Source organism: uncultured Reyranella sp. (genome assembly GCF_945957355.1).
Classification (GTDB): Bacteria; Pseudomonadota; Alphaproteobacteria; order Reyranellales; family Reyranellaceae; genus Reyranella.
The window spans coordinates 111,988-153,346 of record NZ_CAMFKM010000015.1 but is presented as its reverse complement, the minus strand read 5'-3'; the positions used below and the strand labels follow the sequence as shown (position 1 = coordinate 153,346).

46 protein-coding genes, 1 other RNA gene and 1 pseudogene are annotated in these 41,359 nt (G+C 66.2%); 17 read left to right on the top strand and 31 right to left on the bottom strand.

Annotation, left to right across the window (positions count from 1 at the left end; translation table 11 throughout):
- Positions 1–59: 59 nt before the first annotated feature.
- The 19 genes and pseudogenes from folP to Q0Q48_RS22350 form a co-directional block, all read right to left on the bottom strand.
- Positions 60–833, bottom strand: coding sequence for a dihydropteroate synthase (folP, locus tag Q0Q48_RS22440; protein WP_295142894.1), 774 nt, complete (start codon positions 831–833; stop codon positions 60–62).
- A 41-nt stretch (positions 834–874) separates the two neighbouring features.
- Positions 875–2,812 (bottom strand): ATP-dependent zinc metalloprotease FtsH, encoded by a 1,938-nt coding sequence (gene ftsH / locus Q0Q48_RS22435; RefSeq protein WP_295142892.1) that lies wholly within the window; start codon positions 2,810–2,812, stop codon positions 875–877.
- A 22-nt stretch (positions 2,813–2,834) separates the two neighbouring features.
- The gene (tilS, locus tag Q0Q48_RS22430) at positions 2,835–3,914 is read right to left on the bottom strand and encodes a tRNA lysidine(34) synthetase TilS (RefSeq protein ID WP_295142890.1); all 1,080 of its coding nucleotides are present in this window, start codon (positions 3,912–3,914) and stop codon (positions 2,835–2,837) included.
- Entirely contained in the window at positions 3,911–4,627 is a 717-nt protein-coding gene (ybgF, locus tag Q0Q48_RS22425; RefSeq protein ID WP_295142888.1) for a tol-pal system protein YbgF, read from the bottom strand. The genes tilS and ybgF overlap by 4 nt, the downstream gene beginning before the upstream one ends.
- Positions 4,628–4,749: 122 nt before the next feature.
- Positions 4,750–5,115: pseudogene (gene pal, locus Q0Q48_RS22420) on the bottom strand (peptidoglycan-associated lipoprotein Pal); the annotation flags it as partial.
- A 172-nt stretch (positions 5,116–5,287) separates the two neighbouring features.
- Positions 5,288–6,607, bottom strand: coding sequence for a Tol-Pal system beta propeller repeat protein TolB (tolB, locus tag Q0Q48_RS22415; protein WP_295142900.1), 1,320 nt, complete (start codon positions 6,605–6,607; stop codon positions 5,288–5,290).
- Between the two features lie 47 nt (positions 6,608–6,654).
- Entirely contained in the window at positions 6,655–7,611 is a 957-nt protein-coding gene (locus tag Q0Q48_RS22410; RefSeq protein WP_295142885.1) for a hypothetical protein, read from the bottom strand.
- Positions 7,612–7,634: 23 nt separating this feature from the next.
- Positions 7,635–8,186: a protein TolR gene (tolR, locus tag Q0Q48_RS22405; RefSeq protein ID WP_366915302.1), complete on the bottom strand. Its 552-nt coding sequence runs from the start codon at positions 8,184–8,186 to the stop codon at positions 7,635–7,637.
- Positions 8,186–8,920, bottom strand: coding sequence for a protein TolQ (tolQ, locus tag Q0Q48_RS22400; protein WP_295142883.1), 735 nt, complete (start codon positions 8,918–8,920; stop codon positions 8,186–8,188). Before tolQ ends, tolR begins: the two co-directional genes overlap by 1 nt.
- A 17-nt stretch (positions 8,921–8,937) precedes the next feature.
- A complete protein-coding gene (ybgC, locus tag Q0Q48_RS22395) occupies positions 8,938–9,417 on the bottom strand; it encodes a tol-pal system-associated acyl-CoA thioesterase (protein WP_295142881.1) in 480 nt (159 codons plus the stop codon).
- On the bottom strand, positions 9,414–10,472 hold the full coding sequence (gene ruvB, locus Q0Q48_RS22390; protein ID WP_295142879.1) for a Holliday junction branch migration DNA helicase RuvB: 1,059 nt from the start codon (positions 10,470–10,472) through the stop codon (positions 9,414–9,416). The genes ybgC and ruvB overlap by 4 nt, the downstream gene beginning before the upstream one ends.
- The gene (gene ruvA / locus Q0Q48_RS22385) at positions 10,469–11,083 is read right to left on the bottom strand and encodes a Holliday junction branch migration protein RuvA (protein WP_295142875.1); all 615 of its coding nucleotides are present in this window, start codon (positions 11,081–11,083) and stop codon (positions 10,469–10,471) included. The genes ruvB and ruvA overlap by 4 nt, the downstream gene beginning before the upstream one ends.
- Positions 11,080–11,571, bottom strand: coding sequence for a crossover junction endodeoxyribonuclease RuvC (gene ruvC / locus Q0Q48_RS22380; RefSeq protein WP_295142872.1), 492 nt, complete (start codon positions 11,569–11,571; stop codon positions 11,080–11,082). The genes ruvA and ruvC overlap by 4 nt, the downstream gene beginning before the upstream one ends.
- Before the next feature lie 10 nt (positions 11,572–11,581).
- Positions 11,582–12,340, bottom strand: coding sequence for a YebC/PmpR family DNA-binding transcriptional regulator (locus Q0Q48_RS22375; RefSeq protein ID WP_295142869.1), 759 nt, complete (start codon positions 12,338–12,340; stop codon positions 11,582–11,584).
- Between the two features lie 299 nt (positions 12,341–12,639).
- Positions 12,640–13,446: a TIGR00282 family metallophosphoesterase gene (locus Q0Q48_RS22370; protein ID WP_295142867.1), complete on the bottom strand. Its 807-nt coding sequence runs from the start codon at positions 13,444–13,446 to the stop codon at positions 12,640–12,642.
- 3 nt (positions 13,447–13,449) lie between these two features.
- A complete protein-coding gene (locus Q0Q48_RS22365) occupies positions 13,450–14,025 on the bottom strand; it encodes a 5-formyltetrahydrofolate cyclo-ligase (RefSeq protein WP_295142862.1) in 576 nt (191 codons plus the stop codon).
- Between the two features lie 23 nt (positions 14,026–14,048).
- Positions 14,049–14,204, bottom strand: a non-coding RNA gene (gene ssrS, locus Q0Q48_RS22360) — 6S RNA.
- A 97-nt stretch (positions 14,205–14,301) separates the two neighbouring features.
- The gene (locus Q0Q48_RS22355; protein ID WP_295142859.1) at positions 14,302–14,634 is read right to left on the bottom strand and encodes a cell division protein ZapA; all 333 of its coding nucleotides are present in this window, start codon (positions 14,632–14,634) and stop codon (positions 14,302–14,304) included.
- A gap of 109 nt (positions 14,635–14,743) precedes the next feature.
- Positions 14,744–15,028, bottom strand: coding sequence for a hypothetical protein (locus Q0Q48_RS22350; RefSeq protein WP_295142856.1), 285 nt, complete (start codon positions 15,026–15,028; stop codon positions 14,744–14,746).
- A gap of 164 nt (positions 15,029–15,192) precedes the next feature.
- Here Q0Q48_RS22350 and tkt point away from each other — a divergent pair, with 164 nt between their 5' ends.
- Both tkt and gap read left to right on the top strand, forming a co-directional pair.
- Positions 15,193–17,181, top strand: coding sequence for a transketolase (gene tkt / locus Q0Q48_RS22345; protein WP_295142853.1), 1,989 nt, complete (start codon positions 15,193–15,195; stop codon positions 17,179–17,181).
- Positions 17,182–17,194: 13 nt separating this feature from the next.
- Entirely contained in the window at positions 17,195–18,202 is a 1,008-nt protein-coding gene (gene gap, locus Q0Q48_RS22340; protein WP_295142851.1) for a type I glyceraldehyde-3-phosphate dehydrogenase, read from the top strand.
- Between the two features lie 76 nt (positions 18,203–18,278).
- Here the strand turns inward: gap and Q0Q48_RS22335 are convergent, their stop codons facing one another.
- The 7 genes from Q0Q48_RS22335 to Q0Q48_RS22305 all read right to left on the bottom strand — a co-directional run bounded on the left by Q0Q48_RS22335 (position 18,279) and on the right by Q0Q48_RS22305 (position 26,694).
- Positions 18,279–19,256 (bottom strand): ABC transporter substrate-binding protein, encoded by a 978-nt coding sequence (locus tag Q0Q48_RS22335; protein ID WP_295142848.1) that lies wholly within the window; start codon positions 19,254–19,256, stop codon positions 18,279–18,281.
- A 3-nt stretch (positions 19,257–19,259) separates the two neighbouring features.
- A complete protein-coding gene (locus Q0Q48_RS22330; protein ID WP_295142845.1) occupies positions 19,260–20,378 on the bottom strand; it encodes an adenylate/guanylate cyclase domain-containing response regulator in 1,119 nt (372 codons plus the stop codon).
- 3 nt (positions 20,379–20,381) lie between these two features.
- Complete coding sequence (locus Q0Q48_RS22325) at positions 20,382–20,747, bottom strand: response regulator (protein WP_295142841.1); 366 nt, start codon at positions 20,745–20,747, stop codon at positions 20,382–20,384.
- Positions 20,744–23,599, bottom strand: coding sequence for an ATP-binding protein (locus tag Q0Q48_RS22320; RefSeq protein WP_295142839.1), 2,856 nt, complete (start codon positions 23,597–23,599; stop codon positions 20,744–20,746). Before Q0Q48_RS22320 ends, Q0Q48_RS22325 begins: the two co-directional genes overlap by 4 nt.
- Complete coding sequence (locus Q0Q48_RS22315) at positions 23,596–24,537, bottom strand: ABC transporter substrate-binding protein (protein WP_295142837.1); 942 nt, start codon at positions 24,535–24,537, stop codon at positions 23,596–23,598. The genes Q0Q48_RS22320 and Q0Q48_RS22315 overlap by 4 nt, the downstream gene beginning before the upstream one ends.
- Positions 24,538–24,677: 140 nt before the next feature.
- Positions 24,678–25,424 carry a GntR family transcriptional regulator gene (locus tag Q0Q48_RS22310; RefSeq protein WP_295142835.1) on the bottom strand — a complete coding sequence of 249 codons (747 nt, stop codon included), beginning with the start codon at positions 25,422–25,424 and terminating at the stop codon, positions 24,678–24,680.
- Positions 25,414–26,694 carry a Zn-dependent hydrolase gene (locus tag Q0Q48_RS22305; protein WP_295142832.1) on the bottom strand — a complete coding sequence of 427 codons (1,281 nt, stop codon included), beginning with the start codon at positions 26,692–26,694 and terminating at the stop codon, positions 25,414–25,416. The genes Q0Q48_RS22310 and Q0Q48_RS22305 overlap by 11 nt, the downstream gene beginning before the upstream one ends.
- A gap of 72 nt (positions 26,695–26,766) precedes the next feature.
- Between Q0Q48_RS22305 and Q0Q48_RS22300 the strand changes: the two genes are divergently transcribed.
- From Q0Q48_RS22300 to Q0Q48_RS22260, 9 genes are read left to right on the top strand one after another with little or no spacing between them, the layout of a single operon-like run.
- The gene (locus tag Q0Q48_RS22300; RefSeq protein WP_295142829.1) at positions 26,767–27,681 is read left to right on the top strand and encodes a polysaccharide deacetylase family protein; all 915 of its coding nucleotides are present in this window, start codon (positions 26,767–26,769) and stop codon (positions 27,679–27,681) included.
- A gap of 58 nt (positions 27,682–27,739) precedes the next feature.
- Complete coding sequence (locus Q0Q48_RS22295; RefSeq protein ID WP_295142826.1) at positions 27,740–28,834, top strand: ABC transporter ATP-binding protein; 1,095 nt, start codon at positions 27,740–27,742, stop codon at positions 28,832–28,834.
- Between the two features lie 19 nt (positions 28,835–28,853).
- Positions 28,854–29,873: an extracellular solute-binding protein gene (locus tag Q0Q48_RS22290; protein ID WP_295142823.1), complete on the top strand. Its 1,020-nt coding sequence runs from the start codon at positions 28,854–28,856 to the stop codon at positions 29,871–29,873.
- Positions 29,870–30,709, top strand: coding sequence for an ABC transporter permease (locus Q0Q48_RS22285; protein WP_295142820.1), 840 nt, complete (start codon positions 29,870–29,872; stop codon positions 30,707–30,709). Before Q0Q48_RS22290 ends, Q0Q48_RS22285 begins: the two co-directional genes overlap by 4 nt.
- Positions 30,702–31,523 carry an ABC transporter permease gene (locus Q0Q48_RS22280; RefSeq protein ID WP_295142817.1) on the top strand — a complete coding sequence of 274 codons (822 nt, stop codon included), beginning with the start codon at positions 30,702–30,704 and terminating at the stop codon, positions 31,521–31,523. The genes Q0Q48_RS22285 and Q0Q48_RS22280 overlap by 8 nt, the downstream gene beginning before the upstream one ends.
- 14 nt (positions 31,524–31,537) lie before the next feature.
- On the top strand, positions 31,538–32,011 hold the full coding sequence (locus Q0Q48_RS22275) for an ureidoglycolate lyase (RefSeq protein WP_295142813.1): 474 nt from the start codon (positions 31,538–31,540) through the stop codon (positions 32,009–32,011).
- Between the two features lie 10 nt (positions 32,012–32,021).
- Positions 32,022–32,951 (top strand): polysaccharide deacetylase family protein, encoded by a 930-nt coding sequence (locus Q0Q48_RS22270; RefSeq protein ID WP_295142811.1) that lies wholly within the window; start codon positions 32,022–32,024, stop codon positions 32,949–32,951.
- Between the two features lie 11 nt (positions 32,952–32,962).
- Positions 32,963–33,295, top strand: a complete 333-nt coding sequence (locus Q0Q48_RS22265; protein ID WP_295142808.1) for a hypothetical protein — start codon at positions 32,963–32,965, stop codon at positions 33,293–33,295.
- On the top strand, positions 33,292–34,215 hold the full coding sequence (locus Q0Q48_RS22260; RefSeq protein ID WP_295142805.1) for an allantoinase PuuE: 924 nt from the start codon (positions 33,292–33,294) through the stop codon (positions 34,213–34,215). The genes Q0Q48_RS22265 and Q0Q48_RS22260 overlap by 4 nt, the downstream gene beginning before the upstream one ends.
- A 3-nt stretch (positions 34,216–34,218) precedes the next feature.
- On the opposite strand, the gene Q0Q48_RS22255 is transcribed toward Q0Q48_RS22260, so the two are convergent.
- The gene (locus Q0Q48_RS22255) at positions 34,219–35,538 is read right to left on the bottom strand and encodes an MFS transporter (RefSeq protein ID WP_295142803.1); all 1,320 of its coding nucleotides are present in this window, start codon (positions 35,536–35,538) and stop codon (positions 34,219–34,221) included.
- A gap of 188 nt (positions 35,539–35,726) precedes the next feature.
- Here Q0Q48_RS22255 and Q0Q48_RS22250 point away from each other — a divergent pair, with 188 nt between their 5' ends.
- Positions 35,727–36,647 (top strand): class I fructose-bisphosphate aldolase, encoded by a 921-nt coding sequence (locus Q0Q48_RS22250; protein WP_295142799.1) that lies wholly within the window; start codon positions 35,727–35,729, stop codon positions 36,645–36,647.
- 185 nt (positions 36,648–36,832) lie between these two features.
- Here the strand turns inward: Q0Q48_RS22250 and Q0Q48_RS22245 are convergent, their stop codons facing one another.
- On the bottom strand, positions 36,833–37,078 hold the full coding sequence (locus Q0Q48_RS22245; protein WP_295142798.1) for a helix-turn-helix domain-containing protein: 246 nt from the start codon (positions 37,076–37,078) through the stop codon (positions 36,833–36,835).
- A gap of 208 nt (positions 37,079–37,286) precedes the next feature.
- Here Q0Q48_RS22245 and Q0Q48_RS22240 point away from each other — a divergent pair, with 208 nt between their 5' ends.
- Genes Q0Q48_RS22240 through Q0Q48_RS22230 form a run of 3 tightly spaced genes read left to right on the top strand, consistent with a single transcriptional unit; the run spans position 37,287 to position 37,871 of the window.
- The gene (locus tag Q0Q48_RS22240) at positions 37,287–37,496 is read left to right on the top strand and encodes a hypothetical protein (protein ID WP_295142795.1); all 210 of its coding nucleotides are present in this window, start codon (positions 37,287–37,289) and stop codon (positions 37,494–37,496) included.
- Entirely contained in the window at positions 37,465–37,725 is a 261-nt protein-coding gene (locus tag Q0Q48_RS22235; RefSeq protein ID WP_295142905.1) for a hypothetical protein, read from the top strand. The genes Q0Q48_RS22240 and Q0Q48_RS22235 overlap by 32 nt, the downstream gene beginning before the upstream one ends.
- Positions 37,722–37,871, top strand: coding sequence for a hypothetical protein (locus Q0Q48_RS22230; RefSeq protein WP_295142903.1), 150 nt, complete (start codon positions 37,722–37,724; stop codon positions 37,869–37,871). Before Q0Q48_RS22235 ends, Q0Q48_RS22230 begins: the two co-directional genes overlap by 4 nt.
- A gap of 644 nt (positions 37,872–38,515) precedes the next feature.
- On the opposite strand, the gene Q0Q48_RS22225 is transcribed toward Q0Q48_RS22230, so the two are convergent.
- Both Q0Q48_RS22225 and Q0Q48_RS22220 read right to left on the bottom strand, forming a co-directional pair.
- Positions 38,516–38,959 (bottom strand): hypothetical protein, encoded by a 444-nt coding sequence (locus Q0Q48_RS22225; RefSeq protein ID WP_295142792.1) that lies wholly within the window; start codon positions 38,957–38,959, stop codon positions 38,516–38,518.
- On the bottom strand, positions 38,952–39,419 hold the full coding sequence (locus tag Q0Q48_RS22220) for a thermonuclease family protein (RefSeq protein WP_295142789.1): 468 nt from the start codon (positions 39,417–39,419) through the stop codon (positions 38,952–38,954). The genes Q0Q48_RS22225 and Q0Q48_RS22220 overlap by 8 nt, the downstream gene beginning before the upstream one ends.
- A 258-nt stretch (positions 39,420–39,677) precedes the next feature.
- Here Q0Q48_RS22220 and Q0Q48_RS22215 point away from each other — a divergent pair, with 258 nt between their 5' ends.
- Together Q0Q48_RS22215 and Q0Q48_RS22210 are read left to right on the top strand one after the other, a co-directional pair.
- Positions 39,678–40,304: a hypothetical protein gene (locus Q0Q48_RS22215; protein WP_295142787.1), complete on the top strand. Its 627-nt coding sequence runs from the start codon at positions 39,678–39,680 to the stop codon at positions 40,302–40,304.
- Between the two features lie 108 nt (positions 40,305–40,412).
- A complete protein-coding gene (locus Q0Q48_RS22210; protein ID WP_295142782.1) occupies positions 40,413–40,820 on the top strand; it encodes a hypothetical protein in 408 nt (135 codons plus the stop codon).
- Positions 40,821–40,888: 68 nt separating this feature from the next.
- On the opposite strand, the gene Q0Q48_RS22205 is transcribed toward Q0Q48_RS22210, so the two are convergent.
- A complete protein-coding gene (locus Q0Q48_RS22205) occupies positions 40,889–41,302 on the bottom strand; it encodes a hypothetical protein (protein ID WP_295142779.1) in 414 nt (137 codons plus the stop codon).
- Positions 41,303–41,359: the final 57 nt, after the last annotated feature.

The window sequence follows — 41,359 nt, the reverse complement described above, 5'->3', positions numbered from 1 at the left end:
TGTTCGCACGACCGCGAATGCCATCCGTGCCGAAGAGTGAACGAGCCATGACTATGATTTTACCGCATCGCCTCGAAGACCGCGAGAGCCTGCCGTGTGGCGACGACGTTGTGGACGCGGACGATCGAGGCCCCTCGCCGCACGGCTTCGACGGCCAGAAACGCCGAGGCCGGGTCGCGATCGGCGGGCTTATCGACGCCCGTCAAACGGCCGATGAAGCTCTTGCGCGAGCAGCCGATCAGCACCGGATATCCCGCCTGCGCCAGACGCCCAGTTCCTGCGATCAGGGCCAGTTCCTCCTCGACCTTCTTGCCGAAGCCGAGGCCAGGATCGAGTGCGACACTCTGCCGGTCGATGCCCGCTGCTTCACACACGGCGGCACGATCGAGCAGGAACCGCCGGACATCCTCGACAACATCATCGTAGGCCGGGCCGGCGTAGCGCTCCTCGGGCCGGCCGCGCCGGTGCATCAGGACGACGGCCGCCTTGCTCCGCGCCACCAAGGGCAGCATCGCCGCGTCGTCGCGCAGCGCCGACACGTCGTTCACGATCCGCGCACCGGCTGCCAGTCCCGCTTGCGCGACCAGGGCACGGCGCGTGTCGAGCGAGACAACTGCCCCCAGCCGGGCCAACCCCTCAACGACGGGCAAGATGCGACGGCATTCCTCCTCGGGAGAAACGGCAGCCGAACCGGGACGAGTGGACTCGCCGCCGACGTCGATGATGTCGGCCCCCTCCGCCACGAAACGCAGGCCATCGTCGATGGCCCGCGCCGGGTCGAGGCGTTCACCGCCGTCGGAGAAGGAATCGGGCGTCACGTTCACGATCGCCATCACGAGAGGGCGATCGAGCACGAGGCCCGCGAAGGCCCGCGTCAAACGCCCGGCTGAGGCTCGGGATTGGTGCCCGGCGCCGGACCGGTGCTGGTCGGGACCGAGGCGCGGCGACGGCGATCCGAGGGGCCCGCGCCGCCCGTGTCGTCGCGCACGACCTTCTCGCCGCGCAGGATCGTGCCGATCTCGTCGTTGCTCAACGTCTCGTACTCGAGCAGCGCCCGGGAGATCGTGTGCAGGTCCTCCAGATGCTCGGTCAGGATCGTGCGGGCACGACCTTCAGCCTCCTCGATCAGGCGGCGGACCTCCTGGTCAATGAGCTGCGACGTCGCCTCGGAGACGTTCTGCGTCTGCGTGACGGCGTGACCCAGGAAAACCTCCTGCTCGTTGGCCTGATAACGAACGCGGCCGAGCTTCTCGGACATGCCGTAGGCGGTGATCATGCCACGCGCCGTCTGCGTCGCGACCTGGATGTCGCTGGCGGCACCCGTCGTCACGTTCTCCGGCCCGAACACCAGTTCCTCGGCCATGCGACCACCGAACATGATGGCCAGACGCGACTCCAGATACTGCTTGGTATGGCTCAGGTGATCGCGCTCCGGCAGCTGCATGGTGACACCCAGCGCGCGACCGCGCGGGATGATCGTGACCTTGTGGAGCGGATCGCTCTTGGGGACATGCATGGCGACCAGCGCGTGGCCCGCCTCATGATAGGCCGTGAGCGTCTTCTCCTCGTCGGTCATCGCCATCGAGCGGCGCTCGGTGCCCATCAGCACCTTGTCCTTGGCGTACTCGAAGTCGCCCATGGTCACGAGGCGCTTGCCGACGCGCGCGGCGCGCAGGGCAGCCTCGTTCACGAGGTTGGCGAGATCGGCACCGGAGAAGCCCGGAGTTCCACGCGCCAGCACGCGCGGATCGACGTCGGGCGCAAGCGGCACCTTGCGCATGTGGACCTTGAGGATCTTCTCGCGGCCGCCGACGTCGGGGTTCGGCACCACGACCTGGCGGTCGAAGCGGCCCGGACGCAGCAGCGCCGGGTCGAGCACGTCGGGACGGTTGGTGGCGGCGATCAGGATGACGCCCTCGTTCGCCTCGAAGCCGTCCATCTCGACCAGCAGCTGGTTCAGCGTCTGCTCGCGCTCGTCGTTGCCGCCGCCCAGGCCGGCGCCGCGATGGCGGCCGACCGCGTCGATTTCGTCGATGAACACGATGCACGGCGCGTTCTTCTTGGCCTGCTCGAACATGTCGCGCACACGGCTCGCGCCGACGCCCACGAACATCTCGACGAAGTCGGAGCCCGAGATGGTGAAGAACGGAACGTTGGCTTCGCCCGCGATGGCACGCGCCAGCAGCGTCTTGCCGGTACCCGGGGGACCGACCAGCAAGCAGCCCTTAGGAATCTTACCACCCAGGCGCTGGAACTTCTGCGGGTCCTTCAGGAAGTCGACGATCTCCTCGAGCTCGCCCTTGGCCTCGTCGATGCCGGCGACGTCGTCGAAGGTCACGCGGCCATGCTTCTCGGTGAGCAGGCGCGCCTTGGACTTGCCGAAGCCCATGGCCCGGCCGGTACCACTCTGCATCTGGCGAAGGAAGAAAATATAGACACCGACCAGCACGAGAACGGGCAGCCAGCTCACGAAGATGCTGCCGAGGTTGACGCCCTCTTCCGCCGGCCCGGCATCGACGCGGTCGACGTTCTTGATGAGCATCGGCATCAGCTGGTCGTCGGGCGGCGTGCTCGGCGCGTAGGTCGAGAACTTCTGCACGCCGTTGCGCGGCTCGCGGAACGTGCCGCTGATCGTGTTGCCCTGGATCCGGACATCCTGGATCTGCCGCTGTTCAACCGCCCGGACGAATTCGGAATAGGAGATCGTGTTGCCGGGAGACCGGGTCGCCCCGCCCTGGAAGACGCTGTAGAGCAGCGCGAGCAGCAGGACGATGACGATCCACAGGGCGGCGTTGCGATTGAACGGGTTCACTGATGGCTTCCGTTAGATAGGGCTACGACCAAAGATGGGTTGCGGCCGCTGGGTCGCAAGCGAAAAATACAGCGGGAATCAAGGGCTGCCTCTCTTTCCTGCCACTTTCGGGCCGGACAATCCACTCAAGCTGGCGCGAGCCGACAGCCTGACGCAGGGTGAATTGGCACCCTGACAGGGTGAAATCCTGCCGGCGGCCCGATTTGCCGCGGTTCGGCGTTCCGGACATCCGGGCCAGCGCCCGATCGAGTCGATCTCGACGCGGCGGATGATGACTGCCTCCCAGGCCCTGCACGACGCGGCTCACCAGCCGGGCCCGTGTATCGAGCGCCAGCCGCTCGAGGGCCATGCGGCCGATCGCAACGCTCCCGTCCTCCCGCACTTCGAGAAATGCGACCGCCGCCCGCGCGGCCTGCGCTTCCCGGCTGGCACGGACGCGGCCTGAATCCGGTTGCCCCGCCCCGATGGTTCCCGCGAGGCGCAGGCGTGCCCGTTCGAAGCGCGGATCGGTATTGGACGGATCGTCGATCCAGGCGACTCCGCGCGACCCCAGCGTCGCCGACAGGCGTGCCCGCGGCACCGAAAGCAACGGCCGCAAAAGCCGGACCTCCGGCCACTCGACGAGCCCCGCCATGCCGGCCAGACCATCCGGCCCGCTGGCGTGCGCGGCGCGCATCGCGATCGTCTCGGCCTGGTCGTCGACGTGGTGGGCCACCAGAAGATGGAGGATGCCGCGCTCCCGGCACGCCTCGCGCAGCAGACGGTAACGGGCATCGCGCGCGGCTTCCTGCAGGCCGGCCATTGGCTTGGCGCCGCCCCAGCACAAGACGAGGCTCTGCACCCCCTGCCTAGCCAGCACTTCCACTGTCGACTGCGCTTCCGCTGCCGATTCCCGCCGCAAGCCGTGATCGACGATCAGCGTCAGGACGCGACCACCCCGCCTGGCCGCCCATTCGTTCGCCAGCAAAGCCAGACAGAGCGAATCGCGGCCGCCGGAAACGGCGACCGCGAGATCGGGGTGCGCCTCGAAGGGGCCCAGCGGCGCCATCAGGCGCGCGAAAGTTGCGCCGTCGATGGGACGTGGCTCGGCGGAATCGCTCACCCGCAGCCGTTCTTATGCCGTTCCTGCTCGATCCGGCGCTTCTGCAGATCGGTCGCCCGCGGATAGTCCTGATTGAAGCGGGCGAACACGGCGCAGGCATCGGTCTTGCGGCCCATCACGGACATGGTGATGCCGAGCTTCAGGAGATTGTCGGGTCCCTTCGGACTGTTCTTGTAGACCTTGTAGCCTTCGGCGAAGGCGGTGAGGGCATTGCTGTAGTCGCGACGCGCGTAGTAGGTCTCGCCGAGCCAGTATTGCGCGTTGCCGGCGAGCTTGTTCTGCGGATTGCGCTGGACGAAGGTGCGGAAGCCGCGTTCGGCGGCCGCATAGTCGCCTTCCTGCAACTTCTTGACCGCCTCGTCGTAGAGCTGGTCAGCGTTGGCAGCGCCCGTGACAGGTGTCGGCGAAGATGTCGCTGGCGCCGCTGCCTGTGCGCCTGGACGCGGGGCGGCGCCGCCTGGCTTGCCGGCCCCGCCCTTTTCGAGCTGCTCGATGCGGTACTCATAGTCGGCCTGCATCTTCTCCATCTGCTGCTGCAGCCTCGCGTTGCGATTCTGCAGCTGCTCGATCTGGCCGGTCATCATCGTGAGCGACTGCTGGAGCTGATTGAGCCGGTCCTCGATATAGACCGCATCGCCTCCTCGTTGCGCCGCTGCCGCGGTCGGCAGGGCAAGAGCGACAAGGAGAGCGAGCCGGGAGGGAAAGATCTTCATGGCCAACGCTTTGTTCACATCAAACGCGGCCATTTTCAGGCATGGCCGTCCCGCCTCCAAACGAAAACGCCGGTCGCATGGCGACCGGCGTTTCCCGCACTCGGCTCGGTGCGTGGCGATTCCTACTCCAGGGCGGTCACGGCGCGGCGGTTACGCGCCCAGGCCGCTTCGTCGGAGCCGACCGGATCGGGCCGTTCCTTGCCGTAGCTGACGGTCTTGATGCGGTTCGCCGGAATGCCCTGGGCAATCAGGTACTGGCGCGCGGCGTTGGCGCGACGCTCGCCGAGCGCAAGGTTGTACTCGCGCGTGCCGCGCTCGTCGCAGTGGCCCTCGACGGTGATCTGGTAGTTGGAATACTTCTTCAGCCACTCGGCCTGACGGTTCAGGGTCTGACGGCCATCCTCGCGCACGCTGGAGGAGTCGGTGTCGAAGAAGACGCGGTCGCCGACGTTCTGCCGGAAGTCGCCGACCGACCCAGGCGTCACGGTCGTGGTGGCCGCAGAAGCCGTCTGCGTGTCGTTGTTGCTGCAGGCCGCAATGAGGAACAGCGCTGCAATGGCCGACAAAGCCTTGATCATGCTCATTTCTCGATCCACTCCCTGACGGAATCGACCCGGGCGAGGGGTACGCACGGGTCGACAGAAAAGATCATATATTTCGCTACTGCGGAATCAAGGGCGACCAGGCCGGATCCGACGCATCGGTCGGCGTCGGCACCTGCCGCTCGAAGCGGCCGGTGATGTCGACCTGGTGCAGAGACGACGAACCCGCGCGGCCACCCGAACTGGGCTGCCCGCGGAAGAACATCAGCACGCGGCCGTTGGGCGCCCACGTCGGACCCTCGACGAGGAAGCCGCTCGCCAGCATGCGCTCGCCACTGCCGTCGGAGCGCATCACGCCGATACCGAAGCCGCCCGCCCCGATCTTCGTGAAGGCGATGAAGTCGCCACGCGGCGACCACACCGGCGTTGCGTAGCGCCCGTCACCGAAGCTGATGCGCCGCTCGCCGCCCCCGCCGGCACTCATCACGTAGAGCTGCTGGGCGCCGCCGCGGTCGGAGTTGAACACGATCTGCGAGCCGTCGGCCGAGAAGCACGGCGAGGTGTCGATGGCCGGCGAGTTGGTGAGGCGGCGGAGCTGCCGGCCGCGCACGTCCATCTCGTATATGTTGGTGCGGCCGTTCTCCGCGATGCTCATCACCACCTTGGTGCCGTCCGGCGAGAAACGCGGCGCGAAGCTCATGCCCGGGAAATTGCCGAGCAATTCGCGGCGGCCGCTGTCGACGTTCTGCAAGTAGACGCGCGGCGGCCCGTTGTTCTCGCCATACGCCATGTAGACGATTTCCTGCAGGGTCGGCGAGAAGCGCGGCGTCAGCGCGATGGTTTTGCCATCGGTCAGGTACCGGTTGTTGGCGCCGTCCTGGTCCATGATCGCAATGCGCTTGGTCCGGTTGTTGCCCGGGCCGGTCTCCGAGACATAGGCGACGCGGGTATCGAAATATCCCTCTTCGCCGGTCACGCGCTTGTAGATCGCGTCGGAGATGATGTGCGCGAGACGGCGCCAGTTGCTCGGCTGGCTGGTGAAGGACAAGCCGGCGGCCTGCTGGCTCGTGAGGACGTCCCACAGGCGGAAGTCGACCTTGATGCTGCCGCCGACCGAGGTGATCTGGCCGACAACCAGGCCGGCCGCGCCGACGCTGCGCCAGTCCTGGAAACGCGGCGGCGAGGTCGCGTCGACATCCTTCTGGATGTAGGCGCTGGACGGGATTACCCGAAACAGACCGCAATTCTGCAGGTTGTTCCGGATCACGCCCGCCATCTGGGCACCCACCGCGTCGCCCTTGAAGTCGACGACGGCGATCGGCACCGGCTCGAAGCTCGGCCGCGTCATGTCGATGGTGAGTTGCGCGCGCGCCGTGCCCGCAACGCCGATGGTGGCGAGGGCAGCACCGCCCAGCAGGGTCGTCCGTCGGGGAAGCATCATGTCGGACCTCTTCATCTTTAGGCTTCTATTCGGGTCGAGGGGTCTTAGTAGTCGCGTGGATCGAAATTGAAGGTGATGGTTCGCCAGCTCGCGAACTTTTCTGGCGAAAGCGGCCAGGGCTGGCAACGCGGATTCATGATGGCACGATGGGCGGCGTCGGCGGCAGCGCGGAAGACAGGATCGCTATTGTAGCGCCCCGTGTCGCGCAACTCAGCTTTCACCGGTGTACCGTTCTGGTTCATCTCGACGGTCAGCGTAATGATCATCGCTTGGTCACGGGCGCCGCCCTGGGTGTTCCAGCACGGCCGGATCTTCTGGCGTACGCCCTCGATTTCGCTCGCCGTGACGACGGCGGCGAGATTCGGCGCGGCGGGCGCCTGGCGCGTGACCTGCTGCACGGGCTTGGGGCTTTGCTCGGGCGTCTGGATCTTCTGCTGCGACTGCTTGTTCTTCAGGATGTCGTCGATCATCGAATCGACACTCTGTTTGGGCGGCGCAGGTTTGGGCGGCGGCGGCTTGGGCGGCTCGGGCTTCTTCACCTCGGGCGCGGGCTTGGGCGGCTCCGGCGGCTTCTCGACCTTCGGCTTCTCGGGCTCTTTGGGCTTCATCGCCACGAGATCCTCGACCGGCTTGGCAGCCTCCGTCTTGGGCTTCTCCTCCGGCTTGGGAGGTGTCGGCGGCTTGGGTGGCTCGACGACTTCAGGCGGCTTGGGAGTCGGCGGCGACGGCGGCGGCTCGGCCGACTTCACCGGGGGCGCCTTGGTCGTCTCCTGCGCGATCGGCGCATCCTTGGGCTGTGGCGGCAAGTTGGCCACCGTGGGCGCACCCGCCTTTTTGTCGATCGCCTCGAACTCGACCATCACCGGCTCAGGCTCCATCGGCGGGGTGCGGCCGAAGAAGTCGAGATTGAGCACCGCCGCCCCCAGCACGAAGACGTGCACCATCGCCGACGCGATGGCCGGCGTGCGCATCTCGATGCTGTCGGGGTGACGGCGAACCATCGTCCTCTTCGTGTCCGTTGCTCTCAGCGCCGGGGCGTTGGCGCCTGGGGTTGCTGTTGAGGTTGCGAAGCGCGCGGGGCCGCCTGGCCAGGCGTGGCCGGCGTGACGGTGCCGCCCCCCCGCCCAAGGGCCTGCGCCTGCTCGCCGAGCAGGCCGAGCTGGCGGAAGCCGCTGTCGATCACGACGCCCATGACCTCCATCATCTTTCCGTAGTCGACGCTCTTGTCGCCCCGCATGAAGACACGCTGGTCGGGCTTCTCCTCATGCACGGCCTTCAGCTTCGCGCCGAGTTCCGCGATGTCGTACCTGGTCTCGCCGAGGAACACCTCACCCTGCGAGTTCACGGACACCACCATCGGTTCGTCCTTGCCGCCGACCTGCTGGGCGCTGGTCTTGGGCAGGTCGACCGGCACGCCGACCTGGAGCAACGGCGCCGTCACCATGAAGATGATTAGCAACACCAGCATGACGTCGACCAGCGGCGTCACGTTGATGTCAGCAATGGGCGTGTAGCTCCGTCGCTTGAATTTGCCGCCGGACGAGTTGGCGCCGGGTGCCGGAATGACACCCGACATCAGACCTGTTCCTCGAGCTGCCGCGACAGAATGGTGATGAACTCACCGGCGAAAGCCTCGAGCTGCTGGGCGTAGCGTGAGACCTGGCCCGACAGGATGTTGTAGGCGCCGGCCGCCGGAATGGCCGCAACCAGGCCGATGGCGGTGGCGAACAGCGCCTCCGAGATGCCGGGCGCCACGACCGCGAGCGAGGTGTTCTTAGACTGCGCGATGTGGCTGAAACTGTTCATGATGCCCCAGACGGTGCCGAACAGGCCGACGAAGGTGGCGTTGGCGCCGACGGTTGCCAGGAAGCCCAGCCGCTTCTCGATCGCCTCCATCTCTCGCTGGATGGTGACACCCATCACCTGCTCGATACGCTGGCGTAAAGCTGCCCGCGCCGTGGCGCTGGAGGCGAGGCCCTTGGAAACGGACCGGCGCCATTCGCGCATGGCCGCCGCGAAGATGCTCGACATCGGATCGTCGGGCTTGGCACCGACGCGGTCGTAGAGATCTTCGAGCGAGACGCCGGACCAGAACGTATCCTCGAAGGCCTGGGCGCTGCGCTTCAACGAACGCAGACGGAGAACCTTTTCAAAGATGATCGCCCATGACCAGAACGAGGCCAGCAGGAGCAGGATCATGATGGCTTTCACCACCCAGTCGGCCTGCATGAACAGGCCGTACACGGACAAGTCCATTGTCCCTGTGCCGCCGCCGAGGGGGGCTCCGGCGACCTGCGCAAACGCGTCCATTTATGTTCTCCGTTGGTTCAAGAGGGTTGTATCCGAATATGGCGTGAGCGGGGCGATCCGCTCAGCGCTACCTGGGCCAGGGCAGTCCGCACGAGCGGCGGCAATCGGACAGGCCGACCGCCCTCGCCCATGCAGGCGACGACGAGTTCGGCTCGAACCAGGATCTCTTCATTGCGGCGCGCATGCTGAATCATGTCGAGCGATGCCCCACGCAACTCACCGCAGCCGGTGACGATCTCGATCGTATCGTCCAGCCGCGCGGGCTTGAGGTAATCGATGGCGCAGCGACGCACGACCCAGTGGATGCCGCGCTCCTCGCGCAGCGCCGTGTGCTGCTGTCCCAGCAGCCGCAGCAGTTCCGTCCGGCCCCGTTCGAGGAAGCGCAACCAGTTGGCATAGTAGACGATGCCCGCGGCATCGGTGTCCTCGTAATACACGCGCAGAGGCAGCACGTGGCTGCCGTCCCGCAGGTGGCCCGAGGTCGGCGCCGCGTTCACGCATCCTCCGGCGGGCCACCCGCGGCCAGTAGGTCGAGCTGCTGTTTCTGCCCCTTGGGCATCGCCAGGCCGAGATGGCGGTAGCCACCCTCGGATAGCAGCCGGCCGCGCGGTGTGCGCATTAGGAGGCCGAGCTGCATCAGGTAGGGCTCGATCACGTCCTCGATGACGTCGCGCTGTTCCGCCAGTGCGGCCGCGAGCGTCTCCGCCCCCACCGGGCCGCCGCCGTAATTCTCGGCAATGCAGGCGAGATAGCGGCGGTCCATGGCGTCTAGGCCCCGCCCGTCGACTTCCAGCCGCGTCAGCGCCGCATCCGCCACCCGGGCGTCAACGCCGGCATCTCCAGCGACCGCTGCGAAGTCACGGACCCGGCGCAGCAGGCGGTTGGCGACGCGCGGCGTGCCCCGTGACCTCTTGGCAATCTCCGCACTGCCGTCGGGCGCGAGCGGCATCTTGAGGACGCGCGCGGCGCGCTGCACGATCGTCTCGAGTTCGGCCGGCGTGTAGAACACCATGCGCAGCGGTATCCCGAAGCGCTCCCGCAGCGGCCGCGTCATGAGGCCGGACCGGGTGGTGGCACCCACCAGCGTGAACGGCGGCAGCTCGATACGAACCGAGCGCGCCGCCGGCCCCTCGCCGATCATCAGGTCGAGTTGGAAATCCTCCATCGCAGGATAGAGGACCTCCTCGATTGCAGGATTGAGACGGTGGATCTCGTCGATGAACAGCACATCGTGCGGCTGTAAATTGGTGAGCTGCGCCGCGAGGTCGCCCGCCTTCTGGATGACGGGCCCGGACGTCGCGCGAAAACCCACGCCCATCTCGCGCGCGACGATCTGCGCCATCGTCGTCTTGCCGAGGCCCGGAGGTCCGTGCAGCAGGACGTGGTCCAGCGCCTCGCCGCGGCCCTTGGCGGCGGCGATGAAGATCTTGAGGTTCTCGCGGACCTGCTTCTGGCCGATGAAATCGTCGAGCGTCTGCGGGCGCAGCGCCAGCTCGGCCGCGTCTTCCTCGGACCGCTTGGCCGTCACCAGGCGTTCGGGCGCGGCGCTCATCGTGCAAGCTCCTGAAGGCCGGCGCGGATCACGGCATCCAGCTGGGCTTCAGCGCCCAGCCGCTGGGTGACGCGCGCGACGGCCCCGAAGGCCTCGACGCGCTTGTACCCCAGGTTGACTAGGGCGGAAATCGCATCCTCGTTGATCGAGCCGGGCGTGCCCGCCGGCGCGCCGGGCTTGCTTGCCGCCGCCTGAACGGGCGCCACGCCAAAGGCGGCCGCCTTGTCCTTCAATTCGGTGGCGAGGCGCGCCGCGAGCTTCGGCCCGACGCCGGCCGGGCGGCTCAGGGTCGCGCGATCCTGGGCGGCAATGGCACGGGCGATCTCGTCGGGCGACAGGGTCGACAGGATCGACAGCGCTACCCGCGCGCCCACGCCCTGCACCGTCGTCAGGATGCGGAACCAGTCGCGCTCACCCGTCTCCAGGAAGCCGTAGAGCGCAATGGCATCCTCTCGCACGATCGTCTCGACCAGCATGGTCGCTGCCCCACCCACGGAGAGGTCGCGCAGTGTGCGCGCAGAGGCCGACACGAGATAGCCGACGCCGCCGACATCGATGACGGCGCTGTCGGTGTCGACCGAGTCGACGAGGCCCTTCAGCTTGGCGATCACAGCGCGGCCTCGATGCGTCGCGCCGTGGCGCGATGATGGGCGTGGCAGATCGCGACTGCCAGCGCATCAGCGGCGTCCTGCCGGGCATCGACGCCGGGCAGCAGCCGGCCGACCATCATGGCGATCTGGTTCTTGTCGGCGTGGCCCGTCCCGACGACCGACTTCTTCACGAGGTTCGTCGAGTATTCGAACACGGGCAGCCCGGCACGGGCCGGCGCCAGCATGACGACGCCGCGCGCCTGACCGAGCTTCAAAGTGGAACCCGGGTTGACGTTCACAAAGGTCTCCTCGACCGCGGCCTCGACCGGCCGCTGCGCTTCGACGACGCCGGCGACCCCGTCGAACAGTTCCCTCAGCCGCTCGGCTAGCGTGCCCGCCGTCGCCACCTTGACCACACCGTGCGCCACGTGGCGCAGCCGGTTGCCCTCGACCTCGATCACGCCCCAGCCGGTCAGCCGCAGGCCGGGATCGAGGCCGATCAGTCTCATTCCGCCCGGCTCAGGCCGCGAACTTCGCCAAAGCGTCGTCGGACACTTCGAAGTTGGCGTAGACGTTCTGGACGTCGTCGTTGTCTTCCAGGGCCGAGATGAGGTCGAGCAACGTCTGCACGGTCTCGCCTTCGATCGGCGCACCGGTCTTGGGACGCCAGGTCAGCTTGGCGACACTCGGCTGGCCCAGCGACTTCTCCAGCGCCTCGCGCACCAGGTTGAAATCCTCCTGCGCGCAGTAGATTTCGTGGACGCCGTCCTCGCCTTCGCCGCTCACCACATCCTCGGCGCCTGCCTCGATCGCCTTCTCCATCACCTCGTCGGCGCTGCCGACGGAGAGCGGGAAGCGGAACTCGCCCAGCCGGTCGAACATGAACGACACGCTGTTGGATTCGCCCAGGTTGCCGCCATGCTTGGAGAAGATCGAGCGGACCTCGCCGGCGGTGCGATTGCGGTTGTTGGTGAGCGCCTCGACGATCACGGCGACTCCAGCCGGGCCGTAGCCCTCGTAGCGCACCTCGTCGTAGTTCGCGTCGGCATCGGGACCCGAGCCGCGCTTGATGGCACGATCGATCGTGTCGCGGGTCATGTTGGCATCGCGCGCGGCGATCACGGCCGCCCGCAGGCGTGGATTCGACGCGGGATCGGCCGCCCCCAGCCGCGCTGCCGTGGTAATTTCACGGATCAGCTTGGTGAAGATCTTGGCCCGCACGGCGTCCTGACGCCCCTTGCGGTGCATGATGTTCTTGAATTGGGAATGCCCCGCCATCGCCGACAACCAGATTGAGTAACGAGATGAGCCGCCTATACCACTTCTCGTGGGTTTTGGCAGGCTGGAGACGCCCCAAGAGGCCCTTGGGACAAAAAAAGGCGGGGGCCGAAGCCCCCGCTAAAAAACGTCGGAACCTTGATTCCGACGCCCCCTCTAACCTTGAAGACAGTCCGCCGATCCGGCGAAAAACCGTTTAACATCAAAAGGATGCCGGTTTTTCCCCAGGCCGTCAACGACGCTCTTCGAGCACCGCTAATAGGTGTGCACGACGCCCCTCGGATACAAGATGAGGGAAGTCAGGCGGCAGGGGCCAACCGCCCGCCGACCCTGACCGGCCGGATCGACCGGGCGAGCCCGGTCTTGTCGTCGGTTTCGACAATCGCCGCGCACAAAGTGCCCTCTCCTTCCGCCGGTGACAGGCGTTCGCCGGGCATTTTCCGGATGAATCGCTGCATCGCGACCTCCTTCTTCATGCCGATGACGCTGTCATAGTCGCCGCACATGCCGACATCGGTCTGATAGGCCGTGCCACCGGGCAGGACCCAACCATCGGCGGTCGGGACGTGGCTGTGGCTGCCAAGGACCGCCGAGGCGCGGCCGTCGCAGAAGTGCCCGATCGACTGCTTCTCGCTGGTCGCCTCGCCATGCACGTCGATCAGGATCGCCTGCGCGCCCCGGCCGAGCCCATACTTCGAGAGTTCAGCATCGAGCGCGCGAAACGGATCGTCGAGCGCGTCCATGAACAGCCGGCACATGACGTTGATCACCACGACCTTCTGGCCGCGCGGCGTCTGGAATAGGTTGGCGCCCCATCCCGGCGTGCCCGGGGGAAAGTTCACCGGGCGCAGCAGGCGCTTGTCCTGTGCGATGTAGGGGATGATCTCGCGCTGGTCCCAGGCATGGTTGCCGGTGGTGATGCAGTCGACGCCGGCCTCGTGCAGTTCGGCACAGATTTTGGCGGTGATTCCGAAACCGGCCGCGGCATTCTCACCGTTCACCACGACGAAATCGAGCCCCAGTTCACGACGCAGCCGAGGCACTTCCTTGACGACCGCATCACGGCCGGCGCGGCCGACGATGTCGCCGCAGAACATGATTTTCATCGGTTAGACAAAGGCGCAAGCGCGCCGGTCGGTCAACAGCCAATCGAGCCGCTGGTCGTCGGCGCGGTGCGGCACGTCCGGAACGAACTGCAGGTCGAAGCCGACGCCGATGGCCGTCACTTTGCGCCGCCGACGCAGGGCTTCGAGCGTGCGGTCGTAGTAGCCGCCACCGTAGCCCAGCCGCCAGCCCTCCGAATCGCAGGCCAACAACGGTACCAGCAGGACGTCGGGCTCCAGCGTCTCGCAGCCGGCCGACGGCTGCAGCGTGCCAAACACGCCCGTTTCCAGTGGATCGCCCGGTTTCCAGGCCCGGAACGACAGCCGTTGTCCACGGCCGTGCACGACCGGCAGGGCCAACCGGCATCCCTCGCCGTGGAGATAAGCCATCAGGGGGCGGATATCGATCTCGTCCTTAATCGGCCAGAAGCCCGCGACCACGGCGGGTAACTCAGCGGGGCGTTCGAGTTGGTAGATTTCGAGGAGGCCCTCGGCCGCGGCGCGTCGATCGTCCTCGCCGAGTCCCTGTCGTCGGATCATCATCGCGCCGCGAAGCGCCCGTTTGCGTTCGATCAGTGTCATGCCGGCAAGGGAAGCAAGGTGGGGCGGCTCCACGATGGGCCGTGGCTCGAAGAACCTCCAAGGCCTGCAAAAGCAGGTGGGCGTCGTGTAGCCAAGACCAGGGTCAAGGCCAGGAACAACTCCCAGGAGTTCTTATTGGCCCCGGGGTTTTTAGCGAACCACGCACCGCGCAGAAGTCCGCCCCGCGCCCAATGTAGGGACTAGGGGCAGTCGTCGCAATGAGAGGGAGCCGTCCTGATGCAGATCCCTCGCGTTGCTCGGGATGCCAGGCGCCGCTTACGCGGCGCCGGACACCTTCTTCGACATCTTGTCGACGCGGGCCGTGATCAGCTCCTCGAGCGCCGTGGCCAGAGTCTCGGCGCTGTCGGAGGCGGTCGCGCGGGCGCTCTCGGCTGCCTTGGCCACACCCCGCGCCTCGCGGCTCTCCTCGGCCAGGAGCAGCGACGCGAACACCAGAAGCTTGAACTCGGGCGTGCCGGGAAGCTGGCGACGCAGTTCGGTCACCTTCTCCTCGACATAGGCGGCCAGTTCCTGGACGCGTGCTTCCTCGCCTTCGCCACAAGCGAGGTCGTAGGTACGACCGGCGATCTGAACCGAAACCTGCGGCATTTTCCGCTTCTCCTGTTTTATTGCGCCTTGTTCGGCGTCTGAGGGGACACGCAGTTTGCCACGTCGCTTCCCGCGACGCACTCCCGGGCTGGGGAGTAAAGAGGGTCTGCTACGACTGATCGGCGGCCAGAAGTGACCGGATGTATTCCATGGCGCGTTCGAGGCGCGTTTCGACCTCCGTCGCCACCCGCTTCAGCTCTTCGTGTTCTTTTTCGACCTTGGCGAGACGGGCGGCCAGCTCATCGGAACGCGCCCGTTCGAGACGCAGGCGCTCGTCGACCATCGACTCCAGCCGGCTGAGCGCGCTGTCGACTCGATCCGTTACGCTGGCTGCCTTGGACATCGTTCCCCCGACAGCGGATCGCCGTTGGTCACCCGGCTGAATCTGCTCCATCGGATAAGATTAAGTGTTGTGCCTGTGAGCGGTCAACATCTGGGCCCTGTGGAGGGCAAACGCCCGCAAGATGTTGGCCTCATCCGAGTTTTTGCGCATTGACGGGCAAAGGGGTGGTCGTCATGTTGCGCGCCATCCGAAAAACCATACGGCACAAGCATAAAATGACCGATCAGACCGCTGCCCCGCGCGATATGGCGAACGCCATCAGGGCCTTGGCCATGGACGCCGTGCAGCTGGCGGATTCGGGTCATCCCGGCATGCCGATGGGCATGGCCGACGTGGCCACCGTCCTGTTCTCGAAGTTCCTCAAGTTCGACGCCTCGGAGCCCAACTGGCCTGACCGCGACCGGTTCATCCTGTCGGCCGGCCACGGCTCGATGCTGCTTTATTCGCTGCTGCATCTCACCGGCTATGCCGACATGACCCTCGAGGAGCTGAAGAAGTTCCGCCAGCTCGGCGCCCGCACCGCGGGCCATCCCGAATACGGCCATGCGAGTGGCATCGAGACGACCACCGGTCCGCTGGGCCAGGGCCTCGGCAATTCCGTGGGCTTCGCCCTCGCCGAGCGCATCCTCGCGGAGCGATTCGGCCGCGACGTCGTCGACCATTACACCTATGTGATCGCCGGCGACGGGTGCCTGATGGAAGGCGTTGGCCAGGAAGCGATCACGCTGGCCGGCCATCTCGGCCTCGGCCGCCTCATCGTCCTGTTCGACGACAACGGTATTTCGATCGACGGCCCGACCTCGCTCTCGACGTCCGAGGATCACAAGAAGCGCTTCGCCGCCGCCGGCTGGCACGTGCAGGCCGTCGATGGTCACGATGCCGAGGCCGTCACGCGCGCGATCCGCAAGGCCCGCAACGTCACCGACAAGCCCTCGCTGATCGCCTGCAAAACGGTGATCGGCTACGGCGCCCCGACCAAGGCCGGCACCGCCGCCACGCACGGCTCGCCGCTCGGCAAGGACGAGATCGCTGGCGCCCGGGCGAAGCTAGGCTGGAACCATGAGCCGTTCGACATTCCCGAGGCGGTGTTCTCCGCCTGGCGCAAGATCGGGGCGCGCGGCAAGTCCGCCCGCCGCAAGTGGAACAAGAGCCTCGCGGCGATGGCGCCCGAGGATCGCGCCGAGTTCGACCGCCGCCAGAAGGGCGACATTCCGCCCGCCGTCGGCGAGGCGATTGCCGCGTTCAAGGCGAAGATCGCGGCCGAGAAGCCGTCGTGGGCCACGCGCAAGTCGAGCCAGGAGGCGCTCGAGGTCATCAACCCGGTGCTGCCCGACACGGTGGGCGGCTCGGCCGACCTGACCGGCTCGAACAATACCAAGACCGCCACGCTGAAGGGCGCCTCGCGCACCGATACCGCAGGCCGCTACATCTACTACGGCATCCGCGAACATGCGATGGCGGCGGCCATGAACGGCATGGCCCTGCATGGCGGCATCATCCCCTACGGCGGCACCTTCATGGTGTTTACCGACTATTGCCGGCCGTCGATCCGCCTCTCCGCGCTGATGGGCGTGCGGGTCATCTACGTGATGACCCACGACTCGATCGGTCTCGGCGAAGACGGCCCGACCCACCAGCCGGTCGAGCATCTCCCGGCGCTGCGCGCCATCCCGAACCTGCAGGTGCTGCGTCCCGCCGACGCCATCGAGACGGCGGAATGCTGGCAGATCGCCCTCGACTCGAAGCACACGCCGAGCGTCATCGCGCTCACGCGCCAGAACGTGCCGACGGTGCGTGGCGCGGACGACGAGAACCTGTGCGCCAAGGGCGCCTACATCCTGGCCGGCGACGAGTCCGCGGCGATCCGCCTGATCGCCTCGGGCTCGGAAGTACAACTCGCTCTCGCCGCCCGCGATCTCCTGGCGCAGGAAGGCAAGGAGGCCGCCGTGGTCTCCATGCCGTCGTGGGAGCTGTTCGCGGCGCAGGACGATACATATCGGGCCAGGGTGATGGGCGGCGACGGCACGATCCGCGTCGCCTGCGAGGCGGCGACCGGTTTCGGCTGGGAGCGCTGGCTCGGATCGAAGGGCGCGTTCGTGGGCATGAAGGGCTTTGGCGCCTCGGCCAAGGCCCCGGAACTCTACAAGCATTTCGGCATCACGGCCGAAGCGATCGCACAAGCGGCGCGCCGGCTGGCGCAATAACGGAGGGAAGAAAATGGCTGTTCGTGTTGCAATCAACGGCTTCGGCCGCATCGGCCGCAATGTGCTGCGCGCCATCATGGAATCGGGCCGCAAGGACATCGAGGTCGTGGCGATCAACGATCTGGGCCCGGTCGAGACCAACGCCCACCTCTTCCGCTTCGACTCGGTGCACGGCCGCTTCAATGGCGAGGTGAAGGTCGCTGGCGACACGATCGACGTCGGCCGCGGCCCCATCAAGGTGACGGCCGAGCGCGATCCTTCCAAGCTGCCGCACAAGGCGATGGGCGTCGACATCGCGCTCGAGTGCACCGGCATCTTCACCTCCAAGGACAAGGCCTCGGCGCATCTGACCGCTGGCGCCAAGCGCGTGCTGGTCTCGGCCCCGGCCGACGGCGCCGACCTCACGGTCGTCTACGGCGTGAACCACGACAAGCTGACGAAGGATCATATCGTCGTCTCGAACGCGTCGTGCACGACGAACTGCCTGGCCCCAGTCGCCATGGTGTTGAACGACGCGGTCGGCATCGACCATGGCTTCATGACGACCATCCACGCCTACACCGGCGACCAGCCGACCCTCGACACGATGCACAAGGACATGTACCGCGGCCGCGCTGCGGCGCTGTCGATGATCCCGACCTCGACGGGCGCAGCCAAGGCCGTCGGCCTGGTGCTGCCGGAACTGAACGGCAAGCTCGACGGCGTGTCGATCCGCGTGCCGACGCCGAACGTCTCGGTCATCGACTTCAAGTTCGTCGCCAAGAAGAAGACGACCAAGGACGAGATCAACGAGGCCGTGAAGCGCGCCGCGGCCAACCAGCTCAAGGGCATCCTGGGCTGGACCGATCAGCCGAACGTCTCGATCGACTTCAATCATGACAGCCACTCGTCGACATTCCACATGGACCAGACCAAGGTCATGGAAGGCACGCTGGTGCGCGTCATGAGCTGGTACGACAACGAGTGGGGCTTCTCCAATCGCATGTCCGACACCGCCGTCGCGATGGGCAAGCTCGGCTGATCCAGCCGTTCCTTGAAGAAACGACGGGCGCCCCTCGGGGCGCCCATTTTCGTTGGGCACCCCGTCTCGGCCCGCCCTACTCGATCACTTCGTCGGCCCGCACGAGGATGCTTGGAGGAATGGTGACGCCGATCGCCTTGGCGGTCCGGAGATTGACGGCGTAGACGAACTCGGTGGGCTGCTCGATCGGCAGGTCTCCCGGCGAGGCGCCCTTGAGGATGCGGTCGACATAGCGCGCCGACCGCATGAAAAGGGCCTGGATGTTCACGCCATAGGACATAAGCCCGCCATTGCGGCACTGATCCACGGGCCCCAGGAGCGGGATACGCTGCTCGATGGCGAGGGCGGCCAGTTGTTGCGCATTGGTGCCCAGCGCGAAGACCGAGTGATCGTGTGAGATCACGGCCTGCACCTTCCTGTCCCGCCAGCTGGAGAAGGCCGGCGCGAACTCCGCCGCCCCACGGACCTCGATGGCCAGCAGCTCGATGCCGAGCGCCGCGGCCGTCGCGCCCATCCTGTCGTGAATGTCTGTATTGGCAGGATGCGATTTGTAGAGGAGCACGCCCACCCGACGCGCGGCGGGATCGATTTCCCGTAACAGCTCGAGTCGCTTGGCCATGATCTCGGCGACGAAGATCGTGAGACCTGTCACGTTGCCGCCGGGCTTCGCGATGCTCTTCGCGAGGCCTACCGCGACCGGGTCGGGTCCCGCCACCTGCACGATGGGAATCCTGTTCGTGAACGCGTGCGCGACCGAGGCCCCCGACGTGTAGGTCACGATCACATCGACCGCGCGCTCCACGAGCTGCCGCGCCATCGGCGGCAGGCGCTCTGCGTCCCCGTCGGTGTACCTGTATTCGAATGCCACGTTGCGGCCCTCGGCATAGCCGAGGTCGCGCAGGGCCGCCTGGAAGATCTCGATATCGCGCCTCAGAGCTGGCGCCGTGTCCGGCATCAACATTCCGAGCCGCCACACTTTCTGCGCCGGCTGCGCCATCGCACGTCCGGCCAGGCCGAACGAGGCCGCGACCGCCAGCAGAATACGTCGCTCCATGCCCTACTCCCGCGCATCCATCGCTGGCGCGATCCTGACCGCGCGCAGCCTCGCGACCGCTGCCGGCCGCGACATGCCGCGCAGCTGCCGGTCGCCGAGATCCTCGACATCGGACATCGCCTCGATCGCGGCGGCGAGACGGCCACTCACCAGCACCTCGCCATCGCTCGCCTCGGCGCACAGGCGGGCCGCGAGGTTGATCACGGCGCCGATCGCCGTGTAGTCGAAACGATCCTCGAAGCCGATGCGTCCCAGCGTGGCGTAGCCCTGCGCCATGCCGATGCCGAGGCCCAGCCTGTAGCCCCGCTTCTGCCAGCCCGGCGCGAGCGACGCCACGGCATCGCGCATCTCGACGGCCAGCCGCGCCGCACGGTCCGGCGCGTCATCACAGGGCAGGGGATCGTTGAAGAACACCAGCATGCCGTCGCCCGTGAAGCGGTCGAGCGTGCCCTCGTACTTGCGGATCAGCGGGCCGACCGCCCCGTGATACTCGGCGAGGACGGCCATGATGTCCTCGGGCTCCGCGGTCTCTGAAAACGAAGTGAAGCCCCGCAGATCGCAGAACATCGCCACGACCTCGCGCCGGTGATTCTCCAGGATCCTCTCGTCGCCCGACGATACGATGGCCTGCGCGAGCTGCGGCGCCAGGAAGCCGCGCAGGCGACCGACGCGCTGCAGCTCGTCGACCTGCGCGGCCACTTTCGCTTCCAGCGCGCGGTTCAGCTCCTGGATCTCGTCATGCAGGGCCTTGATGCGCAGCATCGCCCGCACGCGGACGATCAACGCGCCGTGATCGACCGGCTTGGTGAGATAGTCGTCCCCGCCCGCCTCCAGCCCGGCGACGACGTCCTTCGGCGTGGCCTTCGCGGTGACCATGATGACCGGGATGAATGGCAGGCTGCGGTCGGCCTTAAGCCGGCGCACGACCTCCAGCCCGTCGATCCCCGGCATCATGATATCGAGCAGGATCAGGTCGGGCAGCGCCTCCCGCGCCATCGCCAGTCCCTGCTCGCCGTCCACGGCCGTCACGACCTCGTAGCCCAGGCTTTCGAGGCGCATGCGCAGGATCTCGACATTGTCGGGAACGTCGTCGACGACAAGGATGCGGGCGGGATCTCGCATGGTTCAGCCCAGGATCTCGCGAACCTTGGCCAGCAGCTGGCGGGGGCTGTAGGGCTTGGCGATATAGGCGTCGCAGCCGGCCTCGCGCGTGCGTGCTTCGTCGCCTGAAAGCGCATAGGAGGTAACGGCCACCACAGGGATCGCCTTCAGCTCGGGTATGGCTTTGATGCGGCGCGTCGCCTCGTAACCGTCCATCACCGGCATCTGGATATCCATCAAGATGAGGTCGGGACGGTGCCTCTCGGCCATGACGACCCCCTCGGCGCCGTCATGCGCCTCGACCATTTCATATCCCGCCATGCCGAGCAGGTCGCGAAGGATCTGTCGATTATCCTCGGTGTCTTCGACGACGAGTATCTTCTTGCTCATGACGCGGTGCCCCCCGCGGATGGTGCATCGATCGGCAGAACGATTTTGAAGGTCGAGCCCCTGCCCTCTTCGGACTCGACGCTGATGCGACCGCCATGCAGTTCGACGATGCGGCGCGAGATCGACAGGCCGAGCCCCGTTCCGCCCTTCTTGCGCGTGCTTGAATTGTCGACCTGCTGGAACTCCTCGAAGATCTTCGCCTGGTCCGCAGGCGCGATGCCGAAGCCGGTGTCGACGACGGACAGTTCGAACGTCTCCCCGACCTTCTCGGCGCGCACCTCGACCGACCCGCTGTCGGTGAACTTGATGGCATTGCCCACGAGGTTGAGCAGCACCTGCGTGAGGCGGCGGGCATCGCCCACACCGGCCGGCAGGCCGGGTGCCACCGTCGACCCCAGCGCCAGCCCCTTGGCCTTCGCCAGCGATTCCGTGGCCGCCAGCACGGAGGCCACGACATCGGCGACGCTGTAGGGTTCCATCGCAAGGACGAGTTGGCCGGCCTCGATCTTGGACAGGTCGAGCACGTCGTTGATCAGGTCGAGCAGGTGGCGGCCGTTCTTCTGAACGCGGTCCAGCACGCCCGCCGCCTTCTCCGACACCTCGCCATAGAGCCCGTCGGCCATCATCTCGGTGTAGCCGATGATGGCGTTGAGCGGCGTGCGCAGCTCGTGGCTCATGTTGGCGAGGAACTGCGACTTGTGCTGGCTCGCGATCTCAAGCTGCTGGCTCTTCTCCTGGATCTCCGTGAAGAGGCGCACGTTCTCGATCGCAATCACGGCCTGCGCGGCGAAGGTTTCCAGCAGTTCGATCTGCCGGGCCGTGAAAGGACCCGGCTCGGTCTTGCGCAGCATGATGGTGCCCGCAGCCCCCCCCTCGCCCAGCATCGGCACCGCAAGCGCCGCGCGCCATCCCCGCTCGCGGGACATCTCCAGCGCGCCGGCGAAATCGCCCGGGTCGAGTGCGGTTGAATCGGGGATATGGATGGTCGCGCCGTCGAGGATCGCACGGCCGCTGATGTTGTTCCGCTCGATCGCGCGACGGCGGCCGAGTTCGGCATGCAGGGCGCCATCGTGCGCGGCCGTGACGATCTCATTGCCCTCGCGCAGGGCGATCATCACGTCCGGCGCCCCGCAGAACCGCAACGCAGCCTCCGCCACGACCTTCAGGACCGGCTGCACGTCCGTCGGCGACTGGGAGATCACCCGCAGCACGTCGGCCGTCGCGGTCTGCTGTTCCAGGGCCTCGCGCAGTTCGGAGAACAGGCGGGCATTCTCGATCGCGATGACGCCCTGGGCGGCAAAGGTTTCGAGCAGTTCGACCTGCCGCGGCGTGAAGGCGCCCGGCTCGGTCTTTCGCAACGCGATGCAACCGATCGCGATGCCCTCCCGCAGCATGGGCGCCACGATGTTTGCCCGCCACTTGTGCTGATGCGCCAGGGCGATCGCCGCCGCGAACTCGACCGGATCGAGCGCATCGATGTCCGGCGTATGGATGGTGCGACCGTCGACGATGGCGCGGCCCGTGGTGCTGGCGCGGTCGAGGCGCCGGCGTTCGCCCACCCAGGCCGACAAGGGACCGTCATGGGCGGCGCCAACCAGCTCCTCGCCGTCGCGCAAGACGATGGCGGCGTCGGACGCGCCGCAGAAACGGCGTGCCGCCGCTGCCACCACGTCGAGAACGGGCCTGACGTCGGTCGGCGATTGGGAAATGGCCCGCAGGATATCGGCGGTCGCGGTCTGCTGCTCCAGCGACTCGCTGAGTTCCCGGGTACGGTCCTCGACCCGCTGTTCGAGCGTGGCGTACGACTCTTCCAGCGCCTTCGCCGACCTGTTGAACTGATCGGCGAGAGCCTCCAGCTCGTCTCCGGTCCGGATGTCGAGCCGATGGTCCAGCTCGCCGCTGCCGATGCGCTGGGCGCCGGCCTGAAGGGCCCGGATCGGCACCACCATGCGCCGCGCGAGCAGCGCGCCCGCGAGGCCCGCGATGATCAGGCCCAGCACCAGCAGTGCCAGCGCGCGCAGGCCGGCAGTGATCACCGGAAGCTGCGCCTCCGCGGTCGGAAGCTCGACGAAGACGATCCATCCGAGCGCCGGGATCGACGCATGTGCCGACAGGACGGAGACGCCGGTGAGGTTGCGCGCGTCCGCCGGCGCCGCCGCCCCCTCCCGGTCCTGAAGCGCCGCAGCGACCTGCGCGAGCCCCTTCATGTCGGTTCCGCGAAGCACGAGCGAGATGTCGGGATGTGCGACCAGCCGGCCGAGCCGGTCGACGACATAGGCATAGCCGTCGCGGCCGACCTTGATCTGCGAGATCACGTCCCAGATCAGCTTGAGGTTCACCTCGGCGACGGTGACACCACCGCGCGCGCCGTGGCTGACCGCCATGGTGAAGTAGGGCTCGCTGCCCTGCCGGAAGTACACCGGTCCGAAATAGACCTTGTGGGCCATCGCCCCGACGAAGGCCGCTTCGGTCGACCGGTCGGTCCCAGCGCCGACCACATCCATCGCCAGGCGCGAAACGCTGAGCTGCTCGCGACCCTGCCGGTCGAGTTGCACCAGCTCGGTGATCGCCGGCACCTGCCGCAGCAGCCGCACATAGTCGAAGCGGCGCTGCTCGACCGGCAGGGTGCCCCATTGCGCCTGGGCCACCCAACCGACCTGTCGCTCGATCTCGCGCACGAAGGATTCGATCCGCTGTGCCGCCGCCTCGGCCTTTTCCCGCTGCACCTCGATCGAGGCGCGGCGATTCTCCTGGTAGACGAAATACAGGTCGAGCGCGGCATTGATCACCAGCACGGCGCTCACCAGGGCGACGAACAGCACGACGTACTTGAGGAAGAGCCCGTGCCTCACTCGATGACCTCGTCGACCCGCGCGAGGAAGAGCGGCGGCACGACGATGCCGAGCGCGCGGGCGGTCCTCTGGTTGACGACGAGCTCGAAGCGCGAGGATTGCTGCACCGGCAAGTCGCCCGGGCGTGCGCCCTTTAGGATGCGGTCGACATAGCCCGCGACGGCCCGCATGTTGTCCACCTGGCTGGCGCCGTAGGCCATGAGACCGCCGGCCTCCGCGAATTCGCGACGGAAGGAAATGGACGGCAGCCGGTTGCGGAGCGCAAGGTCGGCCGTCACGTCAAAGCCGAGGCTGGGCTGCACCATCACGCCATCGACGCCGTCCCGAACGACCGCCTCGAAGGCGGCCGGGAGCTCGGCGGAGGCGCCGACCGCCACGGGCACCAGACGGATCCGCTGCGCCTCGGCCGAGAGCTCGACTTCCCGCCGCAGCGGCACGCTGAATGGATCGAGGGCGTTCAGGAGCAGGCCGAACGAGCGTGTGTCGCGCCGGATCTCGGCGAAGAGCTGAAGAGCCTTGGCTGCGACCGTGGCGCTGGGACTGAAAACGCCGGTCAGGTTGCCTCCGGGCCGCGCGACGTTGCTGATCCCGCCGATCTCCGGCGCCGCCCCGAAGAAGACGATGGGAACCCTGTCGGTCGCGCTGCGCGCCGCGACGATCGCCTGTGATAGCACGGCGACGATCACGTCGACCTGGCCCTCGACCAGGGAGCGGGCGAGCGTATCGATGGCGCCACTGTTGACGCCGGCATCGCGATAATCGAACGCGACGGTGCGACCCTCGACATAGCCGAGATCCGCCATGGCCTTCCGAAACGATGACCAACTCGGCCCGGCCTCACCCGAGACCAGGAAGCCGACACGGGGACTCTTCTGGGCGAACGCAGAGCTAGACAGCCCGGCGGCACCGGCACCCAAGAGCAGCTCGCGCCGCCTCACTCGACTCTCCCCACCCGATCGCGTCCTCACGCAAGACGACGGCGACAGTCTAGCGCCCCGCTCTTCATCGTCCAGCGCAACGCGATCCACGAACGCCGCTTGAGATTCTCACCGACTGAAGCAAGGGAGCGCGTCGCCCCCTAGGCATTTCGGATGCGCCGGCCGATGGCCTCCCGAACCGGCTTGCCCTCGATGTCGCGAAACGCCTCCGCGAGATCGACGGGCTTCTGCTCCGGCGGGTGGCCGGCCTGCAGGGTCACGAGACCGGCGAGATGGACGAGCATCAGCTTCGCCGCCCTGTCCGCTTTCCCACCTATGATCGCCTCGGCGATGTCGCCGTGCTCGTGCGGGCCGGCGCAGTTGGTGAGCTGGCGCGGCGCGGCCAGCGAGAAGTGCATGGTGGAGCGCGTCAGCAGCCCGCGCAGCAGGCGTGTCAGCTCGTCGTTGCCGCAGAGTTCCGCGAGCAGGACGTGGAACTCGCCGGAGAGTTCGAACAGGCGCCCGCGATCGTCGCGGCGGGTCGCGGCCTTCTCCTCCGCGACATGCGCCTTGAGGCGCTTCGCCGCGGCCGTGGTATGGCCCTCGCTGAGCCGCCGCACGATCGCCGCCTCCAGCATGGAGCGGACGTCGTAGATCTCGCGCATCTCCTCGACCGTGAGCGACGGCACGAAGGTGCCGCGGTTGGGGATCGCGGTCAGCCAGCCCTCGTGTACCAGCCGGTGCAGCGCCTTGCGGACGCGCTCGCGGCTGACGCCCAGCACGCGCGCCAGCGCCGGCTCCTGCAGCTTGGTGCCGGGGGCGAGGCGGCCCATGTGCATCGCCCGCCGGATCGCGCCATAGACCGCCTCGTCGGCGGCAACGTCACCCTTCCTCGGCTTACGCGGCATCGATCTCCTCCACCGCGGCGACCAGCAGCCTGAGGCCTTGCGAGAAGTCGGCGAGGTCCATGGCCTCGTCCGGGTTGTGGCTACCATGTTCGTTGCGGATGAAGATCATCGCCGTGGGCACGCCCATGATGCCGAACACCGCCGCGTCGTGTCCCGCCCCGCTCGCCATCGGCAGCGCCTCGATGCCGAGCTGCTTCGCCAGTCGCTCGAGTCGCCCGCGGTGCCCACCGTCGATCGGCCCTGGCTTCGCATTGGTGAAGGCGCCGAGATCGATCGTGACGCCGCGCCGTGCGCCGATCTCGGCTGCGATCTCGCGCAGCCTCCGGTCGATCGCCAGCAGCACCTCGTTGTCCTCGCTGCGAATGTCCATGGAGAACCAGAGCTCGCCCGGAATCTTGGTCATGGTGTGAACGGCGGTATCGGTGTGGAACCGGCCGACGGTGCAGACCAGGTCCTTGCCAGCCGCCTCGTGTTCCAGCCAAAGCGCCTCCAGCCGTGACACGAATTCGATGCCGGCCATCACCGCGTCGTTGCGCGAGAGCCGCGGCTCAGCGCCGGCGTGGCCGTAGCGGCCGACGATATGCGGATCGCGATAGCGCAGGTTGCCCCGGATGCCCGTCACGATCCCGACCGGCAGACCACGCTGAACGAGCACCGGTCCCTGTTCGATATGGAGTTCCAGGAAGCAGGCAATGCGCGCGGGATCGAGCTGGCGTTCGCGGGCCCGGATACGGTCGGGTGCGAAGCCGGCCTCCTTCATGTGCTCGGCCAGTGTCCGCCCCGTGTCGGGACGACGGCAGACATCGAGCGCCTCAGGCTCCAGCAGGGCGAAGGCGGCGCGGCTGCCGATATAGGGCGCGGGAAACCAGGACAATTCTTCCGCGCGCACGCCCATGACTGTGATGTCCCGTTTCGGACGGCGACCCGCGCGATGCCAGCGCGCCAGCATCGCCATGCCCGCGACCACGCCCGCAGCGCCGTCGTAGTTGCCGCCCTCCGGCACCGAATCGAGATGCGAGCCCGTCATGATTGCAGGCAGGGAGCGATCCTGCCCCGGCAGGGTCAGGTAGAGGTTTCCGGCGGCGTCGGTGCGGGTCTCCAGCCCCAGCGACTGGCCGATGCCTTGCATCAGGTCGTGCGCCATCTGCTCGCCCTCGCCGTAGGACGCGCGGGTGACGCCGAGGCGGGCCTTCGAATGCGATCGAAGATACTCGAACCACTGCCTGGCCAGAGCGGTTTCGGGATCGAGGTCGCGGTGGAGTTCGGTCATGGGCCTGCCGGCGGTTGGTAAAATTATGTGCACATAACGTCAAGAAATGTGCACATCCTGATGGAGGACGACATGCAAGGCGTGAGCCAGACGCGCGACCTGGTGGGTTATGGCGGGACGCCGCCGGCCTGGAAGCTGCCCGGCGGCGCCCGCCTCGCCGTCTCGCTGGTAGTCAATTTCGAGGAAGGCGCGGAGTTCGCCGTCAGCGACGGCGATCCGCAGGCCGAGAAGATCTCCGAGGTTGTGAGCGTGGTTCCGCCGGGACGCTGGGACCAGGGCAATGAGCAGATCTTCGCCTACGGCATGCGTGCCGGCATCTGGCGTATGCTGGCCGCGCTGGAAAAGCACCGGACGCCGGCGACCTTCTATATGTGCGGCCGCGCCGTCGAGCGCCTGCCCCTCCTCGCCCGGCGGATCGTCGAGGCCGGGCACGAGGCGGCGTGCCATGGCTGGCTGTGGCGCGCGCATGCCGAGTATGCCGATCGCGAGAGCGAACTGCGCGATCTCCGGCGTTGCATTGACGTGATGAAAAGCGCGACAGGCCAAAGCCCTGCGGGCTTCTTCTGCCGCGGCAGCGAAAGCCCCGAGACTCGCTCGATCCTGCGTGAGCTGGGCTTCAGTTACGCGAGCAACGGTTTCGACGACGACCTTCCCTACTGGGATAGGACGGATCTGCAGCGTCCTCTCCTGGTCGTTCCCTACGCACTCGACAGCAACGACATGAAGTTCTTCCACCCGAACGGCTTCGTCCGCGCCGACGAGATGGTCGACTATGTCAGCGACGCCATCGAAACGCTGCTGGAGGAAGGCGAAGCCGGCCATCCCAAGCTGCTGAACATCGGCTGGCATTTGCGCATCGCCGGCCGCCCCGGTCGCTTCGCCGCCTTCAAGCGCGTGCTCACGCTGCTCGAATCCTACGGCGACAAGGTGTGGATCGCGCGGCGCGACGACATTGCGAAATCGTGGCGCGAGCAATTTCCGGCATGAGTGCCTCGCCGATGGTTGGCATGCCCCTTGCGTTTGCACCTCGCGGGAGGCGCAACAGTTGCCGGAAGCATTGAAAGTCAACGCCGCGCGCGCGCTCGACGTCGAAGACCTAAGCGTCCGCTATGGAACCTCGACCGCAGTCGACGGCGTGACGCTCGCCATCGATCCGGGCGAGGTCGTGGCCCTGCTCGGCCCCTCCGGCTGCGGCAAGACCACCCTTCTCAGGGTCATCGCCGGATTCGTGCGGCAGGCTGCGGGCCGCGTACGCGTCGACGGCGCCACCATCGACCATCTACCGCCCAACCAGCGCAACATCGGCATCGTCTTCCAGAACTACGCGCTGTTCCCGCACATGACGGTGGCGGAGAACGTCGCCTACGGCCTGCGCGCCCGCGGCCTAAAGGGGCCCGACGTCCAGGCACGGGTCTCGCGCTTCCTCGAGACCGTCCAGCTCGGCGGATTCAAGGAGCGCCTGCCGCGCCAGCTCTCCGGTGGCCAGCAGCAGAGGGTGGCGCTGGCGCGCGCACTCGCCATCGAGCCCTCCATACTCCTGCTCGACGAGCCGTTCGCGGCGCTCGACCGCAATCTGCGCCTCGACATGCAGATCGAGATCAAGCGGCTGCAGCGGACACTCGGCCTCACGACCATCCTGGTGACGCACGATCAGGATGAGGCGATGAGCGTCGCCGATCGGATCGCCGTCATGCACAAGGGCAAGGTCGAACAGTTCGACACGCCGGTCGCGATCTACGACCAGCCCCAGACCCTGTTCGTCAACGGCTTCATCGGCACCACCAACCTGATGAACGGCAAGGTCGCCTCTCTCCAGAACGGCACCGCGACGGTCGCCCTGGACGCCGGCGCGAGCCTCACCCTGCCGGCACCTGCCGGCGTCGGCATCGGCGCCCCTGTGCTGATGTCTGTGCGACCTGAGCAGCTGTCGCTCTCCGCGACGCCCGGCCCCGATGCCTGGAAGATCGAGCCCGGGCTCGCCCTGCCGATCGGTGCACAACTCGTCCACGAGGCGCGCGCCGCCGACGGCACCTTCCTCAAGATCATCGAGCCGCGGCGCGCGGTCTTGGGCGAGACGGCCCGGACCTACTGCACCCTGGCCGCCGACGCGCGTCCCACCCTGTTCCCGCGTTCCACCTGACAACCACGGAGCTTCTTCCATGATCAGTCGCAGACATCTGCTCGCCGGTGCGACCGCACTCGGCGGCGCCTCGTTCCTTCCCTCGATCGCGCACGCCAAGGGCAGTGTCGCCGCAGCCATCTATCCCGGCACCTGGGAAGAAGCCTTCCGCGCCATCGTGGCGCCAGCGCTGAAGAAAAAGGACAGCGTCGACCTCGAGCTGCAGCCGCTCTTCGCCGTCGACCAGGTCGCCAAGGCCAAGGCCGCGCGCGGCGCGCCGCCGTTCGACGCTTTCGTGCTCGATCCCGGTCCGCGCATCATCGCGATCCAGGACGGCCTCTTCGACAAGCTCGACATCAGGAAGATCAGCAATGCCTCCAAGCTGCCGGCCGGCCTCGTCGACGAATGGGGCGTCGGCGTCAACGCGCAGGTCGTGGGTATCGCCTACAATCCGAAAAAGGTTCCGGCGCCCAAGGGCTGGAAGGACCTGTTCACCGATCCGTGGGTCTCGCGGCTGGGCATCACCGGCTTCCAGACGACGTTCGGCACTGTGTCACTGATCGAAATCGCCAAGGTGTTCGGCGGCTCCGAGACCAACATCGAGCCGGCGCTAGTCGAACTGAAGAAGGTCCTGCCGAAGATCGCCGCGGTCGGCCAACCGGCCGCCATGCCGAGCCTGTTCCAGCAAGGCCAGTGCGACGTGATGTACACCAACACCCAGACCGTCGCGACGCTGAAAGGCCGTGGCGTCGACATCGAGTTCGTGAAGCCCGAGACCGGCGCCATCACCTTCCTCACGACCCTACACATTGCCAAGGGCGCGGCGGACGTCGAGAACGCCTACAAGTACATCGACATCGTCGCGGGCAAGGAAGTGCAGGAGGCACTGACCAAGCCGCCCTACAACTTCATCCCCGTCAACAAGGACGTGCCGGTGCCGTCCTACCTGCCGATGAAGAGCCTCGACGAGATGTCGACCTTTGTCCGTCACGACTGGGCGAAGATCAATCCACTGCGCGCCGGTTGGATCGAGAAGTTCAACAAGGAAATGGCGAAGTGAGAAAGCTGGCGGAGTGGCAGCTCGCGCTGCCGCTCGCGCTGGCCTTTGCGTCGATCTTCCTCGCGCCGCTGGTGATGCTTGTCGGCGTGAGCTTCTTCAATGACGACAAGATCACACAGCCCGGCATCGGCCAGTGGGTGAAGTTCCTGGGCGATCCCTTCAGCTACAAGGTGATCGCCGACACGATGCTGCTCGGTATCAAGACCGTCTGCGCCACCATCGTGATCGGTTACCCGCTGGCCTTGATCTACCTCGATGCCTCGCCACGTCTGCAGAAGGTGCTGATCTTCATCATCGTGATGCCACTGCTGCTCTCCGTTGTGGTGCGCACCTTCGCCTGGATCGTCGTGCTGGGTCGCGAAGGGGTCGTGAACACCCTGTTGCTGCAGCTGGGCATCATCTCCGAGCCGCTACGCCTCCTGCAGACCGAGCTCGGCCTCGTGATTTCGCTGACCCAGATCGAGATGCCGCTGATGCTGCTGCCGCTGATCAGCGTGATGTCGCGGCTCGATCCCAATTTGCGCGACGCCTCGTCCACCCTTGGCGCCTCGCGCTGGCGCACCCTGTTCAAGGTGATCGTGCCACTCAGCATGCCGGGCCTCGTCGCGGGCTGCCTGCTGGTGTTCGCCAGTTCCACCACCGCCTTCATCTCGCAGACCGTGATCGGCGGCGTCCGCCTGATCTACCTGCCGCTGCTGATCTGGCAGCAGTCGCTGGTCGTCTTCAACTGGCCCTTCGCCGCCGTGGTGTCGCTCACGCTGCTGGTCTCGGTGCTGACGGTCGTGAGTGCCCTCTCCTACCTCGGCCGCCGCTCCGGAGGTTATGTCCATGGGTAGGCGTCGCAGCCTCGGCGATCTTTCCTACAGTCTCGTGATCGGCACCCTGGCCACGCTGGCGCTGCTGATCATCGTCTCACCGGTGGTGATCGTGCTGACGACATCCTTCACCGAAGGCCGTTCGCTCAAGTTCCCGCCGACCGGCTTCTCCCTCCAATGGTACGAGGCGCTGTTCGATGCGTCCCAATCGAGGCAGATCCACCGCGCCGTCCATAATTCGCTGGAGGTGGCCGCGTGGTCGACCGGCTTCGGCATCCTTTTCGGCAGCATGGCGTCGCTCGGGCTGGCGCGGAATCGCCACAGGCTGGCGCGCGTGGCAGATGGACTCTTCCTGTCGCCGTTGGTCCTGCCGGGTCTCACTTTCGGCCTCGCGGCGCTGATGTACTTCACGCTGATCGGTTTCCGGCCGTCGCTGAACCTGATCATCGCCGGCCACATGATCGTGACCGTGCCATTCATCATCCACACGACTTCCGCCAGCATCTCGCAGCTCGATCCCGCACTGAACGACTCCTCGCAGAGCCTGGGCGCAAGCTGGCTCTACACGCTGCGCCGCGTGACCCTGCCGCTGATCGCGCCCGGCATCTTCGCCGGCGCGTTCCTGGCTTTCATGGCCTCGATCGACAACGTACCCGTGTCGCTGTTCCTGTCGACGGCGCGCACCGACATGCTGCCGATCCGCATGTGGGGCATGATGGAATCCACGCTCGACCCACGAATCGCCGCCGTGTCGGGCGTGTTGATCGCCGCGGCCTTCCTGCTGATGCTGGTGATGGAATGGACGGTGGGACTGACCCGCCGCATGCGCGACTGACGAGGACCCGCCAAATGGAATTGATCCCCCAGCCCCTCTCGAAGGAAGCCTTCGCCCCCTTCGGCGACGTGATCGACGTGCCCGATACCGCCGGCCGCACCTACTACGAGGGCGCCCTGGGCAACCTGCGTCCAACCGCGCATGCCAGCCTCTCGGTCAGCATGAAAACCGAGACGGCCGACCGGCCGCTGCGCAGCGACTATCTGGAACGCCACGAATTTTCCTCCCAGACCTTCGTTCCACTCGATGTCGAGCGCTGGCTGATCGTCGTGGCGCCCCATGCAGCCGCCGGCGGTCCCGAGGTGAGCGGCATGAAGGCCTTCATCGCCACCGGCAGGCAGGGCGTCACCTATCGGCCCGACACCTGGCATCACGGCCTGACGGTGCTCGACCGGCCCGGCCGCTTCGCAGTCTTCATGTGGCGCGACGGCGGAAAGGGCGACGAGGAGTTCGTGCCGGTGCCGCCCTTTACCGTGCGCATTCCCTGATCCGGAGCCAATGACGATGCCCTACGAGGTCCGCCGCGATTTCATCGGCTATGGCGCCACCCCTCCCGATCCGAAATGGCCCAACGGGGCGCGCATCGCCGTGAACTTCGTCATGAACTACGAGGAGGGTTCGGAGCCCTCGATCCAGGACGGCGAAGGCCATACCGAGATCGGGCTCAGTGACGCGAGCCGCATGGGTCAGTCGATCCAGGGTCGCGATCTCGCTGCCGAAGGCCTGTTCGAATATGGCAGCCGCGTCGGCTTCTGGCGGCTGATGCGTCTCTTCCAGGAGCGCGGCCTGCCGATGACCATCTTCGGCTGCGGGCTCGCGATGGAGCGCAATCCCGAGGCCTCGGCCGCCATCGCCACGTCGGGCTTCGACGTCTGCTCGCACGGCTGGCGCTGGATCAAGCACTACGAAATCGACGAGGCGACAGAGCGCGAGCACATCCGCAAAGCGATCGCCGCCATCCAGAAGATGACCGGCGAGCGGCCACTCGGCTGGTACTGCCGCTATGGGCCCGGCGTGAACACCCGCCGCCTCGTCGTCGAGGAAGGCGGCTTCCTCTACGACAGCGACTATTACGGCGAGGAGCTGCCCTTCTGGGTCACCGTCGACGGCAAGCCGCAGCTCGTCGTGCCCTATTCCGTCACCAACAACGATGGCCAGTTCGCCGCGTCCATCGGCACGTCGGACCAGTGGTTCTGCTTCGTGCGCGACGCCTTCGACATGCTGTACCGCGAGGGCGCCACGCAGCCCAAGATGATGTCGATCGGCCTGCATATGCGCCTGATCGGTCATCCCGCGCGCGCCGTGGGTCTTCAACGATTGCTCGACCACATCCAGAAGCACGAAGGCGTCTGGGTGACCCGTCGCCTCGACATTGCCCGCCACTGGATCAAGACCCATCCCTATCCGGGGAAGGGGCTGAATGAGTAGTATCGTGCGTCATGGCGGACGAGATCATTGTGGTGCGCGACTGGAAGCAGACCGAGGCGGCGCTGCTGGCTGCGCGCGCCTCGGGTACGGCGCCGGTCTTGCTGACGCCTGAGAACGCCGCCTCGTTCTATGGCGCGGGCTATCTCGGCGCCCTGCAGGAACGGGCGCGAGAAGAGTTTCCAGACGTGGCGTTCACGCTGATCGTCGATTGCGGCGACGCGCCGGGATACGCGCTCGCCTGCCTGCGCGCCGGCGTGCGCACCCTGTCGATGCGTACCTGGAACGACAAGATTGCCGACATCGCCCGTCAGATGGGCGCCGAACTGGTAAGGAGACCTGCATGAGCTGGCAACCGACACGCGACCTGATCGGCTACGGCCCCAATCCGCCCGACCCGAGATGGCCCGGCGGCGCGCGCATCGCCATCAACTTCGTCGTCAACTACGAGGAAGGCTCGGAGCCCTCCGTGCAGGACGGCGAAGGCTACACCGAGACCGGCCTCACCGAATCGAGCACTTCCTCGCAGGGGCTGAAGGGCCGCGACCTCGCCGGCGAAGGCATGTTCGAGTTCGGCAGCCGGGTCGGCTTCTGGCGCATCCATCGCGCCTTCCAGGAGCGCGGAATGCCGCTCACCGTGTTCGGCTGCGCGCTGGCCCTGGAACGCAACCCGCTCGCCGCCCAGGCGATCAGGGCCGCCGGCTGGGACGTCTGCTGCCACGGCTGGCGCTGGGTGCGCCACTTCCAGCTCTCGGAAGCCGAGGAGCGCGAGCACATCCAGAAGGCCATCAAGTCGCTGGAGCAAACCGTCGGCGAGCGGCCGGCCGGCTGGTACTGCCGCTATGGACCGAGCGTGAACACGCGCCGCCTGCTGATCGAGGAAGGCGGCTTCACCTACGACAGCGACTATTACGGCGAGGAGCTGCCCTTCTGGCAGACCGTCGAGGGCAAGCCGCACCTCATCGTCCCCTATTCGCTGACCAACAACGACGGCAAGTACGCCGCCGGCATGGTCCACGCCGATCAGTGGTTCGGCCTGGTGAAGGACGCGTTCGACGTCCTCTACAAGGAAGGTGCCACCCAGCCCAAGATGATGTCGGTCGGCCTACACCAGCGCCTGATCGGCCATCCCGCCCGCATGGCCGGCCTCTGGCGCTTCCTCGACTATGTCCAGAAGCACCAGGGCGTCTGGGTCACCAAGCGCCTCGACATCGCGAAGCACTGGATCGCGACGCATCCGTATCCTGGTAAAGGATTGAACGAATAGCGTTCAGACCTTCGCACGCCCGGCAACCATGCGGACCTTGCCGGGCGAGGCGAACCAGATCGAGGCGGCGCCCAGCACGCTGAAGCCCAGCGCCACAAGGAAGGCCAGGCGATAGGCGCCTTCGTAGTCGTAGAGCACACCAGTGATCCACGGGCCCGCGGCGCCGCCCGCCAGCAGCGAGACCATGATGATGCTGAAGATCGATCCGAAGTGCGGGCCCTCGAAGATCTCGGCCACCACCGATCCCATCAGGCTGGTGAAGGAATAGCCCAGCACGCCCTGCGACAGGACCATGAGGTAGAGCAGCGGCTGCGACGGCCCGGCGCCCAGCGCCAGGAGTGCCGCATAGCAGATCACGAAGCCGGAACCGGCGATCGTCCAGACGATCTCGCGGCCGATCCGGTCCGACAGCGCCCCGAGCAGGATCTGGCCGGGAATACCCACCATCGCCACGAGACCCAGCGCCCAGGCCGCCTCCATCGGACCGAAGCCGATCTCGACGAGGTACTTGGTCTGGTGCACCTGCACGGCGTACCAGGCGTAGCCGGTGCTGAAAAAGCCGATGCACAGCCACCAAAAGCGGTGCGTGCGGACGGCCCGGCCGACCGTCCACTCGATGGCAGCCCAGCGCGGATCGACGATGGCGGCCGCCCGTCGGGCCGCGGCGGTTCCGGCCTCCTTTGCGCCGTCAGGCAGAAGCCCGAGATCCTGCGGCCGCTTGGTGACGAACAGGTTGATCGGCAGCAGCACGAACAGGGTCATCAATCCGAGCGCCCAGCAGGCGCCGCGCCAGCCGTCCTTCAGAATGACGGTCTGCAGCCACGGCAGGATCAGGATCGCGCCGACTCCGACGCCGGAAAAAGCCAGCCCGGTCGCCAGCGCCCGTCGGCGCGCGAACCAGTTGGGCAGATACTGCGACTGCACGGAGAAGCTCATGCAGTTCGCCCCCGCACCGACCAGCACGCCCAGGGTCGCGTAGAGTTGCCACGGCTCGCTGATGAGCGTGGCGCCAAGCAGTCCGGCGGCTGTCAGGACGACCCCGATCTCGATTACGAAACGCGGCCCGCGCCGGTCCATGGTCCGGCCCACGACCGGGCTGATCACCGCAGACACCAGGAAGCCGAAGGAAAAGGCGCCCGCCGCCAGGCCGCGATCCCAGCCGAATTCGTCGACGATCGGCGGAAACATCAGCGAGAAGGCCGTGCGGGTGGTCACGCTCACCGCCACGGTCAGGAAGGCGATCGCGATGATCACCCAGCCGAAGAAGAAGGGCAGACGCGCCGCAAACGATGCGGATCGCGCGGGCAACGGGGGAGACGGCACCGACTTGTTCCTTTTTTTGCGTTTCGCCAGACGCATCGTGGCCCGGAGGGGGTAACAGCCTGTCCCCGCGCCCGCCCCAAGGTCAATGACGTGGCAGGTAGTCGTGCCAGCCGCGGCCCCGCCGGGGCTTGAACCGCTCCTTCCGCGCCGCTATCACCGCGCGGACCGCATAAAATGGGAGCCCGGACGTGAAGATCACCCGCACCGTCAAGAAGATCCTCGACAACTACGAGAGCGATTGCCCCGGCACCAAGGCCAACCTGGCCCGCATCCTGATGCACGGCCGCCTGGGCGGCACGGGCAAGATGGTGATCCTCCCCGTCGACCAGGGCTTTGAGCACGGCCCGGCCCGCTCCTTCGCGCCGAACCCGGACGCCTACGATCCCCACTACCACTACCAGCTGGCCATCGATGCCGGCCTGAACGCCTATGCCGCCCCGCTCGGCCCGCTGGAAGCCGGCGCCGACACATTCGCGGGCGCCATCCCGACCATCCTCAAGGTCAACTCGGCCAACTCGCTGTCAACCAACAAGGACCAGGCCGTGACGGCGACCGTGTCCGACGCGCTGCGCCTGGGCTGCTCGGCGATCGGCTTCACGATCTATCCGGGCTCGGAAGACCAGTACGAGATGATGGAAGAGATCCGCGAGATGTCGGAAGAGGCCAAGTCGGTCGGCCTCGCCGTCGTCATGTGGTCCTATCCGCGCGGCGGCAAGCTCGACAAAGCCGGCGAGACGGCGCTGGACGTCTGCGCCTACGCCGCCCACATCGCCGCCCTGCTCGGCGCTCACATCATCAAGGTGAAGCCGCCGACCAACGTGCTGTGGCAGCCCGAAGCCAAGGCTGCCTACGAGAAGGCCAACGTCGACACCTCGACCCTGGCCGCCCGCATCAAGCACGTGATGCAGGCGACCTTCAACGGCCGCCGCATCGTCGTCTTCTCGGGCGGTGAGGCGAAGGACCTCGAAGGCCTGTTCACCGAAATCCGCGGCCTGCGCGACGGCGGCGCCAACGGCTCCATCATCGGCCGCAACACCTTCCAGCGCCCGCGCGCCGAAGCGATCGACATGCTCGACAAGATCATCGCGATCTACCAAGGCAAGATGTAAAACAAGCGATTTTTACTAGATTATAAGGGGCGCTGGGTAACCTTTTGGGTAATCCGGCGCCCCCTTTTTTCGTGGAAACCGACTGTCGTGCGCCGTTCCGGTTGTCCCACTCTCACACCACGCGCAAAAGGGGACCCGGTGCGTAGCGAATGGGCGTTCGAGGCTCCGGCCGCCTTTGACCCGGACTATTCGGCGGCCCGAATCTTGTCGACGGCCTCGATGGGGATTTGACCGCAGCCATTCAGCTTGAGCTTTCCGGCTACGATGTAGTTTCGGACGGTCTTGGGGTGGACGCCAAGCATCTCAGCGGCTTGAGCCTGCGAAACCTGGGTCGGCCGCGGGTGCGTCTCCGCATAGAGCTGAACCGCGCGGGCGGCGATGCGCGCGATTTCGCGCTCCTGAACGGGCGTTTCGCTGAGGACCCTGTTCATTCGCCGTCTCCCTGGTCGTGCCTTTGGGCCAAGGATGGCAGACCTTGTGCGCCTAAAACAGGAACGTGACGCCACTAATTGAAATTGCTGCCCGCCCCCGTCGCACTCGCAACAGCCGCCGCGCCAATCCATTGAGTCCCCGTTCGTGAGGGGTCACATGGGAACACAATTACCACTGCCGGCCGGCTGGGCTCGGCAATTCGCCAGTATGCCCGATCCGCGGGACCGCCTGGACGCTCTGGAGCATGCCAAGCTCACTGCCCGCACCGATATCCGCAAGGTGCTGACCAGGCTGATAGACGAGTTCGGTGTGCGGCCGCGCGAGATCGATCGCGCCATGGATCATGTCGACGACACGATCAGCGACCTATTGTGGGAGGTCGAGAATGGCTACCGGCACGAAATCGAAGATGCCTAGGCGGCCGAGCGCCGGCACGGTCCAGGCGATGATCGACGAAATCCAGCGCGCCACCAAGGGTCGGCACATGCGCTGGGTAATGGTCGACGACGTAGCTCGACGACTGAATCTCGACGACGCCGCAGTGGACGACGCCATCCGTCAGGCCGAGGCGAAGGGACTGCTGGTAGCTGAGGGGAAGCCACCGCACTCGGTTTGTCTGAAGGCGGCCGGCGGGTTCGGCTCGTGACGCCCCGCTACAAGGTCGAGGCGCACCAGGACAGCGAGGAGCACCACACCCGCTGCCCGATTTGCGGCCATCTGGTCGACGAGCTCGACTTCCAGGAGGTGCTGGTGCATCTGGAGCCAGAGCATGAGACGCGTGTGCGGCAGTAGGCTGCCGATCCGGAACGGCTTGGGCATGCGTCCGTCCTGCACCAACCCGTCAAAGGTCGTGGTGCCGACGCCGACATAGCGCGCGGCTTCCTCGCGGCTCAGGCCGCGCGGCGGGTAAGCATACGAGTCTCTCATTGCCGCTGCGCCGCGCGCCACTCCCAAGCTTGCGGGCCTCCGTGCTCGTGAACGCCTACCTCGTCGGCCCGCGCCCGCTGCTCACGCGCTACTTCCGCTGCGCCGCCCGCCACTCCGTCGCCGGTGTCCGGAGTTCGATGCGTGGCATTCCATGCTGGCTGGAGGATCCGGATGAGCGCCGCTTCCGACGATAAAAGGTGCGCCGCATCAGCGCCAGAGATCACCTTGGCAAAGATATCTACATGGCCCCCTTCTGAGATCGATCGCGCAATGTTGGTGTGAACTCCACGCAGAGGAGAGCTGCCCTGCCCGAAGGCCCGAATACTGTAGCGACGAAGGCGGCGCTGTAGCCCCTTGCTCATGCCCACATACATGACATCGCCCCCTAGGGCGAAAGCATAGAGCCCCGGCGCATGTCGAAGCGACTGAACTTTGTGCGGCCTGCAATGCACCGTCCGCCACGATCCGACCGCGGTGAATCCCTCTCGAAGAAGGTACGAGACGCTCATTCAGACAACCCTAAGCCGGTCTATTATCCGGTCCCACCGATCTCGGTGCCGCTCCATCCGCTCCAAATGGTGGGCCGATGGCACGGTGACGTTGTAAGCGCCCGTATCCCCTGCCCAAGATGGTGACTTGGCGTGATCTCCTAGGGCATCCGCAACATCGTTGAGTGATGCAAAAACATAGAAGCAAGGATCGGTTTCCAGGTCCCAAACCTGCACCACGACCATGCCGGCAGCCTTCGCGAACCACGCCTTCTGGAAGTGGTAACAGGAGCCGGCCCGGGCCTTGACCTGGATGGGCACCACGACAGTCGGGGCCGCTTCTCGAAAGGCGAGCAAGTCGATGCCGCCGTCATAAGCCGGCTGCGCGACGTAGATGCCCCGACGCATGAGCTCGGCGGCGACCAGCGCCTCGCCTGCTTTCCCGATCAAGGCCGCCTTACTCATATTTCGCTCGCTCCCGCTGTCGCCACTCCCATGCTGGCTGGCAACCATGTCGATGCACGCCTAGCCCTTCCCTCTTCGCCAGCGCCTCCTGCCCCGCGTAATCCGCGCTGTACCGAAGGAAAGCCCAAGCGTACCCGTCGCGGACCATCAGGGCGCCCAGATCCTCGCCGCCCGCTCGGCAGATCGCCACCGTCCGGCCGAATCGATCGGTGTCTTTCCGCTCGCAGATGAGGGGATGCCCGGAGATCAGGGATTGCAGGTGCGTTGCTGCGAGGTGTCCAGCCGGCCAGCCGTCCGGGCAGTCCTGCTTGGCTTCTGGCGCGTCGATCCCCCAGAGCCGATAGGTGACGCCGTTAAGCTTTAGCGTGTCGCCATCGGTGATGGTCTGTGAGTACGATGCGCCGGGCGCCAGCAAGAGACCAAGCAATGCTTGCGCCAAGATTAACGCCGATAAACGCACTTGCCCTCCCCTCTCCGGTTGGTGGTAGGCTGGCATCATAATACGACCGAGTTGGGGGAAGGCCATGCGAAGTGTGGCTCTGGTCGTCCTACTGCTGAGCTTCCCGAGTTTCGCCGCGGACTACACGCCGTGGCCAGATCGGCCAGCGGATAAGACGCCCGCATTGGAGTGGGTTCAACAGGCACAAGGGCAAGCCTGCTGTAAGCACTGCAGCAAAGGACAGCCCTGCGGAAACACCTGCATTAGCGCCAAGAGCAAGTGCAAGAGCCCGCCGGGGTGCGCGTGTTAGTCGAAACGGGGGCGCGGATGGGGCGAGTAATTCTTTTTGCGGCGCTTGGGGCTCTAGCGGCCTCGGTCTCCCACGCGCAGGGGACAGCAGCCCGCTGGGGCGAGGTTGGCGGCTGGTCGATCCGCGTTGACAGAAGCGTTGGCGATGGCTGTTACGCACATCAGCAATATACCGACGATTCGCATTTGCGAATCGGCTTCGACATGAAGAAAAAGACGATCTACTTCATGATCACAAATCCTGCGTGGCGCTCCATTGAGGTAGGCAAGATTTATTCGATGCAGCTCATTTTTGATGGGCAGTACAAGTACAATGGTGAGTTCGTCGGCATCAAGATGGGCGACTATGTCTGGCTCGACCACAGCGACGTCAGTGGTGAGTTCGCGAAAGACTTCATGCAGCGCTCAAACTTACGTGTCTTCTATCAAGGCGCTCGGATCGCTAGTCTTTCGCTAGCAAACACCTATGCTGCAGTAGCCGAGGTAATGAACTGCCAGCGCGAGGTTGGTGGCGCTACCGGCGGCGGCGCTCAACCTCCGGCCGTCGACCCTTTCAATCGTAGCTCCCGCACCCCCGCGGACCCATTCTCGCGGTAAGGCGTGTATGCCGCCGGTCAACCCGCGCGGTGATCTAGGTTCTCGCTGCTTGCTTGCCCGCCACGGCCATCCTCGTGCTATGCTGACGCGGGGCGCGAAGGAGTGAAAATGAAGCGCAAGCTTTCAGTGCCGAAGTGCGTCAGCCCCGAAGACCTCATGAAGTCGTGCGGGGTACTCGCCAGCGAAGCAGGCCTTACAGATGAGCAGCGAGTCTTCTTCTCAGAGGACGACGAGCTGTCAGCGGGTTGGCTTGCAGGCTGGTCCACTCAGCTCACTGAAGAACTGAATATCGAGGTCGATGCAATCCTCCGCGACGATGACGAGTCCGGCGCTTACGCCCACGGACACATCGGGCATCCCTTGAAGGCGGTTTGGTCCGTCACCGTGTGGCCTAAGGCTGACGATGACGACGATGAGGTGGCCTCAGCTGTCACTGAAATGTACGACCTCCCGTTTTCTGAGGCATTGCGTTTAGCCTCAGCGATTATCCAGACACACAAGTTCAAGAAGGGATAGCCGGAGCCTGGCAGCCCGGTTGATCACGCAAGGCCCGGCCGTCGCCAATGATGGCCGGGACTGAGGCGTCACGCGCGAGCCCCTTCCAACCACAGCCCGCTATCTTGGACTGCCCGCTCGATACCGGCGAGCCCAAGGGCTGCCCTCCGCGCCTCAAGATGCTCTTCCGCCCATTGCAGGCACGCAGCCGCCTTCGATGTCAGCGGCGGCATGGCTGCACGCATGTGCTGAACGAAAGCGTCGAGCTGGATGATCTGCTGAAGCTGGGCCGCCTTGTCTGCCAGGAACTTGGCGCGCCCCTCCTCTTGCTCGACGTGAAGCGCATCATTGTGGTCCGCACGACGCTCAGCAAGTCGAGCCTCGACTTTGTCTCGGATGATTTTGTGAGCAGCGGCGTGGGCAACAGCCTCGGCGACAATTTCGTCTGCTCGTTCCTCAAGGTTGCCAAGGCTTGCTTCCGTGCCGCTGTAGCCCGGACGCAAGGGTGCACTGCCCTTGTCGAGTTTCGTCCGCCAACTAGCGCCGCTTTGGCCGCCTCT

What these genes read in the sequence shown, in the direction of transcription:
- ruvB (WP_295142879.1), bottom strand. Translation starts at nt 10,472, where the DNA reads ATGAGCGCCGCGCCCGAACGCCTGGTGACGGCCAAGCGGTCCGAGGAA.
- Q0Q48_RS22305 (WP_295142832.1), bottom strand. Translation starts at nt 26,694, where the DNA reads ATGACCGAACTCCACCGCGACCTCGATCCCGAAACCGCTCTGGCCAGG.
- Q0Q48_RS22280 (WP_295142817.1), top strand. Translation starts at nt 30,702, where the DNA reads ATGGGTAGGCGTCGCAGCCTCGGCGATCTTTCCTACAGTCTCGTGATC.
- Q0Q48_RS22365 (WP_295142862.1), bottom strand. Translation starts at nt 14,025, where the DNA reads ATGACACTGATCGAACGCAAACGGGCGCTTCGCGGCGCGATGATGATC.
- Q0Q48_RS22300 (WP_295142829.1), top strand. Translation starts at nt 26,767, where the DNA reads ATGCAAGGCGTGAGCCAGACGCGCGACCTGGTGGGTTATGGCGGGACG.
- ybgF (WP_295142888.1), bottom strand. Translation starts at nt 4,627, where the DNA reads ATGAAGATCTTTCCCTCCCGGCTCGCTCTCCTTGTCGCTCTTGCCCTG.
- folP (WP_295142894.1), bottom strand. Translation starts at nt 833, where the DNA reads ATGGCGATCGTGAACGTGACGCCCGATTCCTTCTCCGACGGCGGTGAA.
- gap (WP_295142851.1), top strand. Translation starts at nt 17,195, where the DNA reads ATGGCTGTTCGTGTTGCAATCAACGGCTTCGGCCGCATCGGCCGCAAT.
- Q0Q48_RS22370 (WP_295142867.1), bottom strand. Translation starts at nt 13,446, where the DNA reads ATGAAAATCATGTTCTGCGGCGACATCGTCGGCCGCGCCGGCCGTGAT.
- Q0Q48_RS22235 (WP_295142905.1), top strand. Translation starts at nt 37,465, where the DNA reads ATGGCTACCGGCACGAAATCGAAGATGCCTAGGCGGCCGAGCGCCGGC.
- Q0Q48_RS22225 (WP_295142792.1), bottom strand. Translation starts at nt 38,959, where the DNA reads ATGAGTAAGGCGGCCTTGATCGGGAAAGCAGGCGAGGCGCTGGTCGCC.
- Q0Q48_RS22325 (WP_295142841.1), bottom strand. Translation starts at nt 20,747, where the DNA reads ATGAGCAAGAAGATACTCGTCGTCGAAGACACCGAGGATAATCGACAG.
- Q0Q48_RS22260 (WP_295142805.1), top strand. Translation starts at nt 33,292, where the DNA reads ATGAGCTGGCAACCGACACGCGACCTGATCGGCTACGGCCCCAATCCG.
- tolQ (WP_295142883.1), bottom strand. Translation starts at nt 8,920, where the DNA reads ATGGACGCGTTTGCGCAGGTCGCCGGAGCCCCCCTCGGCGGCGGCACA.
- Q0Q48_RS22375 (WP_295142869.1), bottom strand. Translation starts at nt 12,340, where the DNA reads ATGGCGGGGCATTCCCAATTCAAGAACATCATGCACCGCAAGGGGCGT.
- Q0Q48_RS22410 (WP_295142885.1), bottom strand. Translation starts at nt 7,611, where the DNA reads ATGGTTCGCCGTCACCCCGACAGCATCGAGATGCGCACGCCGGCCATC.
- Q0Q48_RS22210 (WP_295142782.1), top strand. Translation starts at nt 40,413, where the DNA reads ATGAAGCGCAAGCTTTCAGTGCCGAAGTGCGTCAGCCCCGAAGACCTC.
- tolR (WP_366915302.1), bottom strand. Translation starts at nt 8,186, where the DNA reads ATGTCGGGTGTCATTCCGGCACCCGGCGCCAACTCGTCCGGCGGCAAA.
- Q0Q48_RS22330 (WP_295142845.1), bottom strand. Translation starts at nt 20,378, where the DNA reads ATGCGAGATCCCGCCCGCATCCTTGTCGTCGACGACGTTCCCGACAAT.
- tolB (WP_295142900.1), bottom strand. Translation starts at nt 6,607, where the DNA reads ATGCTTCCCCGACGGACGACCCTGCTGGGCGGTGCTGCCCTCGCCACC.
- Q0Q48_RS22335 (WP_295142848.1), bottom strand. Translation starts at nt 19,256, where the DNA reads ATGGAGCGACGTATTCTGCTGGCGGTCGCGGCCTCGTTCGGCCTGGCC.
- ruvC (WP_295142872.1), bottom strand. Translation starts at nt 11,571, where the DNA reads ATGAGACTGATCGGCCTCGATCCCGGCCTGCGGCTGACCGGCTGGGGC.
- Q0Q48_RS22350 (WP_295142856.1), bottom strand. Translation starts at nt 15,028, where the DNA reads ATGGAGCAGATTCAGCCGGGTGACCAACGGCGATCCGCTGTCGGGGGA.
- Q0Q48_RS22240 (WP_295142795.1), top strand. Translation starts at nt 37,287, where the DNA reads ATGCCCGATCCGCGGGACCGCCTGGACGCTCTGGAGCATGCCAAGCTC.
- Q0Q48_RS22245 (WP_295142798.1), bottom strand. Translation starts at nt 37,078, where the DNA reads ATGAACAGGGTCCTCAGCGAAACGCCCGTTCAGGAGCGCGAAATCGCG.
- Q0Q48_RS22355 (WP_295142859.1), bottom strand. Translation starts at nt 14,634, where the DNA reads ATGCCGCAGGTTTCGGTTCAGATCGCCGGTCGTACCTACGACCTCGCT.
- Q0Q48_RS22265 (WP_295142808.1), top strand. Translation starts at nt 32,963, where the DNA reads ATGGCGGACGAGATCATTGTGGTGCGCGACTGGAAGCAGACCGAGGCG.
- Q0Q48_RS22290 (WP_295142823.1), top strand. Translation starts at nt 28,854, where the DNA reads ATGATCAGTCGCAGACATCTGCTCGCCGGTGCGACCGCACTCGGCGGC.
- Q0Q48_RS22310 (WP_295142835.1), bottom strand. Translation starts at nt 25,424, where the DNA reads ATGCCGCGTAAGCCGAGGAAGGGTGACGTTGCCGCCGACGAGGCGGTC.
- tkt (WP_295142853.1), top strand. Translation starts at nt 15,193, where the DNA reads ATGACCGATCAGACCGCTGCCCCGCGCGATATGGCGAACGCCATCAGG.
- Q0Q48_RS22270 (WP_295142811.1), top strand. Translation starts at nt 32,022, where the DNA reads ATGACGATGCCCTACGAGGTCCGCCGCGATTTCATCGGCTATGGCGCC.
- Q0Q48_RS22275 (WP_295142813.1), top strand. Translation starts at nt 31,538, where the DNA reads ATGGAATTGATCCCCCAGCCCCTCTCGAAGGAAGCCTTCGCCCCCTTC.